The sequence below is a fragment of the Methanothrix sp. genome (genome assembly GCF_030055635.1).
Taxonomy (GTDB): domain Archaea; phylum Halobacteriota; class Methanosarcinia; order Methanotrichales; family Methanotrichaceae; genus Methanothrix_B.
On record NZ_JASFYM010000002.1, the window covers coordinates 88,348 to 146,018 of the forward strand.

The window sequence follows — 57,671 nt, forward strand, 5'->3', positions numbered from 1 at the left end:
CGGCGGCTATCTGCAGCCGCCTGCAGCCTGGTGCATAAAATTTTTGCTCATCTCAGCCGCTATCAGATCTCCCTCGGATCGGTGATCTCTCCTGTTATGGCGCTCGCCCCAGCGACCGCGGGTGAGCAGAGGTAGACCTTGCCCTGCGGGCTCCCCTGCCTTCCGACGAAGTTTCTGTTGGACGTTGAGAGAGAAACCTCTCCAGGACCGATCAGTCCGAAGCTTCCGCCCATGCACGGACCGCAGCATGGAGATTCGACGATCGCGCCCGCCTCCATGAACCTCTCTATGAGCCCTGCCCTGAGCGCCCTCATGTACTCCTTCCTGCTCGCGGGGATGACGATCATCCTGACGCCCCTTGCGACAGGCTCATCGTTCATCACCTCTGCAGCGAGCTTCAGGTCCTCGAACCGGCCGTTAGTGCAAGATCCCAGGAAGACCTGATCGATCTTCACATGAGAAAGCCTGCTGACGGGCACCACGTTGTCAACGCGATGGGGCATGGCCACCTGTGGCTCGAGATCGTCCACGTTCCAGTGTTTTTCTGTGAACACTGCGTCCTCATCCCCTTTAATCGGATCCTCGGTGATCCATTCCTTCAGGTATGTCATGGTCACCCTGTCAGGCTCCACGAGTCCAGCCTTCGCGCCCATCTCTATCGACATGTTGGTCATGGTCATCCGCTCTGCGACGCTCATCCTCTCGACCGCGGATCCAGCGAACTCGCATGCGAGGTAGTTCGCGCCATCCGCGCCGATATCCCCGATTATTCTGAGGATTACATCCTTTGATGTGACTCTCCTCGGCAGGCGCCCGTCTATCACAAGCCTGAGGGTCTGAGGGACCATGAACCAGAGCTTACCTGTAGCGAAGACGCTGGCCATGTCCGTCGAGCCGATGCCGGTCGCGAATGCGCCCAGCGCGCCGTAGGTGCACGTGTGGGAGTCGGTGCCGACTATCAGCTGCCCTGGAAGCACATGGCCGTTCTCAGGCATGACCTGATGGCAGATTCCGCTGAACACATCGTAGTTTATGATGCCCTGCTCCTTTGCAAATGCCCGCAGCATCTGGTGGTTCTCAGCCGCCTTTATGCTGTCTGCAGGCACCTGGTGATCGAAGAGGATCACGATCCTGGATGGGTCCCAGACCCTTGCTCCCCTGCCTGCTATCTCGTAGAAGCCCCTGACAGCAAGTGGCCCGGTTATGTCATGTATCATCGCGCGATCTATCGAGGCCATGACGAACTCGCCAGCTCTGGCCTCCCTGTTCGCGGCCCTTGAGAATATCTTCTCCGAGAGGGTTTGACCAGCCATGCTCAGGCCCATCACGCCCATGATAGATAAATCTTGACCCTGAAGCCAGTTCGAATCCCCCTGACGGCAGAGCCGCCACAAAAAGTCAGATAGCTGGCTGAGTACACTCCAGCCAGCGTCTTCCAAAGACAGTGATATCATCAGCTTGGCTTATGCCCCTGGAGAGCACAGGAGCTGGTAAATTTTGAGCCGCTACAGGATCACAGCGCCCTGTAGCGCACCTCCCTGTGATACTCGTCGAGCGCCTTTATCGTCAGCTCTCCCTTCAGGGCCTTCTCGATCGCCTCGGCTGCTGCCCTGGCCGCCTGGACAGTTGTTATGTACGGCACATGGTAGTCGACCGCGCTCCTGCGTATCTGGAAGCCGTCCTTCACAGACTGCTTTGTCGTGGGCGTGTTTATTATCAGCTTCACCTCGCCCCGCCTGATGTAATCCAGAACGTTCGGGCTGCCGTTGTAGATCTTCCTGACGCGCTCCGCAGGCACACCAGCCCTTCTCAGATACTCGGATGTTCCTTCGGTCGCTATTATCTTGAGACCTGCATTTGCAAGCCTTCTGGCCACCTCTGCCATCTCAGCCTTGTCCTCGTCCCTCACAGAGATGAAGACGATCCCATCAAGCGGCAGGCTGTTCTCAGCGCTCATCTCCGCCTTGAAGAACGAGAGGCCCATGTTGTAGTCGATCCCCATGACCTCTCCTGTGGACCTCATCTCAGGGCCGAGGAGGACGTCTGCGCCGGGGAGCTTGTCGAACGGCAGGAGAACCTCCTTGACAGCGACATACGGTATCTCAGGCTCGACATTGAGGTCCATCTCCCTCAGAGTCATTCCTGCCATCACCTTCGCAGCGATCTTCGCCAGTGGCAGCCCCACAGCCTTTGAAACGAACGGTATCGTCCTAGATGACCTGGGGTTCGCCTCGAGGACATAGACGACGCCATCCTTGTAGGCCATCTGGATGTTGATTATCCCCCTGACCTCCAGCGCCAGAGCTATGCGCCTGACGTAATCCTTCACTGTTGCGATGACATCCTCTGGAAGCGTCTGCGGCGGGATCATGCATGCGCTGTCTCCCGAGTGTATCCCCGCCTCCTCTATGTGCTCCATGATCGCTCCGATGAGAACATCACGACCGTCGCATACCGCGTCGACATCTATCTCGACAGCGTTCTGGAGGAAGTCGTCTATGAGCACAGGATGCTCATGAGACACGCGCACAGCCTCACGCATGTAGAGCTCCAGCCCGGACTCATCGTAGACGATCTCCATCGCCCTGCCGCCGAGGACGTAGCTCGGCCTGACCAAGACTGGGTAGCCGATCTCCTTCGCGACCCTCTTCGCCTCCTCAGGCGAGTATGCTATCCCCGCCCTCGGCTGCGGTATCCCAAGTGTGTTCAGGAGCCTGTTGAAGCGCTCCCTGTCCTCCGCAATGTCTATGCTGTCAGGAGATGTCCCCAGGATCACGGTCTTAAGGCCGCGCCGCTTCAGCTCTTTCTCCAGAGGGACCGCGAGGTTCACAGCAGTCTGGCCGCCGAACTGCACCATCACCCCCCAGTAGTTCTCCTTCTCGATTACGTTCATCACATCCTCGAGAGTGACCGGCTCGAAGAAGAGCTTGTCAGAGGTGTCGTAATCTGTGGAGACCGTCTCGGGGTTGTTGTTGATTATGTGCGCCTCAATCCCCATCTCCCTCAGGGCTGTGACCGCATGGACTGTGCAGTAATCGAACTCTATGCCCTGGCCTATCCTTATCGGACCCGACCCCAGGATCAGAACCTTTCTCTTATCAGATGGATTCAGCTCGCACTCCTCATCGTATGTCGAGTAGTAGTACGGAGTCGATGCCGCGAACTCCGCTGCGCACGTGTCCACCATCTTGTACGTGGGTATGATCCCCAGAGATAGCCTGTAATCCGTGACCTCCTCCCTGGTCATCCCCACAAGCTCTGCGATTCTGCTGTCCAGGAAGCCCATCTTCTTCGCGCGCCTTAGCCTGTCCGGCGTGAGACCCTTCTTCAGCTCGTCCTCCATCTCGATTATGTTCTGGATTCTCTCGATGAAGTACGGGTCGATCATGCTCAGCTGCGAGATCTCATCCACAGAGAAACCACGCCTTAGAGCCTGATATATCGCAAATAGCCTCTCATCTGTCGGCGTTCTGAGAAGCTCTCTCACATCTTCATCTGTCCACGGTGTGTACTTGCCGTTGTATCCCAGATCTATGTCTATGTCAAGAGACCTGATGGCCTTCATGAGCGCCTCCTCGTAGCTCCTGCCTATGGCCATCACCTCTCCAGTGGACTTCATCGATGTTGTGAGCGTTCTATCTGCTTTGACGAACTTGTCAAACGGCCATCTCGGGATCTTTATGACAACATAATCGACGGTCGGCTCGAAGGATGCCGGGGTCTCCTTCGTCACATCATTTCTGATCTCGTCGAGGGTGAGGCCGATGGCTATCTTGGCAGTGACACGCGCTATCGGATAGCCTGTGGCCTTTGATGCAAGAGCTGAGGATCTTGAGACGCGCGGGTTGACCTCGATAACCCTGTACTCGCCGTTTCTGACCGCGAACTGTATGTTGCATCCTCCTTCGATCCCCAGAGCCCTTATGATGTTTATCGCAGCAGATCTCAGCATCTGTATCTCATGATCCGAGAGCGTCTGTATGGGCGTGACGACTATCGACTCTCCGGTGTGAATCCCCATGGGATCCATGTTCTCCATGTTGCAGATTGTGATGCAGGTGTTGTTCGAGTCCCTCATCACCTCGTACTCCACCTCTGTCCACCCTATCACGCTCTCCTCGAGGAGCACCTGATGTATGCGGGACCTCTTCAGGCCCATCTCGCATATCCGCATCAGATCCTCGCGGGTCCTTGCGATCCCTCCGCCGCTGCCTCCAAGTGTGTACGCGGGCCTTACGATCAGAGGAAGGCCGAGCTCCTTCATCGCCTCCTCCGCCTCCTCGAGGCTTGTGACAGCAACGCTCCTGGGCACAGGCTCTCCGATGCGCTCCATCGCCTTCTTGAAGAGATCCCTGTCCTCGGCCTCCTGGATCGATCTCACCTTCGTGCCGAGCACCTCGACACCGTATCTCTCCAGAACGCCCATCTCCGCGAGCTCGCTCGTTATGTTCAGACCTGTCTGTCCGCCTATTCCAGCTATTATTCCATCAGGGCGCTCCTTCTCTATGATCTTCGCAACGATCTCCGGCACCAGGGGCTCGATGTAGACCTTGTCCGCCATATCCGGATCGGTCATTATCGTTGCCGGGTTTGAGTTGACGAGGACAACCTCCACGCCCTCCTCGCGGAGGGACTTGCACGCCTGCGAGCCCGAGAAATCGAACTCCGCTGCCTGTCCGATCTGGATAGGCCCGGACCCTATGAGGAGGACCTTCTTGATGTCTGGGCGCTTCGGCATCTCAATCGCCTCCGGACGCTATCTTTAAAACAGAGCTGAAGAACGGATCCTCGGTGCACATCGGTCCTGGATGCGCCTCGGGATGATACTGCACTGCCAGGATCCTCAGGTACCTGCTCCTTATCCCCTCAACAGTCCCATCGTTCGCATTCAGCTGGGTTATCTCAAGATCTGTACCCTCAACAGACTCTGGAACAACTGCAAAGTTGTGGTTCTGCGATGTTATGTAGACAATCCTTTTCTCGAGATCCTTCACCGGCTGGTTGCCTCCGTGATGGCCGAACTTCAGCTTGAAGGTCCTCGCGCCCAGCGCCAGCGAGATTACCTGATGACCCAGGCATATGCCGAATATCGGCATCGATCCTGCGAAATGCCTGACGGCCTCTATGGCGCCCACCGCCCTCTCAGGGTCTCCGGGTCCGTTTGATATGAAGAGACCATCTGGCTCAACCGCCTCTATCTCCGAGATGCTCGAATGCGCGGGAAGAACGTGAAGATCGAAGCCGCGACACTCCAGGCTCTTGAGTATGTGCCGCTTTATCCCGAGGTCTATCACCGCCAGCCTGGGGCCATCTCCTTTTATTCTATACGAACTTCCGCATGTGACCTCGCTCAGCAGATCCAGTGACGATATCGAGGGCTGATCCCTGGCGAGCTGCACCACATCAATACCCCTCACCTCAGACTCCCCAACAGCGAGAGCCGCCTTCATGGCGCCCAGCCTTCTTATCTTGACCGTGAGCATCCTGGTGTCCACGCCGTGGATCCCGGGCCTTCCCTCATCCACAAGAAACTCCTCGAGTGTTCTGCTCGACCTGTGATGCCTCGGGCTCGGCCAGATGTGCCTGCAGACCATCCCCCTGGGCCACATGCGATCCGACTGAAACTCATCACCGCTCACGCCGTAGTTGCCCTGCAGCGGGTATGTGAAGAGCAGGATCTGCCCGTTGTATGAGGGATCTGTGAGCGCCTCCTCATATCCAGACATCACCGTGGTGAAAACGATCTCTCCGGTTACGATCCCTGGGGCACCAAAACCGTAGCCCTCTACCAGCGTGCCATCCTCTAACCCTAAGACCCCAATCATAGTATCGCCACCACAAGCAATGAGGTGATCTAAATATGTTTCGATGATCTGTAGATCATACGGAGCCCCGAAAGTCCTGACTTTATATACCCAATCATCCTGGGTGAGAAACTGCAACAGGGCAGCAGAGCTGAACGATCACATGACTCTGCATATCGTTCAAAAGAAAATCAAAAACAGAAGCAAAAACTGATGAGACGGATGCGAGCGTCCCTGCAGCTGAGCATTTATGGAGACATCATCTGAGAGCGGATCATCAAAATAGAAAGCGCAAAGGAGATCCGGATCGGATCTCCCAGCATCACTGACCGCTTGTTATGACCTTTATCCCGACAGGAGTCTTCGCTATGCTCCCCATCTTCGCTCCTATCAGGTAGTCCAGGCCCTTCTCAGCCGCGATATCGAGAAGCCTCTGGGTGATCACTCCATCGAATATCACGCCATGAACGCTGCCATTTGACTCCTTCAGCTCCCTCGCAAGGTCCCTCACGGCCACGTCCCTTATCGGGTTGTTGTTCCTGTCGAAGAGCCTTGCAGTGAGCGTTCCATCGAGCTCTTCGACGTGATGCTTGAACCAGTCCTCAGGCTCCTCGGCCTCGATCTCCGGCTCCTCGTAGTGCTCATGGGCCTCCTTCTGGACCACTCTTGTCTGGATCTCAGGCGGTGGGGCTATCTCAGCACGATGCGCTATGGGGACCACCTGGGCGACGGTCCTGACAGAGACGGGCCTCTCCCTTATCAGGCTCTTCCGCTTGGCCACAATCTCCCGCTTCTTCCTCGCAATCGGCTTGATCTTGTACATGTCCATGACCTGCTCGACCGGGATCTTCTGGCGGAGTGCGCGTATGATCTCCTTCTGCGTCAGCTCCTCCACGCATTTGCCCTCGGGCGCACGGGCGACGTAGTCTATATCCGCGACCTGGAGGAGTTCCTTGACGATGAGCTCACCGCCGCGGTCGCCATCTGTGAATGCCGTGGCGATCTTCTTCGAGCAGAGCTCTGTGATCGTGGGCGGTATGTTCGTCCCGCCAACAGCGACAGCGTTCTTTATGCCGTACTTGAGAAGGTTCAGGACATCTGCCCGGCCCTCCACAACAAGAATCGCATCCGAGTCAAGTACATTCGGACCCGCGGGCAGGTTGTCCTTGCCTATGTAGGTGATCTCCTCCACCCTCACAGACTGCTTTATCTCCTCGGTGATCTGCTCCGTCTCCAGGATGTTCTCATCGAACATCTCCACCAGTATCCTCTTCGCCCTGTCTATGATATACTTCCTCTTCGCAGCCCTTACATCCTCTATCTTTGTAACCTGTATCCTTGCCATGCATGGCCCAACCCGGTCTATGGTCTCAAGGGCTGCAGCCAGGATAGCGGTCTCGACCTTATCGAAGCTCGAGGGTATGGAGATCGTGCCCATCGACTTACCGCCGCTTGAGGATATCTGGACGTCTATCCTGCCAAGCCTTCCTGTTTTCTGAAGATCCCTGAGATCAAGATCGCTGCCCAGCAGCCCCTCCGTCTGGCCGAATATCGCTCCCACAACATCAGGCCGCTCTACTATGCCATCTGCAGTGATATCAGCGTAAATTATATATTTTGTTGTGTCAACATTCTGCATATAAGACACCCCAAATTTTAAAATAGTTAGATAAAAGTCACGCAGACCTTCACTGCCCGACAGGGAGACCTACCCACACTGTATCGGCGTCACCCAACTGCTTCACCCTGCACAGTCCTTCAGCCAAAATACCCTTCAGGTGCCCTTCCTATCGAGCTGTAATGATCATGAACGTGCATTTATCCAACTATTCCCATGCTCGTGTATCAGCTTTATGGATTATGTGATAACTGCCCACTGTGGTCCTACCGAGCTCTCATGTGAGACAGAACGCTCTTATAATAGCTCCCACGCGAGCATCTATCAAAAGGTAAGGGGCAAAACTAGTTTAATAACTTTTTGGTACCACCGCATCAGCATATATTTTATACTACTAATACAATAAAAACAGACCCCTCTCTGTATGCAATACTTTCACCTCTGCTCCGGATTCGAGCTTCATCCCGGCCGGGCGGATCGCGAGCACGGTCCGGTAGCTCTCCGGATCCAGAACCTCAACCACGCTCTCATCTACGGAGATCACAACACTCTTCCTGGCCTTCGAGCTGTCCCCTATGATCTCCGCAGCATCGGCCTCCTCTTCAGATATGTAGAACCTCTCGCCCTTATCCAGGGATATGACAGCTGTCCTTCTCCCCTCAAACCCCACCACCTCCATCACCGCACCCTTTGAGTATATCACATCGCCCTTCCTGAGCCTGGGAAGGCGCACGAGCATGGTGGTTCTGAAGAGATCCTTTCCGTCCCTGCATCCCACAAGCTTCACAGATTCCTGAACTCTGCCGCCAAACCTCTGGGCGATGGTTTTTGCTATATGCCTTCCAAGCTGTGTGGAGCCCACAATGATATCTATGCCGCCCCGGACGTCCTTTATATCCTGAATGAACGCGAGCCTGTCGCCCTTTTGATATCCGGCTGCTGCAAGGCTCTGGGCGATCTCCCTGGCCTCGGAGAGATCGCTCTCCTCCGGCGGCCTCTCCCTTCCCCTCACCTGGACTATGCCCTCGAAGTACCTGCCGGCGATCCTGCTGCATCTGTCACATGTGCGTCTTGATACCCTGACCCTCACCTGGCACTCCGCATGCACTGCAGTGCCCCTGAACATGCCGCTAAGATGGACATCTGCCACGAACCTCGTGGATCCTCTGGGATGCAGAAGGATCTCCAGCTCGACATCCTCAAGCTCGTGGTGTACAGAGATCTCCCTGAAGAGGGCATTTCTTATGAGCTCATCCAGATCCGAATCCGGATGCCTCCACCTTCCCCTCTCCAGGATCGATCCGCAGACAGGGCAGACGACGAGCTCGATCTGGTCCGGGCAGATCATGAACTCTGTCGTCTCGAGAATGCAGGAGAGGCAGAGTCCGTCATCAGATGCCCCACCGCATCTGGGACATATGCTCCTCACATTCGCACCATCTGGGCACACGGAACCCCATCGATATGCAGAACGTTCTCGCGATCGACATACTCGAATGCTATCGCCCATCCGACAGCTCTCTCCCCGACGAAGTTCGCCATCGTGGCCTCCTCGAGGGCCCTCTCGAGCATCGCCGCCGAAGCCAGCTCCTGGCCGAAAAAGCTCACGCTGACCTCGAGCTGGAGATCGTTCTCCGTGAACCTCTGTCCGAGCAGCTCGCTGTCGCATACGGCAACCAGGACCTCCCCGCCGATCGTGTACGTCCTGAGACACATCGAGAGCTCATCGTAATCTCCTGGTGCACCGCTATTCATCATCATGCTCTCAATCTCTTCATATGTCATGAATGGTTTATATCTCCTCCTGCCCGCCAGGAGTCTTCAGGGTAACAAAGCCGTGGTTTGTGACTGTGGTTGTGAGAACCATATCGAGCGAGCCTCCAGGGCTGGATGTGTTTCTGGTGAAGCTCCTGGACTCGCCGGGGCAGAGCTGGAAGATCTCGCCCATGTGCTTCAGATTCACACAGCCATCCTCGATGCCCAGAATCTCGAACTGATCGGTCTCGTTCGTCTCAATCGTTGATACCTCCGCGCTGTACGGCAGCTTCACCGCGCTGAGCATGCTGCTCGCACCACCGCCGAGATCTCCTGAAAGCGATATGCCTGTTCCTACTATGAGTTCCGCATCATCCACGCCATCTATGGGCATCATCGACCTGAGCATGCCTCCTTCCAGCGAGTACGTGGGGAAATCAATCATGATCCTCGGGCCCGGTCCAGTCCTGGCGATGCCGTGCTCGACCGTCCATATCTCCAGAAAGAGGCTCTCTCCCCTGCCGGCTGTCACACCTTCTTCACGCCTGTCTATTCTGATCACACCACCATCGACCGCGACAAGGATCTGATCCCCCAGAAATGTTATCGATCCAGGGTTGCTCAGACCCGTTGCTATATCACGGGCGCTTTTATTCATGATCGATGTTACCCTGTCTGAGTGGGAGATCAGCAGCGCACCGTTGCTGAACGCCAGCCCTCTTACACGCCCGTCAACCTCGAACCGGTCCAGAACCGTCCCGTCCGGTGATATTCTCAGGATCTCTGTTGTATCGCTGCCGGCTCTGTAGATCGCAGCATAGAAATCATCGCCAGAGGTTGTCAATGCATCCGGCCTTCCTCCGCTCCAGACCAGCGTGCCCGCTGCAGATGATGGTGAAGACATCAGGACAAGCAGGAGAACCAGAGCCAGCGCTCTCATACTCCACCTCAGTATGTCTGGAGCTCCCCGCGGAAGATCATCTGCTGAACCCTGGGGATGTTCTCGAGCCACCTCTCGGTTATCTCCTCCGCCCTGGAATGTGCTGAACTCAAACCCACTCCATCCTTCAGCACGAGCTGCACAGATGCGATGTGCGGCTGGCTGATGGGCTTGCCGATCTGTGAGAGTATCTTCACGTAAACCTCCTCCACGCCATCAACCTCCTCGGCGATCTCCTTTGCTATGAGGTTTGAGAGGAGGTTGTAGATCTTGCCGACGTGGTTGATCGGGTTCTTTCCGGATGTCGCCTCCAGGCTCATCGGCCTGTTCGGGGTGATCAGGCCGTTTGCACGGTTGCCCCTGCCCACAGCACCATCATCCCCCATCTCTGCAGAGGTGCCTGTGACAGTTATGTACACAGAACCGGTGGCTATGTTATCGCCGACGTTCATCTGAACTTTAACCCTGCGTTTTGTCATCGACTGCGCCTTAGCTGAGATCTCCTCCACGATCTCTTTCTTCGTCTCCACATAGTGATCGAGGTCATCGATGTATCTGTCGACCATTGCGCATGCGATCGTGAGATAGATCGTATCGTCCTCCCTGAGACCCATGACCTTGATATCCTCCCCTATAGCAGGTATCCTGCTCCTGAGCGAGAGAAGCTCCTGCTCAGTGCTGTAGACTATCCTCTCAGTCTCGGATAGCGGTGCGTATCCCACGCCGTATGATGTATCATTCGCGCTCGGCACAGTGGATGTATCTCTGTCGAATATCTCACAGAGATCTGCAGAACCTGTGCCGATCTTGCAGTCGATGATGACATGCGTATCCAGATCGAGGTTTCTCAGGGCTCTCTTGAGATGGCTTCGTGCAGTTCTCAGAGCTATCGCGTCCACAGGCACCTCAACATCCCCGCATACCCGCGTCGCCCTGCCTGTGAGCAGTATGTACTGGGGCTGGATGACCTCCCCGCCGCCAAAGGCCGGCCTGGAGCGCCCCGCCACTATCTGTATCTTGTCGGTGTTGTGGTGAAGCACCCTGCCGAACCTCTCGATGTACTCTCTGCAGAGGGCCCGGCTGATCTCCTCTGCGATGCCATCTGCGACGCTGTCTGGATGCCCCAGTCCCTTGCGCTCCACGACCTCTATATTCTGCTTCTCAACAGGCCTCTGGGTTAGCTCCTCGACCCTGATATTCTTGGTCATGACCCCATCCTCGGTTCAGATCTTCGAGCTCAGATCCACAAGCTCCCTATTAATACTTTGGTCGGGCCGGTGTGCGGCTGCAGTTTTAATTTTGACCGAGAGCATCCCGCGCCAGCCAGATTGGTATATATAAGAGGTATGGAATATGCCGCTCCGATGAGAGCTGCTCTTCTCCAGATCAACACAACCGTCGGGGATATCGAGGGCAATGCGTCTCTTATCAGAGAAGCGGTGGAGTCACTTGATGTGGATCTGGCGGTAACCCCCGAGATGTCTCTGATTGGGTACCCTCCGCGCGATCTTCTGCTGATACCTGGATTTGTGAAAAAGGCCTGGGATGTTCTCAGGAGGCTCGCGCTCGATCTCAAAGATTCTCCGCCAGTGCTCGTCGGGATACCAGAGCCGAACAGAGCCGAGACTGGGAGGCCACTCTTCAACTCTGCTGCTCTTCTCGCAGATGGATCTGTGAATCAGATCTTCCGAAAGACGCTGCTCCCGACATACGATGTCTTCGATGAGGACAGATACTTTGAGCCTGCATCTGGCCCGCAGATTCTGAACCTGAATGGAAGATCGTTTGGCATCACCATATGCGAGGACATCTGGAATGATTCCGATGTCTTCGGGCGCAAAAGGTACCACAGGGATCCTCTGGAGAGTCTGCGCGGAGCTGGCTGTTTTATAAACATGTCAGCATCGCCATTCACGGCAGGAAAGCATCTCAGAAGGGAGATGATGCTCAGCAGCATCGCCCGCAAGTATGAAGTTCCTCTCATCTACGTGAACCAGGTCGGCGGCAATGACGACCTGGTCTTCGACGGCAGAAGCTGCGCCTTCTCTCCGTCAGGAGAGCTAATTGCAAGGGCAGCGGCTTTTGAGGAGGATATCCTCATTGTGGATATCGATTCCTGCAGCGGATCTGTTTCAGGAGACGATTTCTCCCCTGAGTCGGAGATCTGGCGGGCGCTTGTGCTCGGCACCAGGGATTACGTCCGCAAATGCGGATTCAGGTCCGCCGTGATCGGGCTCTCAGGAGGCATCGACTCATCCCTTACAGCGGCGATCGCTGCTGAGGCGCTTGGACCCGAGAATGTGACCGGCGTTCTAATGCCATCTCCATACACCAGCAGTACGAGCATCGATGATGCCCTGGAGCTTGCGAGGAATCTCTGCATCAAAACCATCACGATACCGATAGATGAGATAATGATGGCGTTCGAGCGCACACTGGAGCCGGTTTTCAGGGGTACGAAGAGAGATGTGACCGAGGAGAACATACAGGCGAGGATAAGGGGCAACCTGCTCATGGCCCTATCGAATAAATTCGGGCATATCGTTCTCTCGACAGGGAACAAATCCGAGCTTGCAGTCGGATACTGCACGATCTACGGGGACATGTCAGGAGGATTTGCCGTGCTCTCAGATGTCCCCAAGACAATGGTCTACAGGATAGCGAGGTGGATCAACGCGAGAAGAGCTGTTATACCCCAGAGGGTCCTCGAGAAGGCGCCATCTGCAGAGCTCAGACCTGGCCAGAAGGATCAGGACACTCTGCCACCGTACGATATCCTGGATGAGATTCTGCACAGACACATAGAGCAGCGCCAGTCTGAGGAGGAGATCGTGAGCGCCGGTTTTGATCCTGAGCTGGTGAGGTATGTACTTAGAATGATAAAAACCGCGGAGTTCAAGAGGAAGCAGGCGCCACCAGGGATCAAGGTCACAGACCGCGCCTTCGGGAGCGGGTGGAGGATGCCGATAGCATACAGGATCTAAGCATAGGATTCCGAAAACACTCGTGGGAGATCATAAAGTTGCGTGTCCTTGTGAACATAGAATTCAGATGCTGGTCATATTTTATTCATAAATAATAATCTTAATTGTGTATTCATTTTCCGAAGTACCTCCAAAAGCTTCGCGAATTTACACATTTTAATTACAATTTAAATTTTAAATTTATCAAATACATTACAAAAAACGCTTTCGGAGAGCCACCATCATAAAATAATGGAGATATACCGATTGCGCCGGATGCTTTCAGTCTCCGAAATGTTTATACATAGAAACCATTTAAATATTTCGTGGGGTAGCAGATGAAGGGACTGGGCCTTGTTTGTAGCCCGACTATGCAAAGCTGTATCCGGTTTTCAGCTTGGCTTAGCCTCGGTCTCCTTTTCGTATCCCTCCTGCCATGTACGATACCCTCAGCATGCGCCTGGCCCTTCTGGCTGCCCCTCCCTACCTCCTCCGGCCCGGAACTGGAGATGACAGTCAGAGCGGATTGTACGGATGTCGCCGCTGGAGATGCACTGGATTACACATGCATCCTCCGAAACACCGGAGATCGCGCGCTCTCAAACATATCTGTGACAGATGGTGCAAGAGAGATCGGGTTTCGCGACACACTGCCCCCTGGGGACGTCTTCATAATAAAAGCGAAGACGCCGCCTCTGTTATCGCCATCGCGGTTCAGGATCACTGCAATCGCGAATGGAGAAGAGCTCGCATCCCGGGAGATCAGCGTCGGGGTTCTGGAAAAAGATATGCGACACATACCATATCCCGCTCTCAGGGCGACTGTTGAGGCCAGCAGGATCGGCGGAGGTGCAGAGTACAGGGTCAGGATCGCGAATCTTGGAGAGAGGGAGCTGAGGCGGGTTAAGATAGTCGACCGCAGGAACAGCGTCCTTGGCATAATACCCGTTCTCGGGCCCGGCGAGAGCCACACGCTTGTGATCGGCTCCATGGCTGATAAAGATCTAAGAGTTCTTGCTGTAAACAATGCAGGAGAGTCTCTTGTCGGTGACGTCAGATACTCCGGGTCGCGCTCATCATCCGTGACCGCAGACCAATCAGAGACCACCCTCAGAACCATGGAGTACAGACCATCCGGCGGTCTGGATCTGATCCTCGAGACGAGCACGACCAGGGCGAGAGCCGGGGAGAATATAAGCTACCGCTGCACGGTCAGGAACTCATGCAGTGATGTCATCTACAACGTGGATCTGCTATGCCACGAAAAGAGGATGACAACCCAGTTCATCCTGCCCGGAAGATCCATGAGCCTGGAGGGCAACTTCACCATCAACTCCACTGCAGATCTCAGGGCAAACGTATCCGGGAGCGGCAGGAACGGTGTTCCGGTCGCGAATGAGACATCTGTGACGGTATGGGTCGTCTCGCCCGAGCTGGAGATACGTGCAAGCGCTTCTCCGGCAGAGATAATATCGGGCGGGGTGACAAACATCACAGTCAGGCTCGAGAACTCCGGCTCGGATCTGCTCAGGGAAGTCTCTGTGGAGGACAGCTTCGGCCATATCGGGGAGATAAAGGAGCTGAAGCCTGGAGAGGTCATCCATGTCAGCAGGAGGAGGCAGATCTCATCATCGATAGATGACATTGTAATGGCCTCTGCCAGGGACTCGACGGGCAAGGAGATTTACGCATTCGCCCAGGTCTATGTGCATGTATACAGAGCCGGTATGAACCTCTCGCTTGATCAAGAGGAGCTTGTTCTCTATCCAGGGGAGGAGTCTGAGGTCCTGTGCACAATAGAGAACACCGGAGAGGTATCCCTCATGAACGTGACGCTTTCCGGAATCAGGAGCGGCAGGATCGGGGAGATCCCTCCGGGAACAGAGACAAGGATAGCGGCATCCATCTCATCCGGTGTCTCAAAAGATGTGACGATCACAGCAACCGGCTACGGAGCTGGCGATCAGGTGGTCTCTGACACAGCGGTTTTATCCCTGAAGGTCATCCGGCCGAACATAACGCTATCTGTGATGCCAGCCCGCGTTATGGCTCCTGCAGGAGATGAATTCAACGTGAGCTGTCTCGTCTCCAACTCCGGCACCGATCCCCTGTACGATGTGCGGATCTCGGAGTCGGAGATGGGCCCCCTTGCCACCCTCGGAGACCTGGCGCCTGGCGAGTTCAGGACCGTCAATCCATCAATCACCGTCAACGAGAACCGCACGCTGATCTTCACAGCAACCGGCAGAGACGCCCGCGGCAGGATCTGGAGCGCAGGTGCGCGCTCCGAGGCGGTTGTGGTCGAGGCCGCTCTGGACCTCAAGGTCAGCGTCTCACCAGAGGCGGCGCGCTTCGGGGAGAAGGTGACCATCTCCTGCACCGTGGAGAACGTCGGCGGCGTGCCGCTGCATGAGATATTCGTGACGAGCAGGGTGATAGGACCGATGGGTAGCATCGATTTCCTGGCACCGAAGCAGAGAAAAACGGTGACCATGACGATCCCGCTCACAATGGACATCTCCGATACTGTTACAGCTGAGGGGCTGACCCCATCGAGGGCACATGTTCTGGACAGAGAGCCGCTGGGCATACGGCTTCTCAAGGGGCTAGAGCCGAGGCCGGAGAAACAGCAGAACACCGCTCCGGCTGCATCAAACGCAGGCGTCTCTGTTAACGAATCCACAGCAAAAGAGACCGGTGCTAATGAGAGCGCTCTGAACAAAAGCGAATCTATCGCATCGCTCTCCAGCACAACAAACATCACCGGCTCCGTCAACGGCGATGCCGCTGGATATTCGTCCTCTGGAAACGCGGCCGCATCTGAGAACGTGAGCAGAGCTGTGAAGGACGGAACATCTGGTGTGCTGGGCTCTGATGGATACCGTGAAGGCATCTCTGCATCCGGAGATCAGTCCGCACTCTCCATCCTCAGGGAGGTGATCAGATACATCCAGGATCTGATCATGAGAAAGCAGATAGATGTGCCGGGCCGGAACGTCACCGGGGAGAATCCGCCATCTGAATCCGGCATCTCCATCGACGTTCAGGATCCATCCCTGAACACCACGCTGGGGATAGAGGGCGTGAGGGAGAGGCGAGCACCGGTCCGCATTCTGGATGTCACTGCGATACCTCCTGAGCCGGTTGCAGGCGCTCCTGTCAGGGTTGTCGCCCACGTCAGAGCGGATACAGATGTGGATTCTGTCATCCTTGAGTACGGGGTGGCGGACCAGAGCATAGCCAGAGCTGATATGGTCAGCATGAAGAGAACCGCACAGATCAAGATGCTGCTGGAGAGCGGAAACAGGAGGGACGGCTACTGGAGCTGCCTGATCCCCGGACAGAGCGCAGGAACGATCCTGGGGATATCGGTCAGGGCCGCATGCAGCCAGAGCAGCGCAGAGGACGGGCCGTACATGCTGCAGTGGGTCTCCCAGGCTCCTTCAAGAAGACCGAGCCCGCTGGTTGAGACGAAAGCAAGTGGAGATGGAATGCTCTACATCGAGTCCACGACCGTGAGCGGGAGGGGGGAGGTCTCGATAAGGGATACCTTCACGGAGAACGCCCTGACCTATGAGGAGGATCTGAAGGGAAGCGGGAACCTAAACATGGAGTCTGTCAGGTGCATGGAGAAGTCGAACCCCACGGTCAACTTCAGCGAGGTCAAGGACATATCCTTCGATGGGGGCGTTCTGAAGGGGTTCAAGCGGTTCGACTCGCCTGTATTCCACGGCGGGATGGGGGCGAGCATCACAGAGCGCTTTAACATGAGCCAGCTCGACAAGAGCGAGCGCGGAATGATAAGATCTATAAATTATAAAAACAACACTGTTGCGTTCTCCACAGAGCAGGCGTTTGAGGGGATGTGGAACACCAGAACCGAGTACTCCAAGTTCAGCAAGAAGATGAAGGCGGATCAGAGGCTCACCGGAAGCTTCCAGATACAGAAGAACATAAAGTTCCAGGACTGAGCACCGGAGGTCGCAATAGGATGAAATTTTCTCCGGCCGATTGGACAAAATGTGCTTGGCTCATCCCAGTGATTCGGCGATAGGTAAACTCACAGAAGAATACTGAGTTTATTGATGCTGATTTTGGTTACCAGAGTCAACTCTCCGAAGAATCGACTGCATAAGCCATGGGCTTTTATGGTGAATGTTTGTCATGAAATGTTTTTCTGTTTCCATGATCTGAGATCGACACGCTCTGCCCCAGCAAGCAACGCCACTTCCTCTCCGGTCTTAAGGCCGGAGCTTCCTGCACTTCGACTCGCCTCGACTTTGTCGAAGCCTATCGATTGTATCGAGAGCCTTCGAAGCCCTTCGACGAAGTCGAAGGTTTCATTGATCTGTTTCACCCAGTATGCTTCTACTAAAGTAGAAGCAGCGGCTACTTCAGTGGCCGCTTCTCCACAGGCTCTACCCCTCAGTCTGGGGGTGATACAGGCTTACTCCGGCCAGAAGACCGGAGTTTGCGCCCTGTTGCTCTCTATCAGATTCCGTAGAGCTTGCGTATGCCTGCTATATCCCCGCTGCCGAGCGTCCTCTGCGGGTCGTTGTAGCTGTTCATTATCTGTGAGTAATCCCCTCTCCTCGGATCTGTGCTGGGCAGCGTGTACAGGTCTCCCAGCCCGAGCGTGTGGCCGAGCTCGTGGAGGGCAACCGTCTGGACGTCGAAGATTCTGCCGTTATTGTTCACAGCTGTGCTCCAGTCAGTCGTCCAGCTGTACCTTGTGTTGTAGCTGACATCTGATTCTAAAACGGTGTAGTAACCGTTCACCTTCGGATATCCGTATCTGGTTCTGGAGTATGCGAGAGCTGATGGAGCCAGCGAGAGGTACTTCCAGGCGTGCACGCTGTATCCGTCATATGGGTTGTCAGCATTCTTCCTGGAGTCAACGATGACCCCGCCGTCGTAGAACAGGTTTCTTGAGGTCACACCATCCCATGTGTCAGCAGCGCTGGTTAGTGCTTCTCTCACAGAATTTGAATTCAGACCTTCAGATGCGAGGTTGCTGTCTGCCTTCAGGTAGAGCACCAGCGGGCTCGCCCTGTTCCAGCGCCACCCTGTGGTTGTGTACGAGAGGGGGCTGTTCTGGTAGTACGTCATCGCATTCGTCCTCACATTGCTCTTCCTGGCATCTGCTGTGCTCACGTGTGCTGCATTCACGCTGAATGTTCCTATACCATCGCCTGCGACCCTCAGCCCCTCAACCACGATGCCGAAGTCGTTGCTCCCGACGATGCTCATATCCTGCGAGTCCATCCATCTGGTCCCATCGACAGATACCTGGCCTGTGATCGATGTGTCTGATGAGCAGAGATCAGCATCGATCTTTCCCTCCCCGATGATTTCACCAGTCACCGCCATCCCGCTATCGCCGGTGGTGGAGATCGATCCGACCACTCCGATCTCTCCCTCGAGGGATGTGCTCTGAGCCCCTGAAACAGAACCGCCAGATGTGGTGGACTGTGCTGTTGAAATTAAACCGTTCTCAACCTGTGCGATGTTGCAGACGGCATCAGAAACGCTGGTGCCTGCTGAGACTGCAGCGATATTTCCGGCGCCAGAGACGCTCTGGCTCATGCCTCCTGAGGTGCCGGATGCGCTCAGAGCGGTAGACATACCCAGAGCGCCATAAGACTGTGCCGCGGCCTCGATTCCGTACGCACCGCCGGAAACGCTCTTCGTCACGAGATTCAGTCCCGTGCCTGAGAGGCTCGTCGACTGCGATACTGCGCCGGAGCTGAGATCTGTTGTCTCTGCCATCGCTGTTGAATCATCTAGCTTGTACGTCTCCGAGACGGAGACAGAGCCGCTGTAGCCGCTCGATCCGTAGCTCACAGAGATGGCATGTGCCATGGGCAAAAATAAAGCAGCGAGAAGAAGACACACCCCCACTCCATTTTTGTTCACGATCATAATACCACCAACCCCTGCACACCGATCAGATGGCAGGGAAATCCGTCTGGATACTGAACCGGATCTCAGTGTCTCTATAACACTGTTACGTACTTCAATTACTGATCTTATATAAGCATTCCTCAGCGTGCAGGCATCATGGAATCCGCGTGCTCTGGCATAACGCCACACAAATCCACAGGGTCGCATGGCCACAGCTCGATGATACGGCTCCTGTGATGAATCTTCTGCCAAGATGCAGCATGCTGTGGTTGCCTGTGGTTCGAGGTATGAGGTCTGCTCAGACATCACTCGATCCGGCTACACATATCGGATATGAGAGATCGGATATGAGAGTTTCAGGAGCCAAAAGATATTAACTTCAGTCGATAACCTTGTACCATGGAAAACTCCATCCAGCTCGGCAGGGTCATGGGCATACCGATAAGGCTTCATGTGACATTTCTTCTGATCATCCCCTGGGTTGCATATCTCTTCGGAAGCGTCAACGCCACAGTCTTCGGAAAGCTGTACGGCTTTGGAGCGGTCGAGCCCCCGCTCATAAGGTGGGCCTACTCGCTCGTCTTTGCCGTGCTGCTCTTTGTCTGCGTGGGGCTTCACGAGCTCGGCCATTCATTTGTTGCGAAAAGGTACGGCATAGAGATAAGAAGCATCACCCTTTACTTCTTCGGCGGCGTCGCGTCGATGGAGGAGATCCCCAGAAACCCATCGATGGAGCTGAGGATGGCGATAGCAGGACCGGCAGTCAGCGGGGTTCTTGGCGTGATGTCGATACTGCTTTACACGCAGTCAGAATCAATTCTGGGAGAAAGCCATCCGTTCTCCATACTCCTGTGGACGCTGGGAATAATGAATATCATTCTTATGATATTCAATCTCATCCCTGCCTTTCCCATGGATGGCGGGCGTGTGCTCAGGGCGTGGTTCTCCACCAGGATGCCGTATGTGGTCGCGACAAAGAACGCAGCCGCCCTCGGAAAGATCTTTGCGGTATTTCTCATATTCCTAGGGCTCTTCACGCTGAACTTCCTCACGCTCATCATAGGCATATTTCTATACATAGCGGCCTCTGAGGAGGACAGGAGCACCACAATAGCAGACAGCCTGCGGGGCATCAAGGTGAGACACATAATGTCAAAAGATGTTAGGGTCGTGCCCCCTGAGATGAGTCTGGAGGAGCTGATGCGCCTGATGTTCTACGAGAAGCACAGGGGCTACCCTGTGATGGTCGGTGATGATCTTGTGGGGATAGTGACGATCACGGATCTGCAGCGCGTTCCAGAACACCTGCGCGAGACCACCCGCGTCGGAGACGTCATGACCAGAAACATATATGTCATAGGGCCGGATGATGAGGCGACAGCTGCCATAAAGATCATGGGCGACAAGAAGATAAGAAGGCTCCCCGTCATCGAGGATGGCAGGCTGGTGGGTATAATATCAAGAGAGGATCTTCTCAGAGCCATCGAGCTGTGCTCGGATGTGAGGCTGTAAATGGCGGATATCACGGAAGGATCAGCAACGGATGCAAGAAACGAGATCGTGATCATAGGAACTGCACATGTATCAGAGAAAAGCGTTGCCGAGGTCAGAGAGGCCATAGAGCAGACCAGGCCGGATATAGTCGCGGTCGAGCTCTGCCAGAGGCGGTACCTCGCCCTGACCGGCCAGGAGAGGGATGAGGATATAAAGATAAGCGAGCTTCTCAGCGGCGGGAAGATCTATCTGGTTCTGGTCCAGTGGTTGCTCGCATACATCCAGAGGCAGATCGGCTCTGAGATGGGTGTGAAGCCGGGATCTGAGATGCTCGCTGCCATAGATGCTGCCAGAGCGGTCAACGCCAGGGTTGCCCTGGTCGACAGGGACATCAGCATAACGATCCAGAGGTTCTGGTCGGCGATGAGCATCTGGGAGAAGATGAAGATGCTCTGGAGCCTTGTTGTGGCAGCCCTCGGCTTCGGCAAGGAGGATCTCGATGTGGACAGAGTTACAGACTCTGATGTGGTATCTCAGCTCATGGAGGAGTTCAGGAGGATCGCGCCGTCCGCTGCCAGGGCGCTGGTCGACGAGCGGGATGCATACATAGCCAGGAATCTCTACGAGCTGTCTAGATACGGAAAGGTCCTTGCGGTCGTGGGCGCAGGCCACCGCGAGGGGATAATGCGCTACCTCTCAGATCCATCAGGAATTCCGGACACCCGCATCTTCGAGACGCCTCCTGAAAAGGGGCTCAGCCTGGGAAAGGTATTTGGGGTCGCAGTGACGCTGCTGATCATCGCCACGTTTGCGTACATCCTGGTCGCGGGATACTCGAGCGGCGTGGTGCTGCTCGCATTTGGCATATGGTTCCTGGTGACCGGTGGCCTCGCAGCGCTGGGCGTCGTGGCTGCAAGAGGTCATCCGTTATCGATCCTCACAGCATTCATGATAGCCTGGATGACCACACTGAATCCGCTTGTCGCTGCGGGATGGTTCGCCGGAATGGTCGAGGCCTGGAAGAGGAAGCCGACGATGGGGGATGTGAAACGCCTGGCAAGCGCTGAGAGCATGGGTGAGATGATAGAGAACAGGTTCTTCAGGGTGGTGCTCGTGGCCGCCCTTGCAAACCTCGGCGCAACCCTGGGCACGTTTATCGGAATATACATAATATGGCACCGGATGGGGCTGATCGATCCGCATGCCATTCTGAGCCATATAATATGAGCCCGCCTGGCAGAACCACCGGGATTGTCGGGATCTGGCGCCCACCGAGCACCCATGCGATGTAACCAATGGCGCCGGCATTTTCATAGAGGCTCATCCTGGTGATTTAGCGGATCGGTAACCCCTCATAAAGAGGCAGAGCATATTGTACCTGATTGGAGTTACAGGAGTTCGCCACTCCGACGATTCGGCTGCATGAGCATGCAGAGAAAAAAACACGCATGGATATGGATGGAATGCTTGGAGTTATGCGATTTTCGTCAGGACCCAGAACGCTCCTGATGCTCAATCTCATTGCAATGTGCCTATCCGGTGATCTCCAGGATCTCGTGGTAATCCATCGCGCTTCTCAGATCCCTCATGCTCACCTGGTAACGCGCTGCAATCGCGTCCATCATACTGAACCAGCTCATCTCACCATCATGAGATGAGAGCTTCAGGTCGTGGTGCGCCCTGAAGAGGGCGTGAGGATACCCTGGAGATTCGGATGATCCTGAGAACGCGGCTGTTTTTGAGAAAGCAGATGCGACACGTCCATTCATGTAAGACGGAACATCAACCCTGAAGGCCCGATCGCCCATGGGGTGGAACAGAACCATGTAGATGCTGCCCTGCCAGCGCTCCTCCTGAGGATCAGGATGGACATTCTTTCCGCTGAGATCCACGTACCAAGCCCTTCCAGGCAGCAGGCTCTTCCCGAGCCGTGAGAGATGGTACACCAGAGGCATCGATATATCTCCCCACGAGAAGCTGCTGGACTTGCTAACGCCCAGAAGATCCACGCCGCGCTCCGATGCTCTCCTTACGATCTCAGCCAAGACCCTGCCGAAAGGGCGATCCTTCCATATCGCGAAGCCGCCATCATAAAGAATAAGATCTCCTTCTTCAGATTCAGAAAGCGCTGCATCGAGAGCCACATACTCCTGGAGCTCTCTGAAGTATGTGGAGATCCTCTCGAGCTCGCTCCCGCGGAGGCTGCTGAGATCGATGTCTCCCATGCCGAGCCTCTCGAGCGGCTCCCCGAACCACTCCATGTAGGCTCGCCTGTCAGCGACGAAGAGATCATCGTAGGTCACCGTGGTCCTCTCCCTTCTTCTGCCTCTGTAAACCACATACCCTGCACGGATGCGGTTCGCTTTGACCACGGAGAGATCGCAGACCTTGATGTTGGAGCCGTCGACCGCGAAGATCCTGCCGTCGAACGGCTGCGGCTCCACTGGCACGAAGTCTCTCTTTTTTATACCGGTCTGGCGCATGAACTCCTCAGGTCCTGTGCTGAGATACCTGATCAGAGATTCTGCTGCTCTCTCAAGACTCGTCCGGGCGCTCATGCTTCATGGCCTCTCTCGCTATCCTTATCGCGCAGAGGTCGCTGCACATAGTGCAGGTCTCCACATCGATCCCTCTCCTGTGTCGTATCCTTCTCGCTCTTGTGGGATCAATGGCCTCTCTGAACTGTGACTCCCAGTCGAGCCTCGCCCTCGCATCTGCCATCCTTCTGTCCCATGCCCTAGCGCGCTCCCTGACGCCGGGTTTTGTGAGGTCAGCAGCATGAGCTGCGATCTTCGTCACCACGGTCCCCTCGACGATGTCCTCTAAGGTGGGAAGATCGAGATGCTCGCTGGGCGTGGTGGCGCAGAGGAAGTCAGCGCCTGCCATGCCGGCGATAAGCCCGCCCATGGCAGCTGTGATGTGGTCGTACCCTGGGGCTATGTCTGTGACGATCGGACCCAGGAGATACAGGGGGGCACCGTCTGTGAGGTGCTTCATCGCGCGCACGCTTGTCTCTATCTCATCCGCAGGCACATGGCCCGGACCCTCAACCATCGCCTGTACGCCAGCCTCTCTTGCCCGCGCAACCAGCTCCCCCAGCATTATGAACTCCATGTACTTCGCCCGGTCGCTCGCGTCCTCTATGCACCCTGGCCTGAGACCATCGCCCAGGCTCAGCGTCAGATCGTACTCCTTCGCGATCTCGAGCAGGTAATCGAACTCCTCGTAGTAGGGATTCTCCTCTCCTGTCTCAGTGATGTACTTCATCGTCAGAGAGCCACCGCGTGAGACCACGCCCATCAGCCTCGGATCCCTGCTCAGGCGCCTAATCGACTCCTTGTTCACGCCGACATGGACCGTGACGAAATCCACACCATCTCTTGCATGCCGCTCCAGAGCGTTGAACATGCCCTGTGATGTGAGCCTGTTCTCCACAGCGGCCTGGTATATCGGGACGGTTCCAACCGGAGCATCCACCTCCCTGATGATCGCCCTCCTGATCTCATCCAGATCCCCTCCAGTTGAGAGATCCATGATCGTATCAGCTCCGGCGTTCACAGCTGCCAGCGCCTTCTCCACCTCCTCTTTGAGGTTGGAGAGCGAGGGGGATGTGCCGACATTGACATTGACCTTTGTGCAGAGAATCTCTCCGATGCCCACCGCCCTCTCTCTGGCGCGGCGGGCGTTCATGGGAACCACCACACGCCCTGCTGCCAGGAGCCTCCTGAGCGCTTCCGGATCCACTCCCTCGGTCTCAGCGGCCCTCCTGAGCGCATCGGGTATTTTCCCCTTTCTTGCGTCTTCCATAAGAGTCATGTTACCATTATATATTCAGACGTTATCTGGCCAGAAGGTGTTTAGATGGTTGAGGTGCATAAGGTTAGCGGTGCGGCCTACGACGGCAACGCGTACCTGGTCATGGCCGAGCGGCCGGTCCTGATCGATGCCGGGATGTTCTCGGAGCCCACAATCAGAAATATTAGAAGGTTCATGGATCCCGAGGAGCTCGAGATGATCATTCTCACACACTGCCATCACGATCACTCTGCAGCAGCGCCTGCGATAAAGGAGAGAACTGGTGCCAGGATACTGCTGTCGAAAGAGGAGATAGGTCTTGTAGGAGATGATCTGGCCACTGTGGCGTACCTCTTCGGCGAGACCGCGCCGGAGTTTGAGGTTGATATGCCCCTAGAGGATGGCATGGTTCTCGATCTCGGGGATCTGAAGCTTGAGGTCATCCACACGCCTGGACACTCCCCGGGAAGCATATGTCTCTATGAGCGGCGCGAGGGCATTCTCTTCTCAGGGGATACTGTATTTCCTGACGGTAATATAGGAAGGACGGATCTCTTTGGGGGATCCACAGAGGATCTCGTGAGATCAATAGAGAGATTGCTGGAGCTGGATGTGAGCTGCATGTACCCGGGGCACATGGGGATAACGTGCAATAATGTAAAGGCGCAGATAAGGGAGAGCCTGAGGTTTGCGAGGAGGTTCCTATGAGCATTGAGACCATGCGGTTATCGAGGAGACAGAGGACGCGCTCAGGGGTTTGCGAGGAGGTTCTATGAGCATTGATGAGATCATTAAAAGAGAATCGCAGGCGATATTCCAGACATACACACGACAGCCAGTACTGATAGCTCGCGGATCCGGAGCGAGAGTGTGGGATCAGGACGGGAGGGAGTACATAGACTTCGTTGCAGGTATAGCTGTGAACAACGTTGGACACTGCCATCCGAGGGTTGTGGAGGCCATAAAGAGGCAGTGTGAGGTTCTAATACACACATCGAATCTCTACTACACAGAGAACCAGGTCAGGCTTGCAGAGGAGCTGAAGTCCCTGAGCGGCATGGATAAGGTGTTCTTCTGCAACTCGGGCACCGAGAGCGTGGAGGCCGCACTGAAGCTGACGCGCAGAGCAACCGGAAGATACGAGGTCGTCGCTGCGACAGGCAGCTTCCACGGCAGGACGCTGGGCGCTCTAGGGCTGACATACAAGGTCAACTACAGGGAGCCTTTCCGCCCCCTCAGCGAGGCAACATTTGTGCCCTACAATGATACAGAGTCGCTGAAATCGGCTGTGAGCAGGAGAACTGCAGCCGTGATCCTGGAGCCGGTCCAGGGCGAGGCCGGGGTTTATCCTGCGTCGAACGAGTATCTTCGGGCTGCCAGGGAGATATGCGATGACAGCGGAGCTATTCTCATCTTCGATGAGGTTCAGACAGGATTCGGAAGAACAGGAAGATGGTTCGCGAAGGAGCACAGCGGTGTGATGCCCGACATCATGACCCTGGCGAAGGCGATCGCCGGCGGGCTTCCAATGGGCGCGATGCTCTCCACGGAAAACATCTCCGGCTGCTTCCAGCGCGGTGATCATGCATCCACCTTTGGCGGAGGGCCCCTGGTATGCGCAGCGGCGCTCGCATCGATATCTGCGATAAGGGATGAGAATCTTGTGAGAAGATCTGAGGAGATGGGTTCGTACCTGAAGAGAGAGCTCAGCAGGCTCCCTGTAAGCGTCCGCGGGCTTGGTCTGATGGTGGGCGTTGATATAAAGGGAGATGCGAGATCTGTTGTGGATGCAGCCCGCGAGAGGGGCGTGCTGCTGAACAGCACTGGCGAGCACACGCTCCGGCTGGTGCCACCTCTTGTGGTCACAAAAGATGAGATAGATCGCGTGGTGAACGTCATTGGAGAGATACTCTAGACTAAGACCTGTGCTTTCCAGCCTGAGGCCGTACGTCGCAGGTAGGGGGATCGAGGAGATCTCCAGGACCTACGGGATACCCCCTGAGAGGATCGTTAAGCTGGGGAGCAACGAGAACCCGTACGGACCGAGCCCTGCCGTCAGAAAGGCGATCGCTGATGTGCATCTGCATCTGTATCCTGAGGTCGATGGGCTCGTAGATTCGATAGCATCGTACACAGGCTTTCCGGAGAGCCAGGTGCTCGTGGGCTCCGGAATGGATGGGGTGATCGATACCCTATCCCGCCTCTTCCTGGATCACGGAGTTCGCGCGCTGATCCCGACTCCGACATTCAGCTTCTACGAGATCGTCACGACCCTGTGCGGCGGAGAGCCGGTGTTTGTCAGGCGGTCCAATACATCCAAGATTATCGAGCATCTGAGCGATGACAGCATCGGCATGGTCTTCATATGCTCCCCGAACAATCCAACAGGAGAGGTCATGGATGAGGAAACGCTGCGATCAGTGATCGAGGCAACCGATGCAGTGGTCTTCCTGGACGAGGCATACGTGGAGTTCGCGGAGAGGAGCATGGTTGATCTGGTGAAAGAGTACGAGAACCTCGTTGTCGGTAGGACCATGTCGAAGGCGTTCGGCCTCGCTGGAGTTCGACTCGGCTATGCGCTTGCCCCAGAATGGATCGCCGAGGCTTACAGAAAAGCTGCTCCGCCATTCTTTGGTGTCACAACACCTGCGGTTGCGGCTGGAATTGCAGCGCTGAGCGACCTGGAGCACATGCGGCGATCTGTGGAGAGGATAAAGAGAGAGAGGGAGCTTCTCCTCTCGGAGATCGTGGAGGCGAGCCCGTCGTGGGGGAACTTTCTTTACATAGAGACCTCAGAGAGGTCTGATGTCATAACAGAGAGGATGCTCAGGAAGGGCATCATAGTCAGGGACTGCAGATCCTTCAGGGATGCCGGAGATCACCACATCCGCGTGACCGTTGGAACTCCGGAGCAGAACGCACGGTTTCTTGAGGCCTACAGGGAGCTATGCGGATAGCGCTGACAGGCACCCCTGGGACCGGAAAGACCACGGTCTCGAGGCTTCTCCCGTTCAGGGTCGTGAATCTCAATGATCTTGTGAGAGCAGGGATAAGCGCAGGCTTCGACCCAGAGAGGGAATGCCTGGAGGCCGACATGGATGCTCTTGAAGAAAAGATCAAAGAGATCGAGCGGTCGAGCAGGGAGGATGTTCTTATCATCGAGGGGCATTTCGCACATCACTTCGCAGACGAGGCGATAGTTCTTAGGCTTCACCCAAACCTGCTCCGCAGGCGCCTGGAGGCCCGTGGATACAAAGAGAGCAAGATCAGGGAGAACGTAGAGGCAGAGGCGATCGATCTCATACTGATCGAGGCGCTGGAGCTCTGCTCCACGGTGCACGAGATCGACACAACAGATCTGAGCCCTGAGGAGGTGGCATCGATCATAACGGCCATAATAAAAAAAGATGTCAAGATGCCCCCTGGAGGCATCGACTGGCTGGGGGATCCGGAGATTGACCTTGGATGATCTCAGAGATGCATCGAGATCGCTCACAGAGCCGGTGGCTGAGATCGTCGATAGGGCTGGGCTGACCCCCAACATGCTCTCAGTCCTCTCGCTGTTCTTCTCATCTCTTGCATTCCTCTTCTACTACCTCTCAGCCTCTGATCACAGAATGCTCTTCGCAGCTGCAATCATGGTCATGCTCAACGGGATTGCGGATGCTGTGGACGGCGCGCTGGCACGCAGGATTGGATATGCAGATCGGAGAGGAGATTTCCTGGATCATGTGATCGACAGGTACTCTGATGTGCTTCTGCTATCAGGAATAATCTTCGCCGGATATGTCATGTGGGAGATAGGCCTTCTCGCGGTCGTCGGTGTTCTCATGACCAGCTACATCGGCACGCAGGCGCAGGCTGTAAGCCTCAGGAGATGCTACGGAGGCATGCTCGGCAGGGCAGACAGGCTTGTCTTCCTGATCATCGCGACTCTTGCAAATGCCCTGTATCCACACAGGATAGAAGGCCTCCAGGTACTCGGCTGGATGGTGCTGATCGTCATGGTGCTGAGCCACATCACAGCGATGCAGCGCTTCGTCCACATCTGGAGGAGCCTGGATAGATGATCAGCACAGCGCCAAGTGACCTACAAAGGTGCCGAGCTCAGTGATACAGCACAGCTGTTTACGCCATGATAGATAGCAGCATGGAGCAAACTCCGGTCTTCAAGGCCGGAGAGCAGGTCACATAACATGCTTCTGTCATTCGTATCCCCCATGCTAGACAAAATAAGACATTGAAGATCAAAATAATACATTAATACTAATAATAAAACATAACTCAATAAATAGATCATTCTTCATGATTTTTACTGCAATCCACAGCACTTATTCAAATATCGTGTGCTTCACACGCCACCTTTATATGCCACAATGAAACACGCTATCATGCATCAGAGGGAGGAGATCTATTTGTTCGGTCTGCCGACTGAGACTCTCATCACGGTAACAATGGTGCCCGGCATCATAGCTCTGGTTCTTCTGGGCTGGGCGTTGAGGTGGAGCTGATGGACTTCAACATGGCAATCATTCTCGGCCTGTATCTGGTGGGGCTTCTCGCCATAGGAGCATGGGCCTCGAGGAAGATCAGATCATCTGAGGACTTCATTGTCGCAGGAAGGGATCTCGGCTTCTGGCTGCTCACACTGATGATAGTGGCAAGCATCTGCAGCGGAATGACGATCCTCGGGACAAGTGGCCTGGGATACACCGGAGGATGGCCCACGATCTGGGAGCAGATCTTCGTGCCGCTGAGCGCAGCATTCGTCATCCTCGTGTACGGAACGAAGCTCCATGCGATCTCAGAGCGGATGGGATACATCACCATACAGGACTACCTTGCGCAGAGGTTCTACAGCCAGCGCGGGCTGCGCGGGCTCTCCGCAGTGGCGGGTATACTTGTATCGCTGATATACCTCGTGGGACAGTACGTGGCCATCAGCATGGTCCTGAGCTGGATGCTCAAGATCTCATACACAGATGCGCTGCTGATCGGTGCGATAATAGTGATGATATACACGATCATGGGCGGGCTCTACGCGATAGCCTGGGTCTCTCTTGTGCAGGGGCTGCTTATAATACTGGGAGTTCTCGCGGTCTCGCCCTTCATAATCCAGGCAGCCGGAGGTCTCACACATGTCAACAACGTGCTTGCAGGCATTGACCCCAACTACGTGAGGATCTGGTACCCGCAGATGCATCCACCGTATGCGAAATACGCCTTCATGACACCGATGTACCTGGTATCATTCTTCTTCCTGCTCACCTTCGGGCTTGCGAGTGCTCCTCATGTTATAAACAACGTCCTATCCGCCAGGAGCCAGAAGTTCTTCAAGTGGTCGCCGCTTGCTGCATTTGTTCTGTACCTAATAGTGATGTATCTCGTCAAGATCTCTGGTTTTGCATCGAGGGCGCTGGTGGAGGAGGGAGTTATAGCGCTTCCGACGAACGTATCCAACCCTCAGGATTACGCATTTGTTGTCGCAGCGATGCACATCTTTCCAAACATCGCTGGTCCTCTGGTCGCTGTGATAGTGCTCTCCGCAGTGATGTCCACCACCGACAGGCTCATGCTCACCATAGGCAGCTATGTCGGATGGGATATCTATAAGATGTTTTTCAATAAAAAAGCATCTGACAGAAGCATAACCCTGGTGAGCAGAGTAGCGATAGTCTTCTCCGTGATACTGACGCTGATCCTGGCATGGAGGAAGCCTCCTGAGCTTCTGGCCTTCCTGATATGGATGGGGATAGGCATAATGCTCGCCACGTTCGTGGTGCCGATACTCTCCGGACTCTACTGGAGGAGGGCAACAAGAGAGGGCGCGCTCGCATCCATGTCCCTCGGCCTCATCGGGGCGCTTTTGGCAGGATGGTACCACTGGTTTGTGTCGCCTCTTCCGGTGCACTTCAGCTTCTATGGATTCTTAATATCCATGGCATCCATGGTGGTTGTGAGCCTTCTGACCAGATCACCTCCTGTGGATGTTCTGGATGCAACGATGACAGGCATGTACATACGCCCGAAGAGCAAGCGATAACGTCTAATACCAAAATGTATAAGAGGTGGCGGTAGGGCCCGTGGTCTAGGGGTCATGACATCGCCCTTACACGGCGGGGATCACGCGTTCGAATCGCGTCGGGCCCATCGTCACAATCTTCCCTGTCAGCTCCTCGAAATATTTCTATAGGATGTCACATCATTTATTATCATGATAGTTGCTGAGTTCAGTGTGATACCCATGGGCGCTGGCACAAGCGCCGGCAGGTACATCCGTGCGGTGCATGAGATGCTGAGAAATTCAGGCATCAGATTCGTGCCGGGGGCGATGTCCACAGCAGTAGAGGCGGATTCGATCGAGCAGGTCTGCATGATCATCGAGAGGGCGAACAAGATACTGACTGACATGGAGGTGCAGAGGGTGATAACCACTGTGACAATAGACTACAGACTGGACAAGGAGATTTCGATAGACACGAAGCTGAAGGCCCTGGAGAGGAGGTCGTAAAGAGTCCCAGGAGCCGGCTCAGAAATTTTGAGAGATGGGACAGGATCAAAGCTCTGCTGGTAAAGCTTGAGGCAGCATTGAATCGGGAGAGGTCTGCGTATCCAATCCAGGAAGATCCCGCATCTGATCCTCTTGTAAGTCACCGCAGGATCCTGGCTCTTATCAGATCCTTCAGCCTGGCCTCATCGCCCTCAGACGCGATCTTCGGCTTCATCGCACACCGGCTCGGCATCGGTATCAGACCTGCATCCAGAAGCTCATAGTACGCCTCATCGATTCCCATGCATCCCTCCACGTATCTCTGGAGGATACCACGCATGGCCTCCCTCTTATCAGCGGTCATCTTATCGAATCCAGCAACAGCCTGCTCCATCTGGTTGATCATATGATCCGGTGCGCGGAGATCGTATATCTACGTTTCCACAACAAGAGATGAGAAGCGTGCGGAATTGATCGGTGGCGAGAGCCCACACGTCGAACACATCGAAACTGCTTTATGGTTTCACACCAGCGTTCATCTGATGATCATCGATTCGATCACAGTAAGCACCTCGCGCTTCACGAGATACGGCTCTGTATCCGGGCCCGATGATGCTGAGGATCTTTCCGGGAGGGTGATAGTTGACAGGATAAGCGCATCAGGCCACGATTTCAGATACAGGCTGATACCTGATGGAATCAAGCCCGTCCGCCTGGCGCTGCTCGATAGCATTGAGAGGAGCAGCGACGCTGTGATATTCTGCGGGGGCACCGGCCTGGCCCCGAGCGATCTCACCATAGAGGCGATCGAGCCGCTTATCGAGAAGAGCATCCCAGGGTTTGGGGAGATCTTCAGGCTGAGGAGCCTGGAGCAGGTCGGCACAAGGGCGATGCTCACAAGGGCGTCAGCAGGTTTAATCAACAGCATACCGGTATTTGCAATACCGGGATCTCCTGCTGCTGCATCTCTTGGGATAGATCTCATCCTCCAGGAGCTTGAGCACATACTCCAGCATGCGCGGGGCAGATGATCCCAGAGCACAGGAGCACGCGTTTCCATGGCACTTGCATCCCCGACGGCTTGGATGCAGAGCTGCAGAGCTTTTCGACCGTTGGAGTCGAGGCTGCTTTTATGCATCTGCTGATACACAGAGACTCTTTTATAGGTTGAGTTCGCTAAGAATTTGAATGCGGAATTATAGAGTATGAAGAAACGGAGGTTAAGGCGATGGAGACTACGATGCGTGTGCGAGAGATCATGAGCCGCCCGGTGCTGACAGTCGATGCAGATATGGACGTGCTGGATGCTGCAAGCAGGATGATCTCTGCCAACGTTGGCAGCCTGATAGTGGTTCGGGAGGGAAAACCCATTGGAATCATAACCGAGCGAGATCTCGTGAAGAAAGTAGTCGCCAGAGCTGAGGATCCCAGAAGGGTAAGGGTCGGGGACGTCATGAACTCCCCGCTCATAAAGATCCACCCGGATGCAAGCCTCCGTGATGCTGCAGAGCTCATGCTTAAATCCGGCGTGAAGCGGCTTCCGGTCATCTCCAACGATGGCAAACTGCTGGGGATAATCACAGACACAGATCTCGTCTCCGGTGCATCTCTCGGGCTGAACGACATTCTGGCGGATCTCATAGAGATGCACAGGGAGAGCGTTCACTTCCATGAGCCCAGCGAGATGGTCAGGGGGATATGCGAGCGGTGTGGCCAGCTTTCAGACTCTCTGGTCTCTGTTGATGGGGAGATGCTCTGTTGGAGCTGTCGAGATATCAGCAGATGATATTCTCTGCATCGGATTATTGTCAGGCATTCTGGATGGGGAGCGACGATGAAAGTAGCTGATATTATGTCCAGGGATCCACTTTATGTGGAGAAGACAGATTTTGCGACCAGGGCGCGCCAGCTCATAAGGGACAACCACGTGCGCGGACTTCCCGTCCTCGACCCGGATGGTCGCGTCATCGGGATCGTGACAAACCAGGATATGCTCAAGATAACCTCCACGAGGTCGAACGTCACTGTGGCTGGATTCACGGTCCCAGTGCCCACCATCACAGAGGACATGGATATGATGGACGCGGCCAGGCTGATGCTTCAGGAGAAGGTGACGCTTCTCCCTGTCGTGGACTCGCCTACAAATAGAATGCTCAGGGGCGTTGTGAGCCTCCTGGATATATTCAAGCACCTCGACCTCAGCAGGGTTCCGGATATGCCGGTCGATGCCATAATGTCCAGAGATGTGATCACCGCCAGGCCCGACGACCCGATATCCAAGGTATGGGACAAGATGCTTGAGGAGGATATCACCGGTCTTCCAGTAGTGAATGAGTCCGGGAGACCCATAGGGATCATCACCAGGTTTGATATACTGAAAAGGGGGTGGGCCAGGCTGGGCAAGGAGGATATGTACAGGTCGAAGGACACCGCCAAGATCAGAGTGGAGAAGCTGATGAGCACTCCACTGTACAGCATTAAGAGAGACGCCCCGCTCAAGCAGGCTGTAGAGGTGATGCTGAAGCACGACATCGGACGCATCTCCGTGGTGGAGAATGATGTGCTGGTAGGTATAGTTGACAGGTATGATCTTGTTAAAGCGGTCCTTGGTGATGTTTGAATGAAGAGAGTTGATCACAGGATTGGGGACCAGAGGGTCGAGGGGATACCAGTTCCTCCGGGCAGCATGGACAGAGGACCGGTTGAGTTCGATTCGAGGGTGGCGAGACGCCAGGGGGATATTCTCAGCATAGCGAGCACGGAGGTTGTTACTGCTCCACCCACGACAACTATAATCGGCGCGATCAAGATAATGAACAGCTACGGCTTCAGGAGGCTGCCGATAGCGGATGCTGGCACGAACCGGCTTCTCGGATTCGTGACGTGTGTTGATATAGTGGACTTCCTTGGAGGGGGCATAAGGCACAACCTGGTTAGAAAGAAGTACGAGGGCAATATTTTAGCGGCCATCAATGCTGAGATAAGGGAGATCATGAGCACGAAGGTGATCTCAGCTCCAGATACAGCTTCTGTAGATGATGCGCTGAAGATCATGTACGAGCGCAACGTGGGCGGTCTCCCGATCGTGGATGAAAGGTCAAGAATAAAGGCGATCGTCACGGAGGAGGACTTCGTTGAGGTTGTGAGGAGTCTCGACATAGATAGGACCGTCAGGGACTACATGAGCCCGAATGTGGTCACAGCCCCAGCCAGCATGTCCATAGAGAAGACCTCCCGGATGATAGTGCAGAAGGGGTTCAGGCGCCTTCCGATAATCCAGGACGGCGTTCTGACAGGGATCATAACCGCCTCGGACATAATGAAGTACATGGCCTCAGGGGAGGCGTTCGGCAAGATCATAACAGGCGATATAAAGGACGTGATGGAGCAGCCGATAAAGGGCCTCATAAAGAGATCCCTCATCATGACAGATCCAAGGACCAGGCTGAAGGACGCTGCGAACCTGATGGTTGAGAAGGATGTGGGCTCCCTGCCTGTTATGGAGGGCGGCTCGATGGTGGGGATCATAACAGAGAGGGATTTCCTGAGGGCTTTGGCGGAGCATAGGGGAGTTGCGAGATGAGAGTTAAGGATTACATGGCAACACCCGTCTGGGTAGTGGAGAGGAATGAGCCCATCCAGAGGGCCAGGAACCTGATGTTCAAGCATGATATAAGCAGGCTTCCTGTGATGGACAAGGGGAAGCTTGTGGGGATAGTCACAAAGTACGACATATCGAACAGGCTAGCTCAGGCGGCGCCTGAATGGAGGAGGAGGCCGATCGACAGGATCCCTGTTCAGCTCGTGATGACCGAGAACCCGATCACTATATACCCGGATGCGACGCTAACCCAGGCTGCAGAGCTGATGATGGAGAACGAGATCGATGGCCTCCCTGTGGAGAAGGACGGGGAGCTTGTGGGCATAATAACCTCCAGGGATCTGCTCAGGTATTTCGCACAGCAGGACCTCGATTCCAAGGTTGGGGACCTCATGGCAGAGGGCATGGTGAGCGTTCACAGGCATCACACGATAGCGCATGTCGTGGAGCAGATGAACCTTCACGGGGTGAGCAGGGTTCTGGTCTACGAGGACAACATGCGACCTGTGGGAGTAATAACAAGATCTAACCTGACATTTGCGGGAATCTTCGATTCATTCGATCAGCCGAGGATGAAGAGCATAAAGATGACAAGAAAGGAGAGCACAGCCGGGCGGAAACAGTACAGGTACATAAAGCAGGTGCCGCTCGTCGCAGAGGATATAATGTCGTCTCCGATCATCGCTGCACGTGTCGATGACAGAGCGGTTGATGATGCGAAGGTTCTCGTGGAGAAGAGCATATGCGGCATGCCAGTCATCGAGAACGACAGCATGGTTGGTTTCTTCTCCACCAGAGAGATCGTCGCAGAGATAGGGAGATGGTGATGCATGCAGGTTAAGGATATAATGACCCCGCCGATAACGATAGACAAGTCTGAGCGTCTCGGGCATGCGCTCGATCTGATGGAGAAGCACGGCACCAGGAGGCTGCTCGTAACAAACAACGGCAAGCTCGGCGGCATAATAACGATGAGGCAGATCGCCAGGGTCCTCGGCACGAGAAGGCGGCTGGGAATGCCAGCCTCCTCACTCCACGTGGCCGCTGCGACGCTTGATGCGGTGATACCGGTGCACCCGGAGATGGGCGTAGAGGAGGCGATACTGCTGCTCCAGAAGACCTCAGTTCTTGTGGTCACGCAGAACGACGAGATCCTGGGATGGGTGAGGCCGAGGGAGATTCTCGCTAACGTCAAGCTCACAGGCGTCTCGAAGGATGCCATGCGCTCGGCCCTTACAGTATCTCCACGGGACAGGCTCATACATGCCAGAAGAATGATGATGGACAGGGATATCGGAAGGCTTCCGGTTCTAGATGGCGGAAAGCTCGTGGGGATCCTCACAGAGAGGGATATAGCAAGAGCTCTTCGGGCATTCCGCGATCTGGTATCATGGCGACAGCAGGAGACCAGGATAAAGAACCTTCTGGTCTCTGATGTGATGACGCATGATGTTAAGTACGTCTATGTGGACACGCCGCTTGAGGAGGTCCGGAGGATCATTCTTGAGGAGAACCGCGGAGGACTTCCGGTGCTCAACAGAGATGGATCGCTTGCCGGCATGATAACCAGGAGGTGCCTCATAGACTACCTGGTCAGGACCAAGGCCCTGGCCGCATAATCCTCTTTTTCAGGGGCTACTGATGGCCAGCCACTCCAGCCTGAAGTCCACGGTTTCCGTGATCCCTGAGCTCCGGGAGGTTCTATGAACCTGAGCAGGGCAGCGAGGAGCCTGGGAGTTCCTGTCGAGAGGCTTGAATCTCTGATGGATGGCATCCTGAAGCTCTCCAGCTGGCCCGAGCCCCGCCTTCTCCGCTTTGAGAAGGGCATATCAGGGGTCGAGCCGGGGACTGTGATATTCGAGAACGGCGATGTCGTCCATGGCTACCCTAAGATAAGGAGGGCGATGATGCTCGGCCCCGCCATCAGGAGGAACTTTCTCGACAGGGTAGCTGTCGAGGAGAAGATGAACGGCTACAACATAAGAGCTGTTTCCATCGACGGGGATGTGTACGCTCTGACCAGGGGAGGATACATATGCCCGTTCTCGACAGAGGTCGTCAGGGAGAGAATAGATCCGGATCTCTTCGAGGATCATCCAGATGTTGTCCTTTGCGGGGAGATGGTCGGTCCGGAGAACCCTTATGTGCCTAAGGATGTGTATCCTGTTGAGAGCATAGACTTCTACCTCTTCGACATCTCAAAGAAGAACTGCCGCTCGATGATGGGCGTTCATGCGACGCATGCTCTTGCAGAGGAGTACGGTGTTAATGTCGTACCGTTCTTCGGCGAGTTCCCTGTGGATAGAGCTGCAGAGGAGATATTTCGCATAATAAAACGGCTGGGAAGAGCGGGAAGGGAGGGCGTCGTTATAAAGGATCCTGAGAATCGAGCGAGCCCGCTGAAGTACACCGCCTCTGAGAGCAACTGCAGCGACCTGGAGTTCGCCTTCAGGTACTACAACGACTATGCTCAGGATTTCTTCCTTTCGAGGGTCGTTCGGGAGGGGTTTCAGTCGGTTGAGTGGAATGAGGACGAGGCGGCACTGAGAGAAAGAGCTTTAAGGCTCGGGGAGAGCATACTGCTGCCGCTCACCGATACGATCCGGAGAAGGATGCAGGGCGAGCAGATCATGCAGCAGGTGCAGATAAGGGTGAGATCGATACAGACCGCGCGCGACTTCGAGCAGCATCTCAGACGAATGGGAACGAAGGCGATATTCGACATACCGGAGCAGGACGGAGACAGGTACGTGGTCAGAATCCTGAAGCAGGTCATGTCCACGAACGACAAGACCCTCGCGGTAATCGAGGGCCAGCCCTGGTGAGTGGAGTTTTTGGAGCTGTTGTTCATATGAGTGAGATATGCGATATAGAGATGGAGGGGCATCTGATCGACTCGCTGATCCTGACAAAGGCGCTCGACAAGATCATGGATATGGGCGGCGAGTTCGAGATAAAGGAGTTCACTGTGGGCAAGAGAAAGGACGAGCCGAGCCATGTCAGGCTCACGCTTATCGGTAAGGATCCAGCGCACCTCAACCAGATCCTGGAGGCTCTGAACGCGCTGGGCGCGAGGCTCGTGGACTCAGAGGATGTCAGGCTTGAGCCGGCGCCCAGCGACATGGTGGTTCCGAGGGGTTTCTACTCGACCACAAACCATCCAACGTATATCAGGCTCAGAGGAACGTGGATCCCTGTTGAGGGGAGCAGGATGGACTGTCTCATTGTGGTATCAGGCAGCAGCGCGCGATGCACTCCGATACACCACATAAAAAAAGGAGACATGGTCGTCGTGGGGACCACCGGCGTGAAGGTCGTGCCTCCCGAGCGACCCCGCGAGAAATCGTTCTTCGGCTTCATGAGGAATGAGGTATCCTCGGAGCGTCCGAGCGTGGAGATCGTGAGGCAGATCGCAGCGGAGATAGTCTCGACAAAGAGGAAGGGCGGAAGGATCGCTGCGATCTGCGGCCCAGCGGTCGTCCACACAGGCGCTGCGCCTGCGCTTGCCCAGCTGATCAGAGATGGGTACATAGATGTCCTCCTCTCAGGAAATGCGCTCGCTGTTCACGACATAGAGAGACAGCTCTTCGGCACAAGCCTAGGAATGGACATGAGGGGTAACGCGACCTCAGGGGGTCACAGAAACCACCTTTACGCGATAAGCGAGATCATCGCCAGCGGCTCGATAGAGAACGCGATAAAGGAGGGCAAGATCAGGGGCGGCATAATGTACGAGTGCATTAAAAAAGGAATACCCTTCGTGCTTGCCGGCTCGATAAGAGACGACGGGCCGCTTCCTGAGGTCATAACAGACACTGTCAGGGCGAAGGATGCGATGGCAGAGGCACTGAAAGGGGTTGATATGGCGCTTATGATGGCGACGATGCTCCACTCGATCGCGACCGGGAACCTCCTGCCGTCGTATGTCAAGACGCTCTGCGTCGATATCAACCCCGCAACCGTCACGAAGCTCATGGACAGGGGCACAGCCCAGGCGATAGGCCTGGTCACAGATGTCGGGACGTTCCTGCCGATGCTTGCGGAGGAGATCAGGAAGGCAGGCGGCGGATCGCAGATCGGGTAGCCTTCCAGTACTCCCAGAAACAGGCCCGTGGAGATGGAGATGTGCAAGTATATCCTCTCCATCATAAGAGCAGAGCTGCTGCAGAACGCTGACGCCAAGACACTGGAGTCTGCACAGCGCTTCTTCAGAGAGCCTGTGAAGCTCTACGGTGTAAGGACGCCCGTGGTCAGGGAGATCGCAAGGCGTCATTTCAAGAGCATCCGCCATCTGGATAAAACGGATATCTTCGAGCTCTGTGAGGACCTTCTGGAGACGGATTACACAGAGGATGCGATCGTGGCGTTCGACTGGTCTTACGCCCTCCGCAGGAGCTACGAGCCCCAGGATTTTCATGTCTTCGAGCGCTGGGTGGGAGCTTACATCAACAACTGGGTCAAGTGCGACACCTTCTGCAACCACTCGCTCGGAACGTTCGTCGAGATGTATCCACAGCATATTGAGCGGTTGAAGAGATGGCCTGCATCAGAGAACCGCTGGGTGCGCAGGGCCGCGGCCGCGACCATGATAATACCAGCGCGCAGGGGTCTGTTCCTAAGCGATGTGCTCGAGATCGCTGATCTGCTTCTCAGAGACACTGATGATATGGTCCAGAAGGGCTGCGGCTGGCTCCTCAAGGAGGCCAGCAGATGCCACCAGCAGGAGGTCTTCCATTTCATCATGTCCCGGAAGGGCGAGATGGCCAGGACAACGCTGCGCTACGCCATCGAGAAGATGCCTCCGGATATGAGAAGGATGGCGATGGAGAGGTAGACAGACATCAAAACAGCCATCCCCTCGACAGGGCTCAGCTCGCATTGGGTGCACCTCCACCTATCGCTCATCCAGTTTTGAGATGACCATGAGATCCCTGAAGGCTATGCATCATCCCTGCACATGGACGGGCTCCGAGCGCATCCGAGGATCACATCCACATCACGCTCGGAAGCAGGCTCATCTGCAGCTCGAGCTCTGCAAGCTGGTGGTGGACATCTTTGTTTTTCAGGACCGATTCCAGATGATAAAGCCTAGCTACGACATCGAGGATTTTCACATCATTCTCTCCGCTCTTCGGCCTCACAGGGGAGTAGTAGATGTACCCGTGCTCTCTTTCCGCCTCGACGCCGAAGAAATCCCTGTCTGAGAAACCTCTGAACTCCGTGATCACAGGCTTGTATATGCTTCTGAGCCTGGGGAGGTAGTAGTCCTCCAGGATCTTCTGGACCATCCTGTTCTCGACATCCCTCAGTGATACCCTTATGTATCCCTGTCCGTGAATGTATTTCGAGTAGAAGACATTGTATCCAACCCTTGAGGTGATATCCACCTGGAGCATCAGGCGCATCTCCATATCGTCCCCAAGGGCTCTCAGGCTGTCGTTGAGGAAGTACCGGACCTCAAGCACGATGCCCTTCTCAAAGACAATCACCATGATGCTCTCGTCCTCAGAGGGCGCGAGGAACCTTATGGACTCGGGACGCCATCCGAATATTCTCTCAACATCATCCATGGCGGGCTCAGAGCGCGAAATCTCACGGAGCCCGCGGATCAGATCTCCTAAGGTCTCCATCAGGGCAACTCCCAAATCGAGCTTGTTCGAGCAGATCAGACTCTCTGCACGCCTCTGTGATAAAGGTTGTGCATTTACGGCCGGATTCCAATTATCATCTCCACCACCCATCAGAGGTGTCTGTATGCTCGTGCACTCGTATCGGTGAAACCAACAGCAATAACCCTCTGGACACATGTGGTACTTGGACGTGGATGGCATTATAGGCAGTTCAGCAATTCGAGCCCGCGAACTGCCTGCACTCATGCACGGAAAAGCCATCGTAGAAATTGAATAATAATATTAATAAATTTTTAAATTATTATCTCTACCAAAACCAGGTATACATTTGCTGAGCAGGAAGGTATATATATAACATACTAATAATCATTACCCAATAAGCAAATGTGGTGAGTAGCGATGATTTCGAGAAGGGGGGTAAGCTCAGTTCTGCCTCTCTGGCTGGCGATTTTGATCCTGGTTGCATCAGCGGATGCTGCCACTTATACGGTATGCCCATATGGCTGTACCAACAGCAGCATACAGGATGCCATCAACCATGCCAGCCCGGGAGACACCATCGTGGTATATTCCGGAACGTACAACGAGAACGTGATGGTGAACAAGCCGCTGAAGCTGGTGGGCATCAACAATCCCACCATCAAAGCACTCAATCCAGCAGAAAACGCTGTGTCGGTCACCGGCTCCGGTGTGGTTCTGACCGGCTTCACGATCACCGGCGCATCGACCGGCAACGGCATAGATGTTTCGAACACAAGCCCGCTGATATTCTACAACAACATCGAGGGCAACGGTGTGGGCCTCAGAAACACCCTGGCGTCAACGATCCTCTCGAGGGCATGCTTCTGGGGCGCTGGTGGAGTTGGGAGAGATAAGGGCAAGCCTGTGAGCCCGAACAACGTTGTGATCGGCTCAGTGGATTATGCCCCGTGGCTCACGGCCAGAACCATAAACGGAAAGATAACAAACGCATCTCCTGTGGTCTTCGACAATCCCGATGCCGGTATCAGGGTCGAGCTGAGGGGAATTGTGTACAGCGGGACAATAATGGGCAGCGCCGCCTACATGCCTGGCGAGGAGCCATATGATGCATCGAAACTGCCTGCCATACCGATCAGGTACTTTGATGTCATACTGACAGGCAATCCGGGCGGCGAGGCCACCATAACCGCATCATACGCTGATGCGGATCTCGCATACGTTGCCGAGAACTCGCTCAACCTCTACGTCTGGGATGGCAACAACTGGATCGCGGCCAGGAATACAGTTGTAAATGCGGCGGAGAACCGTGTGAGCGGAAAGTTCTCAGCATCTCTGCTCACAGGATCACCGGTTGCTCTCGCAGGCAAGGATTACAGTGTTACAATAGATCCAGCATCGAGCCCGGTTCCGTATACGAGCAAGCCAGTTCTCACAACATTCCAGGTTGAGTCGATATGGGATCTGCTGACAGCAGAGTACAGGATCGATGGCGGTAACTGGAATATAATAAGCACAGGCATAGGCGCCAAGAGCTGGTACTATCCCGGATGGTCGATGACAGATGATGAATGGGCCAAGCTTGGGGCTGGCAGTCACGTCATAACGTTCAGGTTCACAAGAGCCGGTGCGCCCGATATCACTGAGACCTGGATGTTCGTCAAGTCCATGGACACCAGTCTGGTGAGACTCATAACTCCGAACGGTGGGGAGGTCCTGAAGAGGCAGATCCCGTTCACGATAACCTGGACAATGCCATCGTCAGCGTCCGTATCTGGAGTGGTGCTCTCGTACTCGACGGACGGAGGAAAGACATTCCCGCACACGATAGCGAGCATAATGGGACCTGCGACGAGCTTCAGCTGGCGGCCGCCGAACATAGCAACAACACAGGCGCGCGTCAAGGTCACGGTGATCTACGAGACCGGCGCCCAGGCGTCTGACACGAGCGACGGAGACTTCACGATACAGAAGGGATACTCCTTCACGGCGTGGAGGCCGGACTTCGGAGGGTACTACACATCGTTCAGAGCCTGGCTCAAACCGCCTTACTCGTTCAGGGCAGGATGGTAGGGATCTGTGGCCGCCCACAGATCCAATCTTATTTTTATAGAAAATTTTTTAAAACTACTTTGATGGAAAGCATTCTTCGACATGCATCCTCGAACAGGAGGTTAATAGAAATCCTCGGGCGATCCTTCAACAGGTGGAAACTCTACGTCATCCAAGCGGGATCAGCAGCACCGCTGACAACACAGCGGCAAGCATCATCGCCCTCCCGATGAGTGAGATCGCCGAGGAGATATCCTCGCTCTCCGGATCCCGGCCCTCGTCCAGTATCGTGTAAACCCCTGGCTTCTCCATTCTCGTGCCAAGAGCGCCAGCGGCTGCTGCCATCGGCCAGCCGGAGTTCGGGCTGGGAGTGACAGAGCGGTATCGCATGCATGCCCGGAGGATGTCCTGGGCTTTAGTGGGCGAGGCTATCATGATCAGCGGCAGGCTAAGCCTGGCTGGGATCCAGTTCAGGATGTCGTCAAGCCGGGCGGGGACGTACCCGATCTCGCGGAGCTCCTCGGTCCGGTATCCGAGCATGCTGTCCATCGTGCTCACGGCCTTGAACGCAAGCGCGGCCTCCACGCCGGCGCCTAAATATGAGAAGAGCACGTAGTAGAAGAGAGGCGAGACGATCGTATCGACGTAGTTCTCGGACAGCGACTCTATGACTGCGGATCTGGCCTGTGCGTGTGTGAGGTTCAGAGGATTCCTGCTCACCAGGGCCGGAAGGAGGCGCTTTGCGGCATCGAGGTCCTCATCGATGAGACGGCCTATCTCTCTGGATGTGGAGATCAGGCTCCTGAAGGCGAATGTAGATTTCAAAAGGTATGAGGAGGAGATAAGAGCGAGGAGATCGCCCATAAGCCGGTGCCCGGCGAGATCTCCAAGGGCGTATGCGATGTGGATGAGAGCAACGCCAGCGAGCACGGCTCCTGTGATCACAACAACCGAGATCACCAGCCCTGAGATCTTCCTCCGCGGCACCATCCGCCTGAGACGATCCACTGCCTTTCCGATTATCACCACAGGGTGAAGCGCGGCTGGCGGCTCCCCCAGGATGATATCGATCAGGAGCGCCAGGATGAGGACTGAAAGCGGGGGTGGCTCGATAATTTCTGTGATCATGTCTGAGATCTGACCCTCCTCCAAACGGCCTCCAGCTCATCACCTCTCATCAGAGCCTCAACAACCTCTGCTGCGACATCAACTCTGTGAAGCATGGTGCAGCCATCACATCTCCACACACCATCAATCATGCAGCCAAGCGATTCGTCGAGGCATGGATAGAAGGGGCAGAAGCAGAATGTGCAGTCCTGACCCTCGAAGTGGCAGGGGTAACGATCGCAGCTCTCCCTCATGCACCCTCCAGGATATTCTTGAAGGCGAGGACCAGCCTCTCGTTCTCCTCCCTCCTGCGCACAGCAACCCTCACGTATCCGTCAAGACCGAATGATCTGCAGTCCCTTATGAGAATGCCCTCATGTAGCATCCTCTCCGCAACTTCTCCCGAATTAAGACCTGTGCTCCTCACATCAACGAGCATGAAGTTCGTGCTGCTCCTCAGCGGTCTCAATCCAATGCTTCTCAGAGCATCACTCAGCCACTCAAGCTCTTTGATGATAACCTGCCTGCTCCTCTCGAGAAACTCCACATTCTTCAGAAGATGAACGGCGACTGCAGATGCTATCGAGCTTATCGACCATGGTATCCGTGCTCTGTTCATTATCTCCGCAAGCTCTCTGTTCGTGACTGCGAATCCGAGCCGCAGCCCCGGGACGCCAAATGATTTGGTGAGGGATCTCATGACCACCAGTCCCTCCATATCGGGAGCGAGGTCTGCAAGGCTCTGATCAGGATCGGAGAGCTCTATGAAGGCCTCATCGACGAGAAGAAATACCCCGCAGTCATCACAGCGTTCTGCAAGCCTCATGATCTCCTCTCTATATGTGAGAACCCCTGTGGGATTGTTCGGGTTGCAGAAGAACGCTGCTTTCGCACCCCTCAAAAGCGGTTCATCGAATACCGAATTGAGATCCTTCGGATCCTCAAGACCAAGATCTGTTCTGACGATCTGTGCGCCAGCAAGCCTTGACTGGGTCTCGTACTCGCCGAAGGTGGGGGAGGGTATGAGCGCAACCTCGCCGTCATCAATACAGACCTCAGAGAATATTCTTATTATCTCAGATGATCCGTTTCCGGGGACAATATTCTCCGGATCCACTCCGACGAATGATGCTGCAGCCTCCCTGAAATCGCTGTATGTGATATCTGGATAATGGCATATGTTTTTCAGCTCCTGCATCACGAGATCCTCTAAGGGAGGGGAGCCGAGGGGGTTGATGCTGGCGCTGAAATCCAGAATCTCCATGCCGAGTGCTCTGGACATCTCACGTACCCTGCCACCGTGCTGGCATGGCTCTGTCGCCGCAAAGCTTCTGCGAACTCTCATCCAGAGCCCGTCAGATCTCAACAATTTGAACCTGGCGGATGCATCAGAAGAGCCATTCGACAGAGCTGAACAATGGAGAGGCATGGTCTCGAATCTGCCTCAAAATATCCACCGCCCTCGATGGCCACACCGGATACTCAGAGCCACTGCACCTATCGCACTGTCGATGCAGTTGCTTTATCGGTGTGTAATTGAATAACTGAATGAATGACCGAACATCGATAGGATGCGCCTGTTCAATGCTTCGCGGCACATTCTGTCAGCCTCTTGTGATTCAACCCATCAATAATGAGCCCGGGGCAGATACGTCGAGCGGTCAGAACTCCTCGATTGATACGGCATGCTTACGCAGCAAAACGAGATCCCAGAGGGCATTGCTCAACTCGCGATCCATGCATGTAGCACCAAATACCTCTATATTCACAGAGAGAATTGTGTATGGTATGCAACATCTCATTGTAGGTATCTTCTGACGAGAGTGAGGATGACGGGAAATTTGGGGAAACACATTATTTTGCTCTAAATCAAAAAATTTGGGATTGTTATTAATATATGTGTGATAAGACCATATTCAATGCGATACTTATTACTATTTTTATTATATAATTTTGTTTTGAATATATTAAACGGTGTTATCAATTTTATAAAACAATAACCCGCCGAAAGGGTTTTATGTACTTCGCGCATAGGGTGAGCTGCATATACAGGAAAGGAGGCCAAGAACCCAATGGCAAAGCTCGAGGGCAGCTTTACAGTTGAGGACATGAAGAATGTCCAGATCAACATAGGGGCTGTCGTTAAGGAGGAGGAGGAATGGGACCAGCCGATGGGTCCGTTCCCGAAGCCACAGATCGCAACCCTGCGCGACTGGGACTTCAAGATTTTGAACCGTTACAGAATATTCTACGCGCCTGCAGACGATACCTGTACACTGTGTACATACGGCCCATGTGACCTCACCGGCAACAAGCGTGGAGCATGCGGCATAAACATGGAGGGGACGTGCGGAAAGATCGTTCTAGTCGCATGCCTGATGGGCACATGTGCTCACACCGCACATGGAATACATCTGTATCACTGGGTGATGGATCGCTTCGGCGATATGAAGTTCGATATGGGGTCAGAGATCCTCTATGATGCGCCGATATACCAGACGGTCATGGGTAAGAAGCCCAGGACGCTGAAGGAGTTCGGAGAGGGGCTTACATACATTGAGGAGCAGGTTGCAAATCTCCTCGCGGCAACACACACCGGCCAGGAAGGCAGCTACACGGATTTCGAGTCCAAGGCACTGCATGCAGGAATGCTGGACATGCTCGGAATGGAGATCTGCGATATGCTCCAGGTAGTGGCCTACGACATGCCGCGCGGTGATCCGAATGCTCCCCTCGTTGAGATCGGAATGGGGACCCTCGATCAGAACAAGGCTGTGCTGATCGCATACGGTCATAACCTGGCGGCAGGTGCCGAGGCGATGGTCTACATCGAGAACAACAAACTCTGGGACAAGGTGGATATTGGAGGCGTCTGCTGTACAGCCCACGACCTGACGAGGATCACCGAGGCCGGGAATCCGTCGATTCTGCCGCAGAATCTCGGACCCAAGGCGAAGGTCGCCGGCGCGATCGGATGGTGGCGGAAGATGGTCAGGGCCGGCATCATGGATGTGGTGATGGTCGATGAGCAGTGCGTGTGGTGTGATACGCTTAAGGACTGCGAGGAGCGCAAGATCCCCGTCATCGCAACCACCGACAAGATAATGTACGGTCTGAAGGACAGGACAAATGATCCAGTCGATGCCATAGTTGATGATCTCGCTAACTTCAGGGTGCCGGGCGTTGTTATACTTGACCCGATGAAGGCAGGTGAGGTTGGCGTCAAGACAGCGATTGCTGTTAAGCCGAAGCGCGCTGAGATTAAGGCTAAAAGCATTCTTACAGAAGAGGAGTTCAAGAAGCTGGTCTCGAGCTGTACCAAGTGCAACGAGTGCGCTTTCGTCTGCCCACCACACATAAGAATAAGCCATCTCATGGAGGAAGCAGCCAAAGGCAACCTCGAGCCGTTCTCCTCCACGTACGAGGTCTGCGTTGGCTGTGGCAGATGCGAGCAGGTCTGCAGGCAGGATCTCCCGATACTCAAGATGTATGAGTATGCCAACAGGGAGTACATAAAGAACCAGAAGTTCAAGATGAGGGCAGGCAGAGGTCCGGCAAAGGATACAGAGATCAGGACAGTTGGTGCTCCAATCGTCCTTGGCACGATACCTGGCGTTATTGCGCTGGTCGGATGCAGCAACTATCCGAATGGCACAAAGGAGGCATATGACATCGCCAAGGAGTTCGTCGACCGTGGCTACATTGTTGTGACCTCCGGATGCATGGCAATGGACATGTCCCTCTACACAAACGAGGAGGGCAAGACCATATGGGAGCAGTACCCGGGTGGCTTTGATGGCAGGAACATATGCAACGTGGGTTCATGCGTAGCCAACTCGCATATAGGCGGAGCTGCGATCAAGGTCGCCACGATATTCGCCCACAGGAATCACAGGGCTAACTGGGATGATATCGCGGATTACATCCTCTCCAAGGTCGGAGCGTGCGGCATTGCGTGGGGTGCATACTCGCAGAAGGCTGCATCCATTGCCACGGGATGTAACAGACTTGGCGTGCCTGTTGTTGTGCAGCCGCACTCTGTGATATACCGCAGGGCGTTCCTGGGCAGGGCGGATGTACCTGAGGACTGGGTCGTCATAGATGCAAGAGATGGCTCCAAGGTGAGGGTCGAGCCTGCTCCTGAGCATCTGTTATACGTGGCGGAGACAAAGGAGGAGGCCATGCTGATGATGGCCAAGCTCTGCTTCAGGCCCAGCGACAACTCCATGGGCAGGATGATCAAGCTGACCCACTACTGCGACATATCCATGAAGTACTTCGGCAAGCTGCCTGATGACTGGCCGGTATATGTCAGGCACGCATCCGAGATTCCGCTCGCCTGGAAGGATCAGATGATGAAGGAGCTCGAGGAGAAGTACGGCTGGAAGATCGACTGGAAGGGGAAGAAGATCATCGAGGGTCCGCTCAGGCCGGCGGATGTGAGCTTCGATCCGACCAACATCGAGAGGAAGATTAGGGTCAGGAAGTGAGGGAAATGGCAGTCGATACAACCAAAAACCCCATACCTTTTGAGATGGCCCAGATCCCGGGGCCTGAGATGGCAAAGGCCTATCCTGTGAAGGTCATAGGCGCCATCATAAAGAAGGCCAAGAGGCCGCTGCTGGTCGTGGGAGGAGAGCTCTTCGACGACCCGATCATGTTCGACAAGGCGATAGAGATCGCCAAGGCGAAGAACATGACCATCGCAGCGACAGCTCACACGATCAAGGGCTTCATCGAGAGAGGGTACACGACGAACGTCTATCAGATCGGCCTGCATCCTCTGACTAACTACCTCCGGTTCAAGGACTGGAAGGGCCTGGATGGGCAGGGACACTACGATGTGGTCATCTTCATGGGTATCTTCTACAAGTTCGCCAACGCCATGTTCTCCGCGCTGAAGCACTTCAACAGGGACATCAAGCGCATCTCCATTGACAGGTACTACCATGTCAACGCTGATATGACATTCGGGAACCTGGCGTTCGACTCTGCAGGATACCACGAGGCGATCGATGAGCTGATTGCAATACTGAAGAAGTGATGTGAATAACAATTCCAAAATTTATTTTGGTATTAGGAGAGGTGTAGAAATGGCTGAAGAGATTCAACTGGACATATCCCCGATGTACGAGGGGGAGCGCATAAGGAAGGAAGACCTGTGGGTAGAGATGGGCGGACCGAAGGCAGACGGATTCGAGCTGACACTGGCCGCCTCGATGGACGAGGTAGAGGACGGGAAGGTCACGATCATCGGGCCTGACCTGAAGGATGTCAAGGAGGGCTCAACGATCCCCTTCGGCATGATATTCAAGGTCGCAGGCGAGAAGATCGAGAAGGACCTGGAGTCGATCATAGAGAGGCGCAACCACGCTCTGCTCTCCTACATAAGCGGCCTCATGCACCTCAACCAGAGGTACGATATCTGGATGAGGCTGGGCAAGAGCCTCCAGAAGAAGGGCGTCACATCATGGGAGCAGATATTCAAGCCTGTCATCAACCTGTACAAGGCCGAGATGCCCTTCATCGAGAAGATGGAGGTCACAATCGTCACGGACCCGGCGAAGGTAAAGGAGGAGCTGGAGAAGGCGATGAAGGTCTACAAGGCGAGGGACGAGAGGGCGAAGGGTCTGCACGATGAAGACGTGGATGTCTTCTATGGCTGCACTCTCTGCCAGGCGTTCGCCCCCACAAGCGCATGCGTTGTGACGCCCGACAGGCCTTCGCTCTGCGGTGCCATCACATGGTTCGATGGCCGCGCTGCGTCCAAGGTCGACCCGGAGGGCCCGCAGTTCCCGATACCCAAGGAGGGGCTGAAGGACCCGATCACTGGAGAGTATGAGAGCATCAACCAGATGGCTGCAAAGAGATCCGGCGGCGAGTACACGGTGATGAAGCTGTACACCTTCTTCGATGCACCACACACCTCATGCGGCTGCTTCGAGACGATCGGCTTCTACATGCCTGAGGTCGACGGAATAGGGATCGCGGACCGCGACTTCAAGGGCGCTGCTCCTAATGGCCTGCCGTTCTCGACCATGGCCGGACAGACAGGCGGCGGCAAGCAGGTCGTCGGCTTCCTCGGAATGGGAGTTCTCTACTACTTCTCCCCGAAGTTCCTCCAGGCAGATGGCGGCTGGCGCAGGATAGTCTGGATGTCCAAGAGGCTCAAGGAGAGGGTGAAGGAAGGAATACCCGCGGAGATGTACGACAAGATCGCCACCGAGGACGATGCCAAGGATCTAGAGTCCCTGAAGAGGTTCCTGCTCAAGGTCGACCATCCTGTCGTGACGGGTGTTGTGAGGCCTGTTGACGGCAAGAAGATCACCGAGGGCTGGAAGTTTGAGGAGATAACAGACGAGCTCAAGGAGAAGGTCATCGCCTTCATCGAGAAGTATGGAGGAGAGATCGATACAGACAACGTGAAGAACGAGCTCCTCATGAGCGAGGGGCAGTTCATGCAGGTTGTCGAGGCACTCCAGGCCGATGGCGTGCTAGAGTGAGTTGGAGGATTTTGAAATGGCCAAGCTGGTATTGAAGAAGAAGGAGGCGGCTGCGCCCGCGGCCGCTCCTGCTGCCGCAGCCCCTGCGGCTGCCGCACCTGCTGGAGCTCCGGCGTTCGCCATGCCCGCGGCCGGCGGTGCTGGCATAAAGCTGGTGCTGAAGGACGCGAAGATAACAATAGACAAGGTGGTTCTGGCGAAGTAGAACACCTGTCTCCTCTATATTTTTGCTGAGGGAGATTGAGAGGGAGGTTTTGGATATGGCCAAGTTAGTGCTCAAGAAGAAGGAAGCTGCTGCACCCGCAGCTGCTCCCGCGGCTGCTCCCGCATCTGCGGCTGCCGCACCTGCTGCACCGATGTTTGCGCCCGCTGCTGGTTCTCAGGGAATCATCCTGGAGCTCAGAGGTGCGACTGTACATATTCAGGAAGTAGTCATCAAGCAGAAGAAGTAAGGAAGGCTAGATCTTGGGGAGAGTAATAGCGATAACAGGGAAGGGCGGTACTGGCAAGACTGCAGTCGCCGCTCTTCTGGTCAGGTATCTGATCAAGAGCGGCAGGAAATACCGTGTTCTGGTGATCGATGCAGATCCAGATTCGAACCTCGCTGATGCTCTGGGCGTGGAGGTCACGAAGACCGTTGGGGATATGAGGGAGTTCATGCAGGAGGCCAGGTACACCACACCGCCGGACACGGACAAGGAGAGGCTCTTCGAGGCGAAGATCTTCGAGATCCTTGTCGAGGAGAACGGCTACGATCTTCTGGTCATGGGCAAACCCGAGGGCTCTGGATGCTACTGTTTTGTCAACAACCTTCTCAGGGGCATAATGGACAGGCTGATAGATCAGTACGACATCACAATCATAGACACCGCTGCAGGCCTGGAGCACTTCAGCAGGAAGGTGATCCCTGACCTGGACTCTTTGATCGTGGTCACTGACTCCTCCAGGCGTGGTCTCACCACAGGTGAGCGGATAAGGGAGCTGGCCTCGGAGCTGGGTCTGAAGTACAACAACCTCTACGTCATCGCAAACAAGGTGACAGAGGGCAATAAGGAGAAGATCATCGAGAACGCCAGGTCCGTCAGCCTCAATGTTATCGGCACAATCCCCTATGATGAGAGGTTAGCCAGCTTCGATCTGGTGGGAGACCCATTGATCAACCTGCCTGACGATACGCCCGCGGTGAAGGAGATCGAGGAGCATGTCGTCAAGGCTCTTGGTATTTGAAGGGTGATTTATATGGCAGAGGAGAAGAAGATCAAGTTGTCAGATCTGAACAAGACTTTGGCGGAATACGGCGTTGAGGCCATCGAGGGAGTATCCATCGAGGGCGATATAGAGATCGAGATAGATACCGGGGCTGCCGGCATAGGGCCGCTCTTCGCCTACTACTTCGGCCAGGAGGTTGCCCAGATCGCAGTGCAGCTCGTCAAGTTCGCCAGGAGCATGGGATATCCGGTAGATGCTCTGCTCCAGCCTGCCGCAGTTGCGCATGCGATAGCTCCAGCCCCTGCTGAGGTCGTAGAGGCCGCAGCCAAGGTACCGGAGTGGAAGGTCGCCACAAGCCTGGTCCAGGCGAAGTTCCAGGTCGGAATCGACGAGACCTGGAAGTATCCGATCCAGGAGGTCACGCTTGGAGCCACGAAGGCAGATGGCGGAAGCAGAGGTCACACGATCAAGATAGGCGGAGAGAAGGCGCTGCCGTTCTTCTACGATGCGCCGATGCCGCACAGGCCCGTGGTCACGATGGACGTCTTCGACATGCCCATCGGAATGGCAAAGGCGGTCAAGATGCACTATGAGGATGTCGTCAATGATCCCGGCGAGTGGGCGAAGAAGGCTGTAACAAAGTTCGGCGCTGATCTCGTCACAATACACCTCATAAGCACAGATCCCCTCCTGAAGGATACACCTCCCAGAGAGGCAGCCAAGACGGTCGAGGAGGTCCTCCAGGCTGTGGACGTTCCGATATGCATCGGCGGCTCCGGCAACCCGGACAAGGATCCTGAGGTCCTCAAGGCTGCTGCAGAGGTCGCACAGGGCGAGCGCGCGCTGATCGCAAGCGCCAACCTGAACATGGACTGGGAGAAGATCGGGAGGGCGTGTGTGGACAATGGTCATGTATGCCTGGCATGGACGCAGCTCGAGATCAACTCCCAGAAGGAGCTCAACAGGAAGCTCATGAAGGTCGCCGGAGTGCCGAGGGAGTCCATAGTTATGGATCCGACAACGGCTGCCCTCGCATACGGTCTCGACTTCGCGTACACCAACATGGAGCGCATAAGGCTCGGAGCGCTGAAGGGCGACGAGGAGCTCACATTCCCGATGTCCTCAGGCACTACAAACGCATGGGGCGTCAGGGAGGCCTGGATGGTCCGCTCGCCCAACAAGGAGGACTCGGACTGGGGCGACAGGATGCTCAGAGGCCCGATCTGGGAGATCATCACCGGATTCTCGCTTGCGATGGCAGGCGTTGATCTGTTCATGATGATGCATCCTCTTGCGGTCGCATACCTCCAGGAGATCACTCAGACTCTCATGGGACTGATAGATGCGCAGACTCCTGATTTAACCAACTGGGTCAAGATGGAGGTCTGATAGCGATGAAGGAAAAGAGCCCCCTAAACCTTTACAAGCATCTGCCTCAGACCAACTGCGGAAAGTGCGGGCTGCAGACGTGCATGGCATTTGCAGCAGCTCTTATCGACAGGTCCAAGCGCGTCGAGGAGTGCACACCGCTGGTTGAGGATAAAAAGTACGCGAAGAAGTATGAGACCCTCAAGTCGATAGTTGCCCCTGAGATAAGGCTCGTCTATGTGGGCACAGGCGAGAAGGAGCTGAAGGTCGGCGGCGAGGATGTCATGTACCGCCACCAGATGACGTTCTTCAACAAGCCGCCATTCGCATACGATGTCACTGATACAATGGACGAGGCAGCTCTCGTCGAGCGCGTGAAGAAGATCAGCACGTGGAAGAAGTTCTACATAGGCAAGTGGGAGCGCGTGGAGATGATCGCGGTCCGGTCGACCTCTGGCGATCCCGCGAAGTTCGCCGCGTGCGTGAAGAAGGTGATGGAGACCACAGACTATCCGATGATACTCTGCTCCTTCGATCCGAAGGTCCTGAGGGCCGGCCTCGAGGTCGCAGCGAAGACCAGGCCTCTGGTTTATGCAGCGAACAAGGAGAACTGGCAGGAGGTCGCGAAGCTCGTCCACGAGTTCAACGTGCCCGTTGTTCTCAGCGTGCCCTTCGATCTTGACGGCCTCAAGTCGATGGCGCTGACGTTCGAGCAGATGGGCATCCACGATCTCATCCTGGATTTCGGAACAGCGCCCAACGGCAAGAAGCTCCAGGAGTCGCTGCACAACCTCCTCAAGCTCAGAAGGGCGGCGCTCGAGGAGGGCCAGAGGGATATCGCCTATCCGACGATCGCCCTGCCGATCAACGCATGGTTCACCACCAAGGACCCGGTGAGGGCTGCGTACTGGGAGTCCATCCTCACAGCGACATTCGTCATACGCGGCGCCTCTATAATGATCAAGCACTGCATCGAGCCGCACTGCGTGATGCCTGACATGCACCTCAGGTATAACATCTACACCGACCCGAGGAGACCTGTCCAGGTCAAGCCCGGCATCTACAAGGTCGGCAACCCCACAGAGGAGTCGCCGGTCTTTGTCACGACGAACTTCGCCCTCACCTACTACACAGTCGAGTCGGATGTCGCCTCGAACAACATCGATGCCTACATAATGTCCATCAACACAGACGGTATCGGTGTGCAGGCATCGGTCGCAGGCGGCCAGCTGAACCCGCAGAAGATCGTCGATGCGTTCAAGGAGGCCGACTTCGACCTCACAAAGATGAAGTATCCGTCGATCGTTCTGCCAGGTATGGCCGCGAAGTTCAGCGGCGAGCTCGAGGACCTCTTCGGAGGAAAGGTGAAGATCCTGGTGGGACCAGAGGATTCCGGACGCATAGTCGACTGGATGAAGAGCTACTGGCCACCGAAGTGAAGCCCAGGGGGTTGAAGCCCCCTGTCGCTTTCTGTTTCTTTTTGTATTCCAATACACCCTGTCCACATGGTCTCATGCTGCTGATTCTGCTTCTCGGCTTTTCCGGCTGTAGAAGATGCGATTCCTGAGATGGCGTCGAGGGCCGCATCTTCCTGCGAAATGACGATCTATAGGAGCTGATAGGCCATCAGAACATGGGTTTTATGTACATCCTCTGACAAGCACCTCCCATGGAACCAGCTGGGATGTTGGAGAGGCTTCATGCAAAGGTCGATGAGCAGCCTTTCGCACGAAGGCTTGGTATGAGGCTTGTTGAGCTAAGGGAGGGATACTCGAAGGTCGAGATGGAGCCATCTGGTGATAACAGGAACTTCTTCGGAACAGTCCATGGTGGGGCGATATTCTCCCTGATAGACCAGGCGTTCGGTGCAGCTGCAAACTCTCACGGAACAGTCGCTGTGGCGATAAGCGTGACCGTGGACTACATTCGTCCCGCGGCTCCGGATGAGACGCTCTATGCTGAGGCCAGAGAGATCAGCAGAACAAGGCGGATCTCAACATACAACATCGAGGTCAGAAACCAGGACGGAGAGCTGAAGGCCGCATGCCTTGCGATGGCATACCGGAGGGACGAGAAAATCCAGTTCGAGTGATAGATAGTAACAGTGCGCAAGCTCCGGCCTTCAGGCCGGAGAGGGAGTAACGCAGAACCAAACTTGTACGATCTTGAGGTTCACGGTGCGCTGCTCAGCTGAGGATATCACAGTTCAAGCCGTCTCGTCCGCCACAGAAAACTGTATATTATTTGGATGGAATGTGTAGAAGCATAGCTTCCGGATGCAACTCGCATGCGACAGATCTCCCTGCGAGCGCTGAAAGTTTCTGCAGTGAGTGCCCATTCATCATGCATGCCTGTGTTTGTGTGATGGATGATGCGCGTCGCAGAATTCTGAATTCGATGTGATGTGTGCTGGGTTCAAAGCTACCACCAGGGCATGCGGTTCATAATGCTGGAGGTATCTCCGGAAGATCGCGCAGCAGGATGGATGCATCTCATATCTTGCTTGTGGAGGTCACTTGGATGGGATACACCCTGACGGAGAGGATCCTGAGGGATCATCTCGTTGATGGAATGTATGAGCCGGGAAGCGAGATCGGCATAAGGATAGACCAGACCCTGACACAGGATGCGACCGGCACCATGGCCTATCTTCAGTTCGAGTCGATGGGCCTTGAGAGCATAGCCACAGAGCTCTCTGTGAGCTATGTTGATCACAACACGATACAGGTAGGGTTCGAGAACGCGGACGATCACAGGTATCTCCAGTCGGTCGCTGAGCGCTATGGCATATACTTCTCACGCCCGGGTAACGGCATATGCCATCAGGTGCATCTTGAGAGATTCGGGCGCCCCGGAAAGACGCTGCTCGGATCTGACAGCCACACACCAACAGGTGGTGGCCTGGGGATGATAGCAATAGGCGCGGGTGGGCTCGATGTGGCTGTGGCCATGGGTGGCGGGCCTTACTACCTGACAGCCCCAAGGGTGATGGAGGTGCATCTGACAGGAGAACTCCAGCCCTGGGTCACCCCGAAGGATGTCATACTGAAGGTCCTGCAGATCCTCTCGACGAAGGGGAACGTGGGATGGGTCTGCGAGTACACCGGCGATGGAGTTACCGGGCTCACCGTGCCTGACAGAGCCACGATCACAAACATGGGCGCTGAGACCGGAGTCACGACCTCGATATTCCCGAGCGATGAGCAGACCAGAAGGTTTCTCGCAGCCCAGGGGAGGGTAGAGCACTGGGTGCCGCTCTCTCCTGACAGGGATGCCACTTACGATAAAAGCATCGAGATCGATCTCTCTGAGCTCGAGCCGCTTGTTGCAGCGCCCCACAGCCCCGGAAACGTCATCCCTCTGAGCAGGGTGGTGGGCACTCCTGTGGATCAGGTGCTCGTAGGCTCGTGCACCAACTCATCGTACACGGATATGATGACCGTTGCTAATATGGTCAGGGGCAGACATCTCCCTCCAAACGTAAGCTTCGGTGTCGCCCCAGGCTCGAGGCAGGTTCTCAGGATGATGGCCAGGAGCGGCGCGCTCGACGATCTCATAGCCTTTGGCGCCAGGATCCTGGAGAGCGCATGCGGATTCTGCATAGGCAACAGCATGTCGCCCGGCACAGACGCCGTCTCGGTCAGGACGAGCAACAGGAACTTCAAGGGCAGATCCGGAACTCCGAGCGCAAACGTTTACCTGACGAGCCCTGTGGTTGCTGCTGCGGCCGCGATAAAGGGCGAGTTTGTTGACCCGAATGATCTGAACATGGAGTACCCAAAGGTGGAGATGCCTGAGAGGTTTGAGATAGACGACAGCATGATCATCCCACCAAAACCCGCTGCTGATCGGGCGAGGGTTAAGATATTTAGAGGTCCGAACATCGGTGAGCCGCCGAGGAACGCGCCGATGCCTGAGAGCATTACAGGGATAGTCACCATAAAGGTCGAGGACAACATAACGACGGATCACATAATGCCTGCTGGCTCGCGGCTGAAGTACAGGTCGAACGTGCCGAAGTACTCGACATTTGTATTCGAGCCGCTGGATCCGGAGTTTTCCAGAAGAGCTGCTGATCTCCGTGATAAGGGGCTGCACAACATCATTGTGGCGGGTCTGAGCTACGGCCAGGGATCGTCCAGGGAGCACGCTGCGATGTGCCCGATGTATCTCGGCGTTAAGGCGGTCGTGGCGAAATCCATAGAGAGGATACACGCCGCGAATCTCGTGAACTTCGGGATACTGCCGCTCTACTTCGTCCGGGAGTCGGATTACGACATCATCGAGCAGGGCATGAGCATGAGAGTGCCTGGTATCAGAAAGGCGCTGGAGAGCGGGGAGTCTGAGGTGAGGGCGATGGCCGGCGACCGCGAGATCCCGCTCCGGCTGGAGCTTAGCAGGCGGCAGAGGGAGATACTGCTCGCAGGAGGGCTGCTTCCGTACACGGTGAGGGGCGTATCTGCATGAAGGGGGTCTGATGCTTGGAGGCCGCTGAGATACTCTTCTATGTGATAGTGTTCCTGATAGCCTACATGATCGCCAGGATAATCCTGAAGATCATGCGTGGATACTGAGCCCGGCGGGCACCGCCTGTCCGGACCATGGAATATCCGTCACGCGCTGGCATCTGGATGCATTCTTGGATGTGACTTGCTCTCCGGCCTGAAGGCCGGAGTTTGCGCTCTTCTGCTTATCAGCCTATACTTCTGTACAGCGTATCCCTCTGCACCGGTATCCTCCCGTGCTTCTTTATGAGGTCCTGGAACTCATCCGGAGACATGTACTGTCCCTCTCTGGATCCCGCGCATCTGGATATGTTCTCCTCCATGAGCGTCCCGCCGAGATCGTTGGCACCCCATTCTATCGCTGCGCCTGCGACCTCCCTGCCGAGCTTCACCCAGCTCGCCTGGATGTTTGTGATGTACGGATAAAGCGCAACTCTTGCGAGCGCGTGCATCTTGAGATTCTCAAGGATATCCGGAGGTGATGATATCCTTCCGAGCTCTGTGTTCCCGGGGACGAATGGGAGCAGCACGAACTCCGTGAACCCTCCGGTCTCCATCTGTATCGATCTGATCACCTCCAGATGGCTCAATCTCTCCTCGAAGCTCTCGATGTGGCCGTAGAGCATCGTCGAGGTCGTGGGTATGCCCATCGCGTGCGCAGATCTTATTATGAAAGACCATTCTCCGGTGGTGAGCTTGTCCGGACATATCACTTTTCTTACTGAATCGACCAGCAGCTCGGCTGCCGTCCCTGGCATCGAATCGAGACCTGAATCTTTCAAGGAGTGGAGTGCGTCCCTCACATCAACACGGGAGCACCTAGACATGTGCATCACCTCCATGGGCGAGTACGCATGGAGGTGCATCCGGGGGAAGTTTGACTTCAGGATCTCCAGCATCTCGCAGTAGCTCTCCACAGTGAGCCCTGGCGCCAGCCCGCCCTGGAGGCATATC

At 55.2% G+C, this 57,671-nt stretch carries 49 protein-coding genes and 1 tRNA gene (1 of these 50 running past the window's edge); 32 read left to right on the plus strand and 18 right to left on the minus strand.

Annotated elements, in window-relative coordinates; translation table 11 throughout:
- Positions 1 to 62: 62 nt before the first annotated feature.
- The 8 genes from QFX31_RS01420 to QFX31_RS01455 all read right to left on the minus strand — a co-directional run bounded on the left by QFX31_RS01420 (position 63) and on the right by QFX31_RS01455 (position 11,325).
- Positions 63 to 1,313, minus strand: a complete 1,251-nt coding sequence (locus QFX31_RS01420; RefSeq protein WP_348530359.1) for a 3-isopropylmalate dehydratase large subunit — start codon at positions 1,311 to 1,313, stop codon at positions 63 to 65.
- A gap of 200 nt (positions 1,314 to 1,513) precedes the next feature.
- Positions 1,514 to 4,738, minus strand: coding sequence for a carbamoyl-phosphate synthase large subunit (gene carB / locus QFX31_RS01425; RefSeq protein WP_348530360.1), 3,225 nt, complete (start codon positions 4,736 to 4,738; stop codon positions 1,514 to 1,516).
- 1 nt (position 4,739) lies between these two features.
- Positions 4,740 to 5,825 (minus strand): glutamine-hydrolyzing carbamoyl-phosphate synthase small subunit, encoded by a 1,086-nt coding sequence (gene carA, locus QFX31_RS01430; RefSeq protein WP_348530361.1) that lies wholly within the window; start codon positions 5,823 to 5,825, stop codon positions 4,740 to 4,742.
- A 301-nt stretch (positions 5,826 to 6,126) separates the two neighbouring features.
- Positions 6,127 to 7,443 (minus strand): DNA primase DnaG, encoded by a 1,317-nt coding sequence (gene dnaG / locus QFX31_RS01435; protein ID WP_348530362.1) that lies wholly within the window; start codon positions 7,441 to 7,443, stop codon positions 6,127 to 6,129.
- 373 nt (positions 7,444 to 7,816) lie between these two features.
- Positions 7,817 to 8,851 (minus strand): 60S ribosomal export protein NMD3, encoded by a 1,035-nt coding sequence (locus tag QFX31_RS01440; protein WP_348530363.1) that lies wholly within the window; start codon positions 8,849 to 8,851, stop codon positions 7,817 to 7,819.
- Positions 8,848 to 9,207, minus strand: coding sequence for a DUF424 family protein (locus tag QFX31_RS01445; protein ID WP_348530364.1), 360 nt, complete (start codon positions 9,205 to 9,207; stop codon positions 8,848 to 8,850). The genes QFX31_RS01440 and QFX31_RS01445 overlap by 4 nt, the downstream gene beginning before the upstream one ends.
- A gap of 7 nt (positions 9,208 to 9,214) precedes the next feature.
- On the minus strand, positions 9,215 to 10,117 hold the full coding sequence (locus QFX31_RS01450; RefSeq protein WP_348530365.1) for a hypothetical protein: 903 nt from the start codon (positions 10,115 to 10,117) through the stop codon (positions 9,215 to 9,217).
- 8 nt (positions 10,118 to 10,125) lie between these two features.
- Complete coding sequence (locus QFX31_RS01455; RefSeq protein WP_348530366.1) at positions 10,126 to 11,325, minus strand: methionine adenosyltransferase; 1,200 nt, start codon at positions 11,323 to 11,325, stop codon at positions 10,126 to 10,128.
- A gap of 156 nt (positions 11,326 to 11,481) precedes the next feature.
- On the opposite strand from QFX31_RS01455, the gene QFX31_RS01460 reads away from it, so the two are divergent.
- Entirely contained in the window at positions 11,482 to 13,101 is a 1,620-nt protein-coding gene (locus QFX31_RS01460) for an NAD+ synthase (protein WP_348530367.1), read from the plus strand.
- A 488-nt stretch (positions 13,102 to 13,589) separates the two neighbouring features.
- Complete coding sequence (locus QFX31_RS01465) at positions 13,590 to 17,051, plus strand: hypothetical protein (RefSeq protein ID WP_348530368.1); 3,462 nt, start codon at positions 13,590 to 13,592, stop codon at positions 17,049 to 17,051.
- Positions 17,052 to 17,242: 191 nt separating this feature from the next.
- On the opposite strand, the gene QFX31_RS01470 is transcribed toward QFX31_RS01465, so the two are convergent.
- Both QFX31_RS01470 and QFX31_RS01475 read right to left on the minus strand, forming a co-directional pair.
- The gene (locus tag QFX31_RS01470) at positions 17,243 to 17,437 is read right to left on the minus strand and encodes a hypothetical protein (RefSeq protein WP_348530369.1); all 195 of its coding nucleotides are present in this window, start codon (positions 17,435 to 17,437) and stop codon (positions 17,243 to 17,245) included.
- A gap of 134 nt (positions 17,438 to 17,571) precedes the next feature.
- Positions 17,572 to 19,002, minus strand: a complete 1,431-nt coding sequence (locus QFX31_RS01475) for a matrixin family metalloprotease (RefSeq protein WP_348530370.1) — start codon at positions 19,000 to 19,002, stop codon at positions 17,572 to 17,574.
- A gap of 381 nt (positions 19,003 to 19,383) precedes the next feature.
- Between QFX31_RS01475 and QFX31_RS01480 the strand changes: the two genes are divergently transcribed.
- The gene (locus tag QFX31_RS01480) at positions 19,384 to 20,496 is read left to right on the plus strand and encodes a CBS domain-containing protein (RefSeq protein ID WP_348530371.1); all 1,113 of its coding nucleotides are present in this window, start codon (positions 19,384 to 19,386) and stop codon (positions 20,494 to 20,496) included.
- Positions 20,497 to 21,705, plus strand: a complete 1,209-nt coding sequence (locus QFX31_RS01485; RefSeq protein WP_348530372.1) for a TraB/GumN family protein — start codon at positions 20,497 to 20,499, stop codon at positions 21,703 to 21,705.
- A gap of 305 nt (positions 21,706 to 22,010) precedes the next feature.
- Here the strand turns inward: QFX31_RS01485 and QFX31_RS01490 are convergent, their stop codons facing one another.
- Entirely contained in the window at positions 22,011 to 23,036 is a 1,026-nt protein-coding gene (locus QFX31_RS01490) for a DNA double-strand break repair nuclease NurA (RefSeq protein ID WP_348530373.1), read from the minus strand.
- Positions 23,014 to 24,294: a phosphomethylpyrimidine synthase ThiC gene (thiC, locus tag QFX31_RS01495; RefSeq protein ID WP_348530374.1), complete on the minus strand. Its 1,281-nt coding sequence runs from the start codon at positions 24,292 to 24,294 to the stop codon at positions 23,014 to 23,016. The genes QFX31_RS01490 and thiC overlap by 23 nt, the downstream gene beginning before the upstream one ends.
- A 45-nt stretch (positions 24,295 to 24,339) precedes the next feature.
- Between thiC and QFX31_RS01500 the strand changes: the two genes are divergently transcribed.
- The 8 genes from QFX31_RS01500 (at position 24,340) to QFX31_RS01535 (ending at position 30,784) form a co-directional block, all read left to right on the plus strand.
- Complete coding sequence (locus tag QFX31_RS01500) at positions 24,340 to 24,981, plus strand: MBL fold metallo-hydrolase (RefSeq protein ID WP_348530375.1); 642 nt, start codon at positions 24,340 to 24,342, stop codon at positions 24,979 to 24,981.
- 64 nt (positions 24,982 to 25,045) lie between these two features.
- Positions 25,046 to 26,188, plus strand: a complete 1,143-nt coding sequence (locus tag QFX31_RS01505) for an acetylornithine transaminase (RefSeq protein ID WP_348530377.1) — start codon at positions 25,046 to 25,048, stop codon at positions 26,186 to 26,188.
- Positions 26,172 to 27,230, plus strand: a complete 1,059-nt coding sequence (hisC, locus tag QFX31_RS01510) for a histidinol-phosphate transaminase (protein ID WP_348530378.1) — start codon at positions 26,172 to 26,174, stop codon at positions 27,228 to 27,230. Before QFX31_RS01505 ends, hisC begins: the two co-directional genes overlap by 17 nt.
- Positions 27,221 to 27,742: an adenylate kinase family protein gene (locus QFX31_RS01515; RefSeq protein ID WP_348530379.1), complete on the plus strand. Its 522-nt coding sequence runs from the start codon at positions 27,221 to 27,223 to the stop codon at positions 27,740 to 27,742. The genes hisC and QFX31_RS01515 overlap by 10 nt, the downstream gene beginning before the upstream one ends.
- Positions 27,735 to 28,343, plus strand: coding sequence for a CDP-alcohol phosphatidyltransferase family protein (locus QFX31_RS01520; protein WP_348530380.1), 609 nt, complete (start codon positions 27,735 to 27,737; stop codon positions 28,341 to 28,343). The genes QFX31_RS01515 and QFX31_RS01520 overlap by 8 nt, the downstream gene beginning before the upstream one ends.
- Positions 28,344 to 28,783: 440 nt before the next feature.
- Positions 28,784 to 30,316, plus strand: a complete 1,533-nt coding sequence (locus QFX31_RS01525) for a sodium:solute symporter family protein (protein WP_348530381.1) — start codon at positions 28,784 to 28,786, stop codon at positions 30,314 to 30,316.
- A gap of 34 nt (positions 30,317 to 30,350) precedes the next feature.
- Positions 30,351 to 30,423, plus strand: a tRNA-Val gene (locus QFX31_RS01530).
- A 64-nt stretch (positions 30,424 to 30,487) separates the two neighbouring features.
- Complete coding sequence (locus tag QFX31_RS01535) at positions 30,488 to 30,784, plus strand: MTH1187 family thiamine-binding protein (RefSeq protein ID WP_348530382.1); 297 nt, start codon at positions 30,488 to 30,490, stop codon at positions 30,782 to 30,784.
- A gap of 139 nt (positions 30,785 to 30,923) precedes the next feature.
- On the opposite strand, the gene QFX31_RS01540 is transcribed toward QFX31_RS01535, so the two are convergent.
- Complete coding sequence (locus tag QFX31_RS01540; protein WP_348530383.1) at positions 30,924 to 31,169, minus strand: hypothetical protein; 246 nt, start codon at positions 31,167 to 31,169, stop codon at positions 30,924 to 30,926.
- Between the two features lie 136 nt (positions 31,170 to 31,305).
- Between QFX31_RS01540 and QFX31_RS01545 the strand changes: the two genes are divergently transcribed.
- From QFX31_RS01545 to QFX31_RS01585, 9 genes are all read left to right on the plus strand, one after another.
- On the plus strand, positions 31,306 to 31,794 hold the full coding sequence (locus QFX31_RS01545; RefSeq protein ID WP_348530384.1) for a MogA/MoaB family molybdenum cofactor biosynthesis protein: 489 nt from the start codon (positions 31,306 to 31,308) through the stop codon (positions 31,792 to 31,794).
- A gap of 197 nt (positions 31,795 to 31,991) precedes the next feature.
- Entirely contained in the window at positions 31,992 to 32,549 is a 558-nt protein-coding gene (locus QFX31_RS01550) for a CBS domain-containing protein (RefSeq protein ID WP_348530385.1), read from the plus strand.
- Between the two features lie 66 nt (positions 32,550 to 32,615).
- Positions 32,616 to 33,383, plus strand: a complete 768-nt coding sequence (locus tag QFX31_RS01555) for a CBS domain-containing protein (RefSeq protein ID WP_348530386.1) — start codon at positions 32,616 to 32,618, stop codon at positions 33,381 to 33,383.
- The gene (locus QFX31_RS01560; RefSeq protein WP_348530387.1) at positions 33,384 to 34,346 is read left to right on the plus strand and encodes a CBS domain-containing protein; all 963 of its coding nucleotides are present in this window, start codon (positions 33,384 to 33,386) and stop codon (positions 34,344 to 34,346) included.
- Positions 34,343 to 35,191, plus strand: a complete 849-nt coding sequence (locus QFX31_RS01565) for a CBS domain-containing protein (RefSeq protein WP_348530388.1) — start codon at positions 34,343 to 34,345, stop codon at positions 35,189 to 35,191. The genes QFX31_RS01560 and QFX31_RS01565 overlap by 4 nt, the downstream gene beginning before the upstream one ends.
- Before the next feature lie 3 nt (positions 35,192 to 35,194).
- Entirely contained in the window at positions 35,195 to 35,983 is a 789-nt protein-coding gene (locus QFX31_RS01570; RefSeq protein WP_348530389.1) for a CBS domain-containing protein, read from the plus strand.
- 84 nt (positions 35,984 to 36,067) lie between these two features.
- Positions 36,068 to 37,189 carry an RNA ligase gene (locus QFX31_RS01575; RefSeq protein ID WP_348530390.1) on the plus strand — a complete coding sequence of 374 codons (1,122 nt, stop codon included), beginning with the start codon at positions 36,068 to 36,070 and terminating at the stop codon, positions 37,187 to 37,189.
- A gap of 26 nt (positions 37,190 to 37,215) precedes the next feature.
- Positions 37,216 to 38,448 (plus strand): TIGR00300 family protein, encoded by a 1,233-nt coding sequence (locus QFX31_RS01580; protein WP_348530391.1) that lies wholly within the window; start codon positions 37,216 to 37,218, stop codon positions 38,446 to 38,448.
- A 39-nt stretch (positions 38,449 to 38,487) separates the two neighbouring features.
- The gene (locus QFX31_RS01585) at positions 38,488 to 39,198 is read left to right on the plus strand and encodes a DNA alkylation repair protein (RefSeq protein ID WP_348530392.1); all 711 of its coding nucleotides are present in this window, start codon (positions 38,488 to 38,490) and stop codon (positions 39,196 to 39,198) included.
- Between the two features lie 151 nt (positions 39,199 to 39,349).
- Here QFX31_RS01585 and QFX31_RS01590 read toward each other — a convergent pair whose 3' ends face one another.
- Positions 39,350 to 39,994: a hypothetical protein gene (locus QFX31_RS01590; protein WP_348530393.1), complete on the minus strand. Its 645-nt coding sequence runs from the start codon at positions 39,992 to 39,994 to the stop codon at positions 39,350 to 39,352.
- Positions 39,995 to 40,393: 399 nt separating this feature from the next.
- Between QFX31_RS01590 and QFX31_RS01595 the strand changes: the two genes are divergently transcribed.
- Positions 40,394 to 42,046, plus strand: coding sequence for a hypothetical protein (locus tag QFX31_RS01595; RefSeq protein ID WP_348530394.1), 1,653 nt, complete (start codon positions 40,394 to 40,396; stop codon positions 42,044 to 42,046).
- A gap of 147 nt (positions 42,047 to 42,193) precedes the next feature.
- On the opposite strand, the gene QFX31_RS01600 is transcribed toward QFX31_RS01595, so the two are convergent.
- Genes QFX31_RS01600 through cobD form a run of 3 tightly spaced genes read right to left on the minus strand, consistent with a single transcriptional unit; the run spans position 42,194 to position 44,477 of the window.
- Positions 42,194 to 43,153, minus strand: a complete 960-nt coding sequence (locus tag QFX31_RS01600) for a cobalamin biosynthesis protein (protein ID WP_348530395.1) — start codon at positions 43,151 to 43,153, stop codon at positions 42,194 to 42,196.
- Complete coding sequence (locus QFX31_RS01605; protein ID WP_348530396.1) at positions 43,150 to 43,386, minus strand: cysteine-rich small domain-containing protein; 237 nt, start codon at positions 43,384 to 43,386, stop codon at positions 43,150 to 43,152. Before QFX31_RS01605 ends, QFX31_RS01600 begins: the two co-directional genes overlap by 4 nt.
- Entirely contained in the window at positions 43,383 to 44,477 is a 1,095-nt protein-coding gene (cobD, locus tag QFX31_RS01610) for a threonine-phosphate decarboxylase CobD (RefSeq protein WP_348530397.1), read from the minus strand. Before cobD ends, QFX31_RS01605 begins: the two co-directional genes overlap by 4 nt.
- A gap of 727 nt (positions 44,478 to 45,204) precedes the next feature.
- On the opposite strand from cobD, the gene cdhA reads away from it, so the two are divergent.
- The 10 genes from cdhA to QFX31_RS01660 all read left to right on the plus strand — a co-directional run bounded on the left by cdhA (position 45,205) and on the right by QFX31_RS01660 (position 56,679).
- Positions 45,205 to 47,622 (plus strand): CO dehydrogenase/acetyl-CoA synthase complex subunit alpha, encoded by a 2,418-nt coding sequence (gene cdhA, locus QFX31_RS01615; RefSeq protein WP_348530398.1) that lies wholly within the window; start codon positions 45,205 to 45,207, stop codon positions 47,620 to 47,622.
- Positions 47,623 to 47,627: 5 nt separating this feature from the next.
- Positions 47,628 to 48,176 (plus strand): CO dehydrogenase/acetyl-CoA synthase complex subunit epsilon, encoded by a 549-nt coding sequence (gene cdhB, locus QFX31_RS01620; RefSeq protein WP_348530399.1) that lies wholly within the window; start codon positions 47,628 to 47,630, stop codon positions 48,174 to 48,176.
- 49 nt (positions 48,177 to 48,225) lie between these two features.
- Positions 48,226 to 49,635, plus strand: a complete 1,410-nt coding sequence (gene cdhC, locus QFX31_RS01625; RefSeq protein WP_348530400.1) for a CO dehydrogenase/CO-methylating acetyl-CoA synthase complex subunit beta — start codon at positions 48,226 to 48,228, stop codon at positions 49,633 to 49,635.
- Positions 49,636 to 49,651: 16 nt separating this feature from the next.
- Positions 49,652 to 49,840: a hypothetical protein gene (locus QFX31_RS01630; RefSeq protein ID WP_297757118.1), complete on the plus strand. Its 189-nt coding sequence runs from the start codon at positions 49,652 to 49,654 to the stop codon at positions 49,838 to 49,840.
- A gap of 55 nt (positions 49,841 to 49,895) precedes the next feature.
- The gene (locus QFX31_RS01635) at positions 49,896 to 50,087 is read left to right on the plus strand and encodes a hypothetical protein (RefSeq protein ID WP_348530401.1); all 192 of its coding nucleotides are present in this window, start codon (positions 49,896 to 49,898) and stop codon (positions 50,085 to 50,087) included.
- A gap of 13 nt (positions 50,088 to 50,100) precedes the next feature.
- A complete protein-coding gene (locus QFX31_RS01640) occupies positions 50,101 to 50,862 on the plus strand; it encodes an AAA family ATPase (protein WP_348530402.1) in 762 nt (253 codons plus the stop codon).
- A 12-nt stretch (positions 50,863 to 50,874) separates the two neighbouring features.
- Complete coding sequence (cdhD, locus tag QFX31_RS01645) at positions 50,875 to 52,233, plus strand: CO dehydrogenase/acetyl-CoA synthase subunit delta (protein ID WP_348530403.1); 1,359 nt, start codon at positions 50,875 to 50,877, stop codon at positions 52,231 to 52,233.
- 5 nt (positions 52,234 to 52,238) lie between these two features.
- On the plus strand, positions 52,239 to 53,651 hold the full coding sequence (gene acsC, locus QFX31_RS01650) for an acetyl-CoA decarbonylase/synthase complex subunit gamma (RefSeq protein WP_348530404.1): 1,413 nt from the start codon (positions 52,239 to 52,241) through the stop codon (positions 53,649 to 53,651).
- Positions 53,652 to 53,881: 230 nt separating this feature from the next.
- The gene (locus tag QFX31_RS01655) at positions 53,882 to 54,304 is read left to right on the plus strand and encodes a hotdog fold thioesterase (protein WP_348530405.1); all 423 of its coding nucleotides are present in this window, start codon (positions 53,882 to 53,884) and stop codon (positions 54,302 to 54,304) included.
- A 428-nt stretch (positions 54,305 to 54,732) separates the two neighbouring features.
- The gene (locus QFX31_RS01660; RefSeq protein ID WP_348530406.1) at positions 54,733 to 56,679 is read left to right on the plus strand and encodes an aconitate hydratase; all 1,947 of its coding nucleotides are present in this window, start codon (positions 54,733 to 54,735) and stop codon (positions 56,677 to 56,679) included.
- Between the two features lie 226 nt (positions 56,680 to 56,905).
- Here the strand turns inward: QFX31_RS01660 and cofH are convergent, their stop codons facing one another.
- On the minus strand, positions 56,906 to 57,671 hold the 3' portion of the coding sequence (gene cofH / locus QFX31_RS01665) for a 5-amino-6-(D-ribitylamino)uracil--L-tyrosine 4-hydroxyphenyl transferase CofH (protein WP_348530407.1). The gene runs 308 nt beyond the window's last position; 766 of the gene's 1,074 nt are visible here — the last part of the coding sequence; its start codon lies beyond the right edge, outside the window; it ends in the stop codon at positions 56,906 to 56,908.

Bases quoted from the DNA above. Each gene is read 5' to 3' on its own strand.
- QFX31_RS01420 (WP_348530359.1), bottom strand. From the start codon at position 1,313: ATGGCTGGTCAAACCCTCTCGGAGAAGATATTCTCAAGGGCCGCGAAC.
- carB (WP_348530360.1), bottom strand. From the start codon at position 4,738: ATGCCGAAGCGCCCAGACATCAAGAAGGTCCTCCTCATAGGGTCCGGG.
- carA (WP_348530361.1), bottom strand. From the start codon at position 5,825: ATGATTGGGGTCTTAGGGTTAGAGGATGGCACGCTGGTAGAGGGCTAC.
- dnaG (WP_348530362.1), bottom strand. From the start codon at position 7,443: ATGCAGAATGTTGACACAACAAAATATATAATTTACGCTGATATCACT.
- QFX31_RS01445 (WP_348530364.1), bottom strand. From the start codon at position 9,207: ATGACATATGAAGAGATTGAGAGCATGATGATGAATAGCGGTGCACCA.
- QFX31_RS01450 (WP_348530365.1), bottom strand. From the start codon at position 10,117: ATGAGAGCGCTGGCTCTGGTTCTCCTGCTTGTCCTGATGTCTTCACCA.
- QFX31_RS01455 (WP_348530366.1), bottom strand. From the start codon at position 11,325: ATGACCAAGAATATCAGGGTCGAGGAGCTAACCCAGAGGCCTGTTGAG.
- QFX31_RS01460 (WP_348530367.1), top strand. From the start codon at position 11,482: ATGAGAGCTGCTCTTCTCCAGATCAACACAACCGTCGGGGATATCGAG.
- QFX31_RS01465 (WP_348530368.1), top strand. From the start codon at position 13,590: ATGACAGTCAGAGCGGATTGTACGGATGTCGCCGCTGGAGATGCACTG.
- QFX31_RS01475 (WP_348530370.1), bottom strand. From the start codon at position 19,002: ATGATCGTGAACAAAAATGGAGTGGGGGTGTGTCTTCTTCTCGCTGCT.
- QFX31_RS01480 (WP_348530371.1), top strand. From the start codon at position 19,384: ATGGAAAACTCCATCCAGCTCGGCAGGGTCATGGGCATACCGATAAGG.
- QFX31_RS01485 (WP_348530372.1), top strand. From the start codon at position 20,497: ATGGCGGATATCACGGAAGGATCAGCAACGGATGCAAGAAACGAGATC.
- QFX31_RS01490 (WP_348530373.1), bottom strand. From the start codon at position 23,036: ATGAGCGCCCGGACGAGTCTTGAGAGAGCAGCAGAATCTCTGATCAGG.
- thiC (WP_348530374.1), bottom strand. From the start codon at position 24,294: ATGACTCTTATGGAAGACGCAAGAAAGGGGAAAATACCCGATGCGCTC.
- QFX31_RS01500 (WP_348530375.1), top strand. From the start codon at position 24,340: ATGGTTGAGGTGCATAAGGTTAGCGGTGCGGCCTACGACGGCAACGCG.
- QFX31_RS01505 (WP_348530377.1), top strand. From the start codon at position 25,046: ATGAGCATTGATGAGATCATTAAAAGAGAATCGCAGGCGATATTCCAG.
- QFX31_RS01515 (WP_348530379.1), top strand. From the start codon at position 27,221: ATGCGGATAGCGCTGACAGGCACCCCTGGGACCGGAAAGACCACGGTC.
- QFX31_RS01525 (WP_348530381.1), top strand. From the start codon at position 28,784: ATGGACTTCAACATGGCAATCATTCTCGGCCTGTATCTGGTGGGGCTT.
- QFX31_RS01535 (WP_348530382.1), top strand. From the start codon at position 30,488: ATGATAGTTGCTGAGTTCAGTGTGATACCCATGGGCGCTGGCACAAGC.
- QFX31_RS01540 (WP_348530383.1), bottom strand. From the start codon at position 31,169: ATGATCAACCAGATGGAGCAGGCTGTTGCTGGATTCGATAAGATGACC.
- QFX31_RS01545 (WP_348530384.1), top strand. From the start codon at position 31,306: ATGATCATCGATTCGATCACAGTAAGCACCTCGCGCTTCACGAGATAC.
- QFX31_RS01550 (WP_348530385.1), top strand. From the start codon at position 31,992: ATGGAGACTACGATGCGTGTGCGAGAGATCATGAGCCGCCCGGTGCTG.
- QFX31_RS01555 (WP_348530386.1), top strand. From the start codon at position 32,616: ATGTCCAGGGATCCACTTTATGTGGAGAAGACAGATTTTGCGACCAGG.
- QFX31_RS01560 (WP_348530387.1), top strand. From the start codon at position 33,384: ATGAAGAGAGTTGATCACAGGATTGGGGACCAGAGGGTCGAGGGGATA.
- QFX31_RS01565 (WP_348530388.1), top strand. From the start codon at position 34,343: ATGAGAGTTAAGGATTACATGGCAACACCCGTCTGGGTAGTGGAGAGG.
- QFX31_RS01570 (WP_348530389.1), top strand. From the start codon at position 35,195: ATGCAGGTTAAGGATATAATGACCCCGCCGATAACGATAGACAAGTCT.
- QFX31_RS01575 (WP_348530390.1), top strand. From the start codon at position 36,068: ATGAACCTGAGCAGGGCAGCGAGGAGCCTGGGAGTTCCTGTCGAGAGG.
- QFX31_RS01580 (WP_348530391.1), top strand. From the start codon at position 37,216: ATGAGTGAGATATGCGATATAGAGATGGAGGGGCATCTGATCGACTCG.
- QFX31_RS01585 (WP_348530392.1), top strand. From the start codon at position 38,488: ATGTGCAAGTATATCCTCTCCATCATAAGAGCAGAGCTGCTGCAGAAC.
- QFX31_RS01590 (WP_348530393.1), bottom strand. From the start codon at position 39,994: ATGGAGACCTTAGGAGATCTGATCCGCGGGCTCCGTGAGATTTCGCGC.
- QFX31_RS01595 (WP_348530394.1), top strand. From the start codon at position 40,394: ATGATTTCGAGAAGGGGGGTAAGCTCAGTTCTGCCTCTCTGGCTGGCG.
- QFX31_RS01600 (WP_348530395.1), bottom strand. From the start codon at position 43,153: ATGATCACAGAAATTATCGAGCCACCCCCGCTTTCAGTCCTCATCCTG.
- QFX31_RS01605 (WP_348530396.1), bottom strand. From the start codon at position 43,386: ATGAGGGAGAGCTGCGATCGTTACCCCTGCCACTTCGAGGGTCAGGAC.
- cobD (WP_348530397.1), bottom strand. From the start codon at position 44,477: ATGAGAGTTCGCAGAAGCTTTGCGGCGACAGAGCCATGCCAGCACGGT.
- cdhA (WP_348530398.1), top strand. From the start codon at position 45,205: ATGGCAAAGCTCGAGGGCAGCTTTACAGTTGAGGACATGAAGAATGTC.
- cdhB (WP_348530399.1), top strand. From the start codon at position 47,628: ATGGCAGTCGATACAACCAAAAACCCCATACCTTTTGAGATGGCCCAG.
- cdhC (WP_348530400.1), top strand. From the start codon at position 48,226: ATGGCTGAAGAGATTCAACTGGACATATCCCCGATGTACGAGGGGGAG.
- QFX31_RS01630 (WP_297757118.1), top strand. From the start codon at position 49,652: ATGGCCAAGCTGGTATTGAAGAAGAAGGAGGCGGCTGCGCCCGCGGCC.
- QFX31_RS01635 (WP_348530401.1), top strand. From the start codon at position 49,896: ATGGCCAAGTTAGTGCTCAAGAAGAAGGAAGCTGCTGCACCCGCAGCT.
- cdhD (WP_348530403.1), top strand. From the start codon at position 50,875: ATGGCAGAGGAGAAGAAGATCAAGTTGTCAGATCTGAACAAGACTTTG.
- acsC (WP_348530404.1), top strand. From the start codon at position 52,239: ATGAAGGAAAAGAGCCCCCTAAACCTTTACAAGCATCTGCCTCAGACC.
- QFX31_RS01655 (WP_348530405.1), top strand. From the start codon at position 53,882: ATGGAACCAGCTGGGATGTTGGAGAGGCTTCATGCAAAGGTCGATGAG.
- QFX31_RS01660 (WP_348530406.1), top strand. From the start codon at position 54,733: ATGGGATACACCCTGACGGAGAGGATCCTGAGGGATCATCTCGTTGAT.